This is a genomic window from Reticulibacter mediterranei (genome assembly GCF_016587455.1).
On sequence record NZ_BNJK01000001.1, the window covers coordinates 1,034,103 to 1,091,773 of the forward strand.

46 protein-coding genes (2 of these 46 cut by a window edge) are annotated in these 57,671 nt (G+C 50.4%); 17 read left to right on the top strand and 29 right to left on the bottom strand.

What is annotated here, in order from left to right:
• Positions 1 to 279, bottom strand: partial view of a sigma 54-interacting transcriptional regulator gene (locus K3T83_RS04645; protein WP_220201806.1) — the beginning only. The gene continues 1,125 nt to the left of window position 1, outside the view; only the first 279 of its 1,404 coding nucleotides appear in the window; it begins with the start codon at positions 277 to 279; its stop codon lies beyond the left edge, outside the window.
• Positions 280 to 787: 508 nt separating this feature from the next.
• Here K3T83_RS04645 and K3T83_RS04650 point away from each other — a divergent pair.
• Entirely contained in the window at positions 788 to 2,869 is a 2,082-nt protein-coding gene (locus K3T83_RS04650; protein WP_220201807.1) for an APC family permease, read from the top strand.
• Positions 2,870 to 2,875: 6 nt separating this feature from the next.
• Here K3T83_RS04650 and K3T83_RS04655 read toward each other — a convergent pair whose 3' ends face one another.
• Together K3T83_RS04655 and K3T83_RS04660 are read right to left on the bottom strand one after the other, a co-directional pair.
• Positions 2,876 to 3,586, bottom strand: coding sequence for a response regulator (locus tag K3T83_RS04655; protein ID WP_236064820.1), 711 nt, complete (start codon positions 3,584 to 3,586; stop codon positions 2,876 to 2,878).
• Positions 3,579 to 5,264, bottom strand: a complete 1,686-nt coding sequence (locus tag K3T83_RS04660) for an ATP-binding protein (RefSeq protein ID WP_220201808.1) — start codon at positions 5,262 to 5,264, stop codon at positions 3,579 to 3,581. The genes K3T83_RS04655 and K3T83_RS04660 overlap by 8 nt, the downstream gene beginning before the upstream one ends.
• 158 nt (positions 5,265 to 5,422) lie before the next feature.
• Here K3T83_RS04660 and K3T83_RS04665 point away from each other — a divergent pair, with 158 nt between their 5' ends.
• Positions 5,423 to 6,778, top strand: coding sequence for a hypothetical protein (locus K3T83_RS04665; RefSeq protein ID WP_220201809.1), 1,356 nt, complete (start codon positions 5,423 to 5,425; stop codon positions 6,776 to 6,778).
• 16 nt (positions 6,779 to 6,794) lie between these two features.
• On the top strand, positions 6,795 to 6,980 hold the full coding sequence (locus tag K3T83_RS04670) for a hypothetical protein (protein WP_220201810.1): 186 nt from the start codon (positions 6,795 to 6,797) through the stop codon (positions 6,978 to 6,980).
• Between the two features lie 69 nt (positions 6,981 to 7,049).
• Here the strand turns inward: K3T83_RS04670 and K3T83_RS04675 are convergent, their stop codons facing one another.
• The 6 genes from K3T83_RS04675 to coaE form a co-directional block, all read right to left on the bottom strand.
• Complete coding sequence (locus K3T83_RS04675) at positions 7,050 to 7,781, bottom strand: ABC transporter ATP-binding protein (RefSeq protein ID WP_220201811.1); 732 nt, start codon at positions 7,779 to 7,781, stop codon at positions 7,050 to 7,052.
• Positions 7,782 to 7,827: 46 nt separating this feature from the next.
• Entirely contained in the window at positions 7,828 to 8,679 is an 852-nt protein-coding gene (locus K3T83_RS04680) for an ABC transporter ATP-binding protein (RefSeq protein WP_220201812.1), read from the bottom strand.
• Between the two features lie 24 nt (positions 8,680 to 8,703).
• Complete coding sequence (locus tag K3T83_RS04685) at positions 8,704 to 10,746, bottom strand: branched-chain amino acid ABC transporter permease (RefSeq protein WP_220201813.1); 2,043 nt, start codon at positions 10,744 to 10,746, stop codon at positions 8,704 to 8,706.
• A 59-nt stretch (positions 10,747 to 10,805) separates the two neighbouring features.
• The gene (locus K3T83_RS04690; RefSeq protein WP_220201814.1) at positions 10,806 to 11,744 is read right to left on the bottom strand and encodes a branched-chain amino acid ABC transporter permease; all 939 of its coding nucleotides are present in this window, start codon (positions 11,742 to 11,744) and stop codon (positions 10,806 to 10,808) included.
• 362 nt (positions 11,745 to 12,106) lie between these two features.
• Complete coding sequence (locus K3T83_RS04695) at positions 12,107 to 13,447, bottom strand: branched-chain amino acid ABC transporter substrate-binding protein (protein ID WP_220201815.1); 1,341 nt, start codon at positions 13,445 to 13,447, stop codon at positions 12,107 to 12,109.
• A 563-nt stretch (positions 13,448 to 14,010) separates the two neighbouring features.
• Positions 14,011 to 14,616 (bottom strand): dephospho-CoA kinase, encoded by a 606-nt coding sequence (coaE, locus tag K3T83_RS04700; protein WP_220201816.1) that lies wholly within the window; start codon positions 14,614 to 14,616, stop codon positions 14,011 to 14,013.
• A 282-nt stretch (positions 14,617 to 14,898) separates the two neighbouring features.
• On the opposite strand from coaE, the gene K3T83_RS04705 reads away from it, so the two are divergent.
• Complete coding sequence (locus K3T83_RS04705) at positions 14,899 to 16,728, top strand: tetratricopeptide repeat protein (protein WP_220201817.1); 1,830 nt, start codon at positions 14,899 to 14,901, stop codon at positions 16,726 to 16,728.
• Between the two features lie 21 nt (positions 16,729 to 16,749).
• Here K3T83_RS04705 and K3T83_RS04710 read toward each other — a convergent pair whose 3' ends face one another.
• Entirely contained in the window at positions 16,750 to 18,687 is a 1,938-nt protein-coding gene (locus K3T83_RS04710; protein ID WP_220201818.1) for an ABC-F family ATP-binding cassette domain-containing protein, read from the bottom strand.
• Positions 18,688 to 19,118: 431 nt separating this feature from the next.
• On the opposite strand from K3T83_RS04710, the gene K3T83_RS04715 reads away from it, so the two are divergent.
• Positions 19,119 to 19,793 (top strand): orotate phosphoribosyltransferase, encoded by a 675-nt coding sequence (locus K3T83_RS04715; protein ID WP_220201819.1) that lies wholly within the window; start codon positions 19,119 to 19,121, stop codon positions 19,791 to 19,793.
• A gap of 80 nt (positions 19,794 to 19,873) precedes the next feature.
• Here the strand turns inward: K3T83_RS04715 and K3T83_RS04720 are convergent, their stop codons facing one another.
• Positions 19,874 to 20,725: a slipin family protein gene (locus tag K3T83_RS04720; protein WP_220201820.1), complete on the bottom strand. Its 852-nt coding sequence runs from the start codon at positions 20,723 to 20,725 to the stop codon at positions 19,874 to 19,876.
• 52 nt (positions 20,726 to 20,777) lie between these two features.
• Positions 20,778 to 22,193, bottom strand: a complete 1,416-nt coding sequence (locus K3T83_RS04725; protein ID WP_220201821.1) for an NfeD family protein — start codon at positions 22,191 to 22,193, stop codon at positions 20,778 to 20,780.
• 427 nt (positions 22,194 to 22,620) lie between these two features.
• Between K3T83_RS04725 and K3T83_RS04730 the strand changes: the two genes are divergently transcribed.
• A complete protein-coding gene (locus K3T83_RS04730; RefSeq protein ID WP_220201822.1) occupies positions 22,621 to 24,108 on the top strand; it encodes a sugar porter family MFS transporter in 1,488 nt (495 codons plus the stop codon).
• Positions 24,109 to 24,373: 265 nt separating this feature from the next.
• Positions 24,374 to 27,025, top strand: a complete 2,652-nt coding sequence (locus K3T83_RS04735; RefSeq protein ID WP_220201823.1) for a tetratricopeptide repeat protein — start codon at positions 24,374 to 24,376, stop codon at positions 27,023 to 27,025.
• Between the two features lie 86 nt (positions 27,026 to 27,111).
• On the opposite strand, the gene K3T83_RS04740 is transcribed toward K3T83_RS04735, so the two are convergent.
• The 4 genes from K3T83_RS04740 to K3T83_RS04755 form a co-directional block, all read right to left on the bottom strand.
• Positions 27,112 to 27,534, bottom strand: coding sequence for an Hsp20/alpha crystallin family protein (locus K3T83_RS04740; protein WP_220201824.1), 423 nt, complete (start codon positions 27,532 to 27,534; stop codon positions 27,112 to 27,114).
• A gap of 272 nt (positions 27,535 to 27,806) precedes the next feature.
• Positions 27,807 to 30,161 carry an LUD domain-containing protein gene (locus K3T83_RS04745; protein WP_220201825.1) on the bottom strand — a complete coding sequence of 785 codons (2,355 nt, stop codon included), beginning with the start codon at positions 30,159 to 30,161 and terminating at the stop codon, positions 27,807 to 27,809.
• Positions 30,158 to 30,736, bottom strand: coding sequence for a LutC/YkgG family protein (locus K3T83_RS04750; RefSeq protein ID WP_220201826.1), 579 nt, complete (start codon positions 30,734 to 30,736; stop codon positions 30,158 to 30,160). The genes K3T83_RS04745 and K3T83_RS04750 overlap by 4 nt, the downstream gene beginning before the upstream one ends.
• Positions 30,737 to 30,949: 213 nt before the next feature.
• Positions 30,950 to 31,741 carry a phytanoyl-CoA dioxygenase family protein gene (locus tag K3T83_RS04755; RefSeq protein WP_236064821.1) on the bottom strand — a complete coding sequence of 264 codons (792 nt, stop codon included), beginning with the start codon at positions 31,739 to 31,741 and terminating at the stop codon, positions 30,950 to 30,952.
• A 120-nt stretch (positions 31,742 to 31,861) separates the two neighbouring features.
• Here K3T83_RS04755 and K3T83_RS04760 point away from each other — a divergent pair, with 120 nt between their 5' ends.
• The gene (locus tag K3T83_RS04760; protein ID WP_220201827.1) at positions 31,862 to 32,812 is read left to right on the top strand and encodes an AraC family transcriptional regulator; all 951 of its coding nucleotides are present in this window, start codon (positions 31,862 to 31,864) and stop codon (positions 32,810 to 32,812) included.
• Between the two features lie 172 nt (positions 32,813 to 32,984).
• Here the strand turns inward: K3T83_RS04760 and K3T83_RS04765 are convergent, their stop codons facing one another.
• Complete coding sequence (locus K3T83_RS04765) at positions 32,985 to 33,512, bottom strand: hypothetical protein (RefSeq protein ID WP_220201828.1); 528 nt, start codon at positions 33,510 to 33,512, stop codon at positions 32,985 to 32,987.
• A 193-nt stretch (positions 33,513 to 33,705) separates the two neighbouring features.
• Here K3T83_RS04765 and K3T83_RS04770 point away from each other — a divergent pair, with 193 nt between their 5' ends.
• The 5 genes from K3T83_RS04770 to K3T83_RS04790 all read left to right on the top strand — a co-directional run bounded on the left by K3T83_RS04770 (position 33,706) and on the right by K3T83_RS04790 (position 42,586).
• Entirely contained in the window at positions 33,706 to 34,524 is an 819-nt protein-coding gene (locus K3T83_RS04770) for a DeoR/GlpR family DNA-binding transcription regulator (RefSeq protein WP_220201829.1), read from the top strand.
• Between the two features lie 58 nt (positions 34,525 to 34,582).
• Complete coding sequence (locus K3T83_RS04775; protein ID WP_220201830.1) at positions 34,583 to 36,652, top strand: bifunctional aldolase/short-chain dehydrogenase; 2,070 nt, start codon at positions 34,583 to 34,585, stop codon at positions 36,650 to 36,652.
• Between the two features lie 82 nt (positions 36,653 to 36,734).
• Positions 36,735 to 37,955: an L-rhamnose isomerase gene (gene rhaI / locus K3T83_RS04780; RefSeq protein WP_220201831.1), complete on the top strand. Its 1,221-nt coding sequence runs from the start codon at positions 36,735 to 36,737 to the stop codon at positions 37,953 to 37,955.
• On the top strand, positions 37,949 to 39,424 hold the full coding sequence (locus K3T83_RS04785; protein WP_220201832.1) for a rhamnulokinase: 1,476 nt from the start codon (positions 37,949 to 37,951) through the stop codon (positions 39,422 to 39,424). Before rhaI ends, K3T83_RS04785 begins: the two co-directional genes overlap by 7 nt.
• 45 nt (positions 39,425 to 39,469) lie before the next feature.
• A complete protein-coding gene (locus tag K3T83_RS04790; RefSeq protein ID WP_220201833.1) occupies positions 39,470 to 42,586 on the top strand; it encodes a family 78 glycoside hydrolase catalytic domain in 3,117 nt (1,038 codons plus the stop codon).
• Positions 42,587 to 42,630: 44 nt separating this feature from the next.
• On the opposite strand, the gene K3T83_RS04795 is transcribed toward K3T83_RS04790, so the two are convergent.
• The 5 genes from K3T83_RS04795 to K3T83_RS04815 all read right to left on the bottom strand — a co-directional run bounded on the left by K3T83_RS04795 (position 42,631) and on the right by K3T83_RS04815 (position 47,392).
• Positions 42,631 to 43,590 (bottom strand): aldo/keto reductase, encoded by a 960-nt coding sequence (locus K3T83_RS04795; protein WP_220201834.1) that lies wholly within the window; start codon positions 43,588 to 43,590, stop codon positions 42,631 to 42,633.
• A 126-nt stretch (positions 43,591 to 43,716) separates the two neighbouring features.
• Positions 43,717 to 44,196 (bottom strand): group II truncated hemoglobin, encoded by a 480-nt coding sequence (locus K3T83_RS04800; RefSeq protein WP_220201835.1) that lies wholly within the window; start codon positions 44,194 to 44,196, stop codon positions 43,717 to 43,719.
• Positions 44,197 to 44,341: 145 nt separating this feature from the next.
• Positions 44,342 to 45,376 carry a Gfo/Idh/MocA family protein gene (locus tag K3T83_RS04805; protein ID WP_220201836.1) on the bottom strand — a complete coding sequence of 345 codons (1,035 nt, stop codon included), beginning with the start codon at positions 45,374 to 45,376 and terminating at the stop codon, positions 44,342 to 44,344.
• 63 nt (positions 45,377 to 45,439) lie between these two features.
• The gene (locus K3T83_RS04810; protein ID WP_220201837.1) at positions 45,440 to 46,216 is read right to left on the bottom strand and encodes an SDR family NAD(P)-dependent oxidoreductase; all 777 of its coding nucleotides are present in this window, start codon (positions 46,214 to 46,216) and stop codon (positions 45,440 to 45,442) included.
• A gap of 219 nt (positions 46,217 to 46,435) precedes the next feature.
• A complete protein-coding gene (locus K3T83_RS04815; protein WP_220201838.1) occupies positions 46,436 to 47,392 on the bottom strand; it encodes a phytanoyl-CoA dioxygenase family protein in 957 nt (318 codons plus the stop codon).
• A gap of 93 nt (positions 47,393 to 47,485) precedes the next feature.
• On the opposite strand from K3T83_RS04815, the gene K3T83_RS04820 reads away from it, so the two are divergent.
• Entirely contained in the window at positions 47,486 to 48,400 is a 915-nt protein-coding gene (locus tag K3T83_RS04820; protein WP_220201839.1) for a helix-turn-helix domain-containing protein, read from the top strand.
• A 35-nt stretch (positions 48,401 to 48,435) separates the two neighbouring features.
• On the opposite strand, the gene K3T83_RS04825 is transcribed toward K3T83_RS04820, so the two are convergent.
• Positions 48,436 to 49,704 carry an alpha-L-fucosidase gene (locus K3T83_RS04825; RefSeq protein WP_220201840.1) on the bottom strand — a complete coding sequence of 423 codons (1,269 nt, stop codon included), beginning with the start codon at positions 49,702 to 49,704 and terminating at the stop codon, positions 48,436 to 48,438.
• A gap of 45 nt (positions 49,705 to 49,749) precedes the next feature.
• The gene (locus K3T83_RS04830) at positions 49,750 to 51,054 is read right to left on the bottom strand and encodes an L-fuconate dehydratase (protein ID WP_220201841.1); all 1,305 of its coding nucleotides are present in this window, start codon (positions 51,052 to 51,054) and stop codon (positions 49,750 to 49,752) included.
• Positions 51,055 to 51,357: 303 nt separating this feature from the next.
• Here K3T83_RS04830 and K3T83_RS04835 point away from each other — a divergent pair, with 303 nt between their 5' ends.
• Positions 51,358 to 51,972, top strand: a complete 615-nt coding sequence (locus K3T83_RS04835; RefSeq protein ID WP_220201842.1) for a TetR/AcrR family transcriptional regulator — start codon at positions 51,358 to 51,360, stop codon at positions 51,970 to 51,972.
• 41 nt (positions 51,973 to 52,013) lie between these two features.
• Here K3T83_RS04835 and K3T83_RS04840 read toward each other — a convergent pair whose 3' ends face one another.
• Positions 52,014 to 53,060: a zinc-dependent alcohol dehydrogenase gene (locus K3T83_RS04840; RefSeq protein ID WP_220201843.1), complete on the bottom strand. Its 1,047-nt coding sequence runs from the start codon at positions 53,058 to 53,060 to the stop codon at positions 52,014 to 52,016.
• A 202-nt stretch (positions 53,061 to 53,262) separates the two neighbouring features.
• Here K3T83_RS04840 and K3T83_RS04845 point away from each other — a divergent pair, with 202 nt between their 5' ends.
• Both K3T83_RS04845 and K3T83_RS04850 read left to right on the top strand, forming a co-directional pair.
• Entirely contained in the window at positions 53,263 to 54,138 is an 876-nt protein-coding gene (locus tag K3T83_RS04845) for a 3-keto-alpha-glucoside-1,2-lyase-like domain-containing protein (RefSeq protein WP_220201844.1), read from the top strand.
• Between the two features lie 226 nt (positions 54,139 to 54,364).
• Complete coding sequence (locus K3T83_RS04850) at positions 54,365 to 54,754, top strand: HU family DNA-binding protein (protein ID WP_220201845.1); 390 nt, start codon at positions 54,365 to 54,367, stop codon at positions 54,752 to 54,754.
• 103 nt (positions 54,755 to 54,857) lie between these two features.
• Here K3T83_RS04850 and K3T83_RS04855 read toward each other — a convergent pair whose 3' ends face one another.
• The 4 genes from K3T83_RS04855 to K3T83_RS04870 form a co-directional block, all read right to left on the bottom strand.
• Positions 54,858 to 55,634 carry a hypothetical protein gene (locus tag K3T83_RS04855; RefSeq protein ID WP_220201846.1) on the bottom strand — a complete coding sequence of 259 codons (777 nt, stop codon included), beginning with the start codon at positions 55,632 to 55,634 and terminating at the stop codon, positions 54,858 to 54,860.
• A 357-nt stretch (positions 55,635 to 55,991) separates the two neighbouring features.
• A complete protein-coding gene (locus K3T83_RS04860; protein ID WP_220201847.1) occupies positions 55,992 to 56,945 on the bottom strand; it encodes an RluA family pseudouridine synthase in 954 nt (317 codons plus the stop codon).
• Positions 56,932 to 57,525: a signal peptidase II gene (gene lspA / locus K3T83_RS04865; RefSeq protein ID WP_220201848.1), complete on the bottom strand. Its 594-nt coding sequence runs from the start codon at positions 57,523 to 57,525 to the stop codon at positions 56,932 to 56,934. The genes K3T83_RS04860 and lspA overlap by 14 nt, the downstream gene beginning before the upstream one ends.
• A 130-nt stretch (positions 57,526 to 57,655) precedes the next feature.
• Positions 57,656 to 57,671, bottom strand: partial view of a TraR/DksA family transcriptional regulator gene (locus K3T83_RS04870; RefSeq protein WP_220201849.1) — the 3' portion only. 383 nt of this gene lie beyond the right edge of the window; 16 of the gene's 399 nt are visible here — the last part of the coding sequence; its start codon lies beyond the right edge, outside the window; the stop codon is at positions 57,656 to 57,658.

Below are 57,671 nucleotides of genomic sequence, written 5' to 3' on the forward strand. Positions count from 1 at the left end.
CACTGGCACGACTTCATCGAGCAAATTTACAAGGCTACGTGCCATACGCGTCTTTGCCTGACCACGCTCGCCAAGAAAGATGATGTCTTGACCGGAAAGAATGGCATTCTCAATCTGCGGTATCACTGTCTCTTCATACCCAATGATCCCTGGAAACAGTTCTTCCCCTTTACGTATTTTCTGAATCAGATTCTTCCGCATCTCTTCTTTTACGGAAAGCACCTTATACCCACTGTCACGCAACTCTCCAATTGTGCGCGGTTGAGTAGTAATGGACATTCGATTATATACTACCTTTCTTGGGGATTGGCTTCGTGAGACACCTGGTAATAACTGAGGAAAGATACACGATCCACAGATCCCACGATAGCAAAAAACAAGTGGAACCTTCCTTGATTCTACCGCCTCACAACCCAAAACGCAAGAGAATGCGCTGAGAGACTCCCAATATACAGGTGCCACTACAAGAAATTTTCTCCTCTTCTCCAGACAAATATCTTCCTGACATCGTGACAGATAGAGGGAAAGCGCTCTCAGGTCTTTCTTAGGAAGTTCTCAAAATAAAGGGAAGGCTCTAAAAATTTTCTCAAGAAACATAGCCGAACCCTAAATATCGGTTCAGTGAAGCATTCAAAACGTTGCCCTTTTACTATACCCCTGTGCTACACTATGTACCAGATATGGCCCCGTACTTCGTGCTTAATAGAAAGGGCGACCTATCTCATTCAAATAGAGATTTTCTTCCCATTCAAATAGAGACTCTCTTCATAAAGGATGAAACAATCATATGGCGCAGGAATCTGTGGCACCAACAACACAGAGCAACTCTCACGGTGGCGAGCATGGTTCGCAAGGTTCAATGCTTGGTCCTATACTTTGCTGGGCAGTCGTTTTTGCAGACATCGGTACGTCCATCTACTACGTTCCTGGTATCCTCTACGGCACTGTCCAGACGATGGCAGGTTTTTTTGTATCCCTCACGCTGATCGTCTTTATCCTCCTGACCTTCAAATATGTCGAGGTCACGCACCGCTTTCCGCAAGGTGGCGGTGTTGTTACAGTGGCGGCCCAGGCTCTTAATCCCTGGTTTGGCGCTTTAGGTGGTATGTTTATTCTGGTGGACTACTTTCTAACCGCCGCCATCAGCTCCCTCTCGGGCATGCAATACCTCAGCGTGGTCATCCCTCCCCTGGGCGTGATACAAAATATACCTGGTCTCGGACCAATCCAGCTTCCTATTCTCTTTGTGACTCTTGGCATGCTTGTCTTGCTGGGTATCTTGAACTGGATCGGCATCAGTGAAAGCGCAAAAGTCAGTCTGGTTGGAGCATTGATCGCCTTCTTTAGCAATATTGCGATTCTGATCACCGTTTTCACTCACATCACTTTCTCCCAATTCATGGCACTCTTGCCACTCATGTTCCAGGGCCATAGCCTCACACCCTTCTCTTTTCTTGCTGGCTTCGCAGGATCATTCCTGGCTTTCTCTGGTCTGGAGAGTATCTCTCAGCTTTCTCCGGTGATGAAGCATCCACATAAAAAAGTCGCCGCGCAAGCTATGGTGATTGTGGTCATCACGATTGGCCTGACAAGCCCTCTCCTAACTACATTCTCAACCTTGCTGTTGCCCGATGCGGCAAGAGATCCCGTACAAAACGCCTATATCATCTCTCTGCTCGCGGGCAAATGGGGCGGCCCCATACTGCAAACAGAGGTTGCCATCAGTGCCAGCGCCTTGCTTGTGTTTGCTAGCAATACGGCCATCATCGGCGCATATCACGTATTTATGGCGCTCTCACGGATGGAATTTATGCCTTCCATCATCTTGCAGCGCAATAAGCTTCGTGGCACACCTCACTACGCCATCGCTCTTGCAACGGGCATTCCTATCCTCGTCCTTATCGCAGTGAAGGGAAACATCACCATTCTCGGTGATATGTACGCCTTTGGTCTGCTGGGAGCCTTCACACTCACCTGTCTGGGGCTGGATATCATACGTGCGCGCGACTGGCGGCGTGCCATCCGCAAGATGCGCAAGTTGGCAGCGCTGAAAGCTCAAGCCACCGAACAAGAGCAAGCGGCGGAGCCTACCAATGGAGCACAGACAACAGCCACCACATCCCACGATCTCCAGCTTTCTCATGTAGAGGCACCTGGAAAAGATGCCTCCAACGGCGTGACGCAGGGCGAAGGCGCGCCATCTTCTATCCAGGAGATACAGCGACCCTGGTTTAAGATCGATTTCTTCCTGGGCGTCCTGACAACGGCGCTAGTTACTATCGCATGGACCACCAACATGACGACAAAACCTCTGGCAACAGCATTTGGTGGCGGCGTCACTGTTATCGGTATGGGTATCGCCTATCTCAACTATATCCGTACGGAAAAGGCTGGACGTGTTCCCGTTCCTGTGGTGGTCACACGTATTCAGGAACGCCTGCCAAATTCGGTGCTAGCCGTCCTATTGCCGGAAAGTGAACATAATTCTGCAGTTATCAAAGCTGCGGTGCATAACGCCGAAGAACACAACCGTCCGATTATATTCCTGTACATCGGAGAAGAGAAAGCGAGAGAAACTGCACCGCGCATGTGGGAAATCGTCGATCCATATCTGGAAGACCCACAGGCGAAAGAATACTTTGGTAAAGCTGAAAGCCTGGCGCTCAAAAACAAGATTCCGACGCGCAAATATGTTTACCTGCAAGGAGATCCTGATCTCGTCGCCCAAGTCTGGCAAATGGTCCATCCCCACGACACTGTGCTTGCGGCAGGAGAGAGCCAGCAGTTCAAGGATATCAACCCGGACCGCGTGCGCTACGAACTCACATCAGATGGGAAAGTGGCCCACTTGCTCAAGCGCTGGCAATAGTAGTGTTTATTCATCACTCGCGAAACGATATCCGACCCCAGAAATGGTCTGAATGAAACGTGGGTGGGTGGGATCAGGCTCGATCTTGCGGCGCAACTGTCCTATATAAACATGCAGGTAATGCGCCTCAGATCCATAGCCGGTCCCCCAGACCTGCGTTAGTAACATCTGCCGCGTCATAATCTTCCCCGCATTTTTAATCAGCGCCTTGAGCAAATCATACTCCGTTGGCGTTAGTTTCACTTCTTGATCGTTGACCTGCACCAATCTTCTTGCAAAATCCACCCGCAGCGGGCCCGCAGCAAAAACAGGCTCGGTTCCTGCCTGAATCGGTGCGGCATGACGCAGTGCCACACGCACTCGCGCCAACACTTCATTAATCCCAAACGGTTTGGATACATAGTCATCCGCACCCAGATCGAGCGCCAGCACTTTATCTCGCTCGGTATCTTTGACCGACAGCACAATGATTGGTAAATTTGACTGTTTTCTGACGCTCCTGCATACTTCCAGACCACTGATACCTGGCAACCCAAGGTCCAACAACAACAGATCTGGGCGATACTGCGTAATAGCGTCCAACGCCTCTTCGCCGCTCATTGCCGTGAACACTTCATAGTCATGGGCCGTCAGGCTGCGCTGCAATGCCCGCATGATTTCAATCTCGTCGTCAACTACAAGAATACGAGCGCCGCTTTTATGCATATACCTATCCATTTACCTTTCCTAATGGGAGCGTAAAGTGAAAAACTGCACCTTTCTCCCCTGCTCGATTCTCCGCCCAGATACGTCCTCCGTGCGCCTCTACCAGGCCACGACACACAGCCAGCCCCAATCCTGACCCCATCGCACTGTTTCTTCCCTGCCGGATATTCAGCACACGATAGAACTTATCAAAAATACGTTCTACATCTTCAGCCGGAACTCCTGGTCCATAATCACCAATGCGCACCTCTATGTGATCATCGATCCTCTCGACCGCTATCTCAATCGGCGAAGCAGCGGGCGTATACCGTTCAGCATTCTCTAACAGGTTCGTCAATACTTGATCCATCTGCAAGTAATCCAGTTCCACAGGTGGCAAATCTTCCGGTATCATCATGCGTATTTCTCGCCCTTGCAGCAAGAGATGCATATGCCCCAGAACATCATGGATCAGCTCATCTATTGGATACCACTCTTTCTCAGAGCGTAAAGCGCCGCCCTCGATGCGCGACATATCAAGCAGGTTTCCTACCAGACGATTTAATCTATCTGCCTCTCGCTCAATTGCCTGCACAAAGCTACTTCTCGTCTCCTCATCCCACTGCACATCTTCTTGCAGGAGACTGCTCGCCGCTGCCTTAATTGACGAGAGCGGAGTGCGCAGATCATGTGAGACTGAGGAGAGCAATGCAGATCTCAAAGCATCCGTACGTTGTAACAATTCGACCTGTAAGCTCTCTCGATGCAGACGCGCTCGCTCAATAATCGCAGCCGCCTGATCGAGAAACGTCCAGAAGAAGGCAACCTGTGAATGCATTTGTCCTTTTCCGCTCGTTTGCTCGCGATCAACAACTAACGACCGCCCATGCTTCTCAACGAGCAGCCGTACCACTCCCACACAGCGCTGACCTATCATCAATGGTATCATCCTCGCATAGGATGCATCCCGCTTCTCCGCTCCTAAAGCCCGCCTGATCCAATGAGGGCTTTGCCGACTGGATTGCGATACAGTGACATCATGATAAAGATCAATCATTTCACCTTGCCTCATTGCTAAAATTGCGGTCGCTTCCTCATCTGCCGTGAGTTGCGGTTGTAAAGATTTGGTCGATTGGCCTGTCTCCACCCGCAACGCCAGCTTACCGACATCATCAGAAAGCAAAATTGCACAACTATAGACTCCGGCGTCAGAGAACACTTCGACAATCGCCTCGGCCACAATGCTAAGCTGCCGGTCCAGATCCTCCTCGCTCGTTGTCGCATTGACCAGTTCATACAGAGTGCGCGTTTCCTGCTCCCGTTGCGTCGCCTCTTCTGCGCGTTGCCGCAAAGCGGATGCCAGTTGTCCAGTAATAATCGACACTATTAAAAAAACGAACAACGCTAGCCACTCTTCAAGTGTTCCTATCGTGAAATTATATAGAGGTGTGATCAGATAATAATCAAATGAAAAAAAAGCCACCACTGAAGCAACTATCGCGGCATACAGTCCCCGCCTACTCGCCAGCAACAGAACCAGCACAATATATAATAACGAAATGCTCGGTATTTTCGGGTATAACTTAAACACATAGATACATAATGTAATAAAAAATGAACTTATTGCGGCAACGAGGGCATCTATAATATATCGTTTCCGACGCTGCTCTGCTCGCGCCCCTAAGAATAGGAGATGATCGATTGATCTCATGATGTTGCGCTGTTTCAGCCCTCATAACTAGTGGTTCCTGTCACATGCAAAAGCATATCACACAACCTGGACCAAGTAAAACGTCTTGCCTGCTTCCTACTCAACTTCTCTACCAACAGGCTTGACCGCCCGATACAAGCAGCGCTATACTCATTACTATGAAAAGGTATCGTATCGTCAACAGCCTGCTTCCTTGCTTGCTCCTGCTCAGCCAACTTCTGGCTGCTTGCAGCGCAGGTCATACCGGCAGCAATGTGATTGCATTTATACGCGATGGGCAGGTCTGGACCAGTGATCCAGACGGTGCCAACGCGTTTGCTATTATCACGACTACCACACCAGTTGTTGGCTTTAACTGGTCTCCTACCCATCAGTTGCTCGCATTTCGCAGCCTTGATGAGAGCTTCGCCAAAACGACTCCACACCCGACTGCTTCCAATGTACTCAGGCAAATCGGAGATATCCCCAGCACCATGAATACGGTCGGCGTTGATGGTGGCACGCCCATCACACTTGCCTTTTCTAATCCTGATGTACGATATAGCACTACTCTCTGGAACTCAACAGGCAATAGGCTACTCTATCGGCAAACAGGTCAGACCGATCCATCCTCTTTGGAGGATGCCCACTGGTGGATCTCTCAAAACGATCAACCGGGCGGCATCGCGGTCAAGTCTTTTCCCAGCACCTATGCCCTTCCTTCTTTTTCTTACAAAAACGCTCTCATTGCTGGCATCTCTCAGCACGGCATCTTCACAACAGATATCGCCGGCGCCAAACAACATTACGTCACACCCACGCTTCCAGACGGGCATCCGCTACCAGCATCACTTGAGCGCGTTCTCTGGCAGCCTGCTCACGATGATAGCCGCTTTCTCTATGCAATTACGGCTCCCGATCAACAAAACACACAATCGTCTTCTCCTACTGTCCAACTTCTCCTCTCCACGCTCAACAACCAGACAACGACGCTTACCACCTGTCGATGCACCCAATTTGCCTGGTCTCCAGATGGCAATGCGATTCTATATAATACAGGATCAACTTACACCATTCTCAAGCTCGCCAATAAAAGCAGCTTCTCAATCCAGGGTGAAGAGAATAGCATTCCTTACTGGTCTCCTGACAGCCGCTTTCTACTGATCGATGGACAACACGTGCTCACACTCATCAACGTCGGCACCCATCAACAAATAACGCTCCTTAGCGACCAGCAACAATCGTCTACAGGATCGTCTACACCCTTATCCACATCTCACACTATGTTGCAGCCAACCGCCAACAGTCCCTGGGCCGCCGACAGCCGCCATTTTCTCTTTCTCAGCAATGATCGCCTCTTCTGGCAACATCAGCGCTTGAACGCCGGGAAAGAGGTGTATACTGTGACTATCAATAACGATGGTCAACCCCAGGGAGCGCCAGTCAGCACGGCAACAGGCAATATTACACAGGCGGGCTGGACCTACCAGGATGCCAATACATCTTTTCTCTATCCCGCCACATCAACACAATAGAAAGAAGAGGTCAAGCATGAATAGACAAGATCCAAACCACAGACTGGACGACGACGAAGAGATGGAGGAATACGATGACATGGAACTGCTGGAGCGCCTTGAATCGCTTCAGGAGGACATGGAAGACTTAGGCGTCACCACTTTAGCAGAAGTCATTCAACGTATCAGAGACCTCCATCGCAAACTGGACGAACAGGCATAAGAAGAAGAGTCTGCAGGCTTATTTGGGCCAACAGACTCTTTTTTCATTGCGCGAACAGCACAGTAGTATTTATGCTCCGCCGAGATAGGCCTGACGCACAAGATCGTTGTTCAACAAATTCGCAGCAGTATCGCTCAAAACAATTTTCCCGGTCTGCAAGACGTAGCCGCGATCGGCCAGGCTCAACGCCATAGAAGCGTTTTGTTCAACCAGAAAGACCGTCACTCCTTCATTGCGAATACGCACAATCGTCTCAAAAACGGTCTCGACCATGATCGGTGAAAGCCCCATCGATGGCTCATCCATACACACCATACTCGGGTGAGACATCAACGCGCGTCCCATCGCCAGCATTTGTTGCTCACCGCCCGACATTGTACCCGCGACCTGTTTCAAACGCTCCTTGAGGCGCGGAAAGATTTGACAGATATGTTCCAGATCTACTTTGAACTCTGCTCCACTGGGACGTGTGTATGCACCCATCTCTAAATTTTCAAGAACGGTCATACGTGGAAAAATACGGCGGGCTTCAGGAACCAGCGTCAGCCCCATCCGTACAATATCGCCCGTCAATTTACGCTCAATAGGCTGGCCGTTAAATTGGACTGAGCCGCTTTGAGGGCGAACCAATCCAAAAATTGTTTTCATCGTCGTCGTCTTACCAGCTGCGTTTGCTCCCAGCAAGCAAACTATTTCGCCCTGATTGACCTCCAGCGAAATATTCTGGAGCACGTGGCTCGGTCCATAATATGTATTTACATCGCTGAGCCGCAATGCTGTCGATTTACTGTTCTCAGTCATATATTCCCTCGCGCAGCAAAGAATCTCTTGATCAGTCTCCTGCCCATTACTCTGCCGCTTCCTGTTCCGTTTTTGCCGCTTTGCCGAGATAGGCCGCGATGACTCGCTCGTCGCGACGTACCTCTTCTGGTAAACCCTCAGCAATTTTCCGTCCATAATCGAGGACAGCAATACGGTCAGAGATACCCATCGTCACTGTAAGTTTATGCTCAATTAAGAGAATGGTCAATCCTAACTCATCGCGCAAACGCCGCACATACTTCACTGCATCCAGCGTTTCCGCTTCATTCATGCCAGCTGTCGGCTCATCCAGCAGCAGTAAGCTGGGCTTCGCGGCCAGCGCCCGAGCGATCTCGACTCGTCTTCGCTCTGCATATGAGAGGTTAATAACGTACTCGTCCTGTCGATCAACGAGCGCCTGGCCGAAGAAGCTGAGTAGTTCGAGGGCGCGCTCACGTGCTTCAGCTTCTTCTCGCTTCACGGCCTTTGTCAGAAACAGCGATCCTAAAACGCTGGCCTTGAGCTGCGTATGCTGACCGACCAGGACGTTTTCCATCACCGTCATATTATTAAACAGGCGAATATTTTGAAACGTACGAGCGATTCCACGTACCAGCACCTGATCCGGGTTGAGTCCAACAACCGATTTTCCCCCAAGAGAAATCTCTCCACTTGTGGGACGATAGATCCCTGTAATGAGGTTAAAAACGGTTGTCTTGCCAGCACCGTTTGGCCCGATCACGCTGATAATCTCTCCGGGATTGATCCGTAAATCCACGTCTTGCACGGCAACCAATCCACCAAAAATTTTCGAGACCTTTTTCAATTCAAGCAGAGCGCCACTCGTTGGCTCATCCGCCCCTGCCCTATTAGCCGACTTAGTATGATTTGTGCTCATAACGTTGCTCCTCTTCTCCAGTTGTTATTCAACACGCACCTCCTCTTCAAATCCAGGCGCCCCAGGAACAACATCCAGAGAACTTACTTCAACGCCTTGATCTTCAGAGTGGTGTAACTCACGGCGCCTGCGCGAGCTAGGCAGAAATCCCTCTGGACGGAAAATCATCACGGCCACCAGAATAGCGCCAAAGACAAGATTGCGAATATTGCCAAAGGTGAAACCAGGAACAACGTGCGTAACGGCGACAAAGATAGGGTTTAAGACATTGTTAGGATCGGAAGCCAGCGTATCAAGCTGCGCCAGAATAAGCTGATTAATGGCATAGACGGCAAAGGCCCCGACAATGACACCTGGAATACTACCGATGCCACCAATCACAACCATTGCGAGATAAATCACCGAATCGCCAAAGCTAAACGCATCAGGAGAGACCTGACCAAGCTTTGCCGCATGATATGCGCCGGCAATGCCAGAGAAAAACGCGCCAGCAGCAAAGGCGAACAATTTTGTATTCACCAGATTGACGCCCGACGAGGCAGCCGCGATCTCATCCTCGCGAATAGCGATCCAGGCACGTCCGATACGCGAATCTCTCAGACGCAGATTAGCAAAGATAACCAGTACGATCAGCGCCACGATCAGGTAATAGTAAGGAATGGGGGTAAAGTTGGACCAATCTACATGTAGAGAGGCTAATCCGCTCAGACCAGGCACCCCGCGCAAGAAATCGAGATTGAGGGCCGGAGACTGAACACCAACGATACCATTGGCACCATTTGTATATTTGTCCAGTTCCAGGAAGACCACCGGCACGATCTCGCCGAACCCTAGCGTCACAATAGCCAGATAATCGCCACGCAAGCGCAGGGTTGGCGCACCAAGTAGCACTCCAAACACTGCCGCAATCATTGCCGTCGCCAGTAACATCGGCCAGAACAGCCATGACGCAGCAGCCGGGCTAAGGGTGATACCTGTTACTGTCGCGAGCTGCGTTGAACCAACGATTGACCAGGTATAAGATCCGATGGCGAAAAATGCCACATAGCCTAGATCGAGCAGGCCAGCAAAACCGACCACAATATTCAGACCGAGAGCCAGAATAACATAATAGCCTGCATCCGTGTACCCTGCCAGGCGTCCACCGGTTCCTGAACCGAAGAGAAATGGATCAAGGATCGGATAGAAGAGAATAAACGCCGTCAGCAACGTCAGATAAAAACGTTGTGCCCCAGAGCTTCTCAGCGGCAGATCGTTAGGCACAAGATCCTTCGCCTCTTCCCTGGCACGAGTAGATGACAGCACCTCTAGCTGCTTTTTCTTCTCGATGGCACTCTCTGCATTTTCCTCATTCGCGTCATTTGCCGCAGAGAGGACATGACGCAGGGCGATTGTGCCACCTAACCGGCCAAGAAAATAACCGGCGATAGGCAGCAGAATGGTGCGCACGACTACCCAGATCAGCAAAATATCCGGTAGCTGGCCACTAAAGTAGAAGATAAGATCAACGACGAGAGACAGCAGAGCAAAGATTGCTCCAAACCAGAAGCCACCCGCCACAGCTCGCTGCGCAAAGGCTTCTCGTTGCTCCGCATCAACAACGGTCAACACTTCCGACGGGCGTAATGGTTTATACCCACGCGCTTTCCGTATACGGTTGCGCACGTAGAAAAACACAACCCAGACTATGACAGAGATTGCCAGCCCTATGACCAGACCGGTCGTCATAATAAAAACGAGGGGGACCAGGACAAAGACAAAAATGTCGATCCATAATTCAACTGTGCTCCGTCGTCCGCTGTCGGCGGCAACAACATAACCGGCCAGTGACAGGATGGTGGCATAGAAGATCAGGATAAAAAGGCCTGCCAGAACAGTTGTAGCAGGAGTGAGTGATGTATTTGCAGGAGCAAGCAGCCCCAGCAACACATTATTCACAATGGCCTCACCGCTCCATACAAAAGTGAAAACGGCAAGAGGAACCAGGAGTGCTACAATCCATTTAATTAAAAGTTGTCGTGTATCGCCTGCTGGCCGAAACACACGGGAACTCACCAATGACGCCACGTTACATTACCTCGCTTCCGATAATGCATGCTTGTTCTACCAAACTCTGCTCGCATGCATCAAACCTTTTCGGGTGTCTGTTGACCGAGAAGCCCAGAAGGACGGAAAATCAGAATAAGAATGAGAATGGCAAAAATGACTGCATTGTGCCAGGGTGCGCCACCATGCGGCAACACAGTATCGGGGATTAGCGTAGCAAACGCCTCGATCAGGCCGATAAGCACTCCTCCCAGCATAGCACCAACAATATTGCCAATTCCACCCAGAACCGCTGCAGTAAAGGCGATCAAACCAATCTGGAAACCAAGCGAGAAAATGGTGCTTCCATACTGCAACCCGTAGATAAAACCCGCCGCCCCTGCAAGGGCCGCTCCAATGAAGAAGGTAATTGAAATAATACGATCAACGTTCACGCCCATCAGCGCTGCCGCATCTCGATCCTGCGCCACCGCACGCATCGCGCGTCCAATTCGTGTGCTTGAAACAAACCAGTGCAGTGCAATCATCAAAACGACAGTAACAACTATGACCAGAATATTGACGCTACTAATGTTGACAGACCCAATGTTATAGGTAATCTGAGGAAAGATCTGAGGGAAAGGGACATTCGTCACGCCCTTCCAGAGTTTGCCAATATCCTCAAGAATGAGCGAGACGCCAATTGCAGAGATAAGAGGGGCAAGGCGAGGAGCATTTCGTAGTGGACGATAGGCAACTCGCTCAATAACAACTCCTAATACCGCACAGAGAAGCATTGTGATCAGGCAGGTGACAATCATTACCCACACCAACGTAAAACCACCTAGAGGTACCGCGCCTGTAATACCCAGCATATTCAAAAACACAATCGCAATCAATGAGCCAATCATAAAAATATCGCCATGAGCAAAATTTATCAGCTCAATGATGCCATAGACCATCGTATATCCTAGAGCGATGAGGGCATAAATCGCTCCTGTAGTCAGTCCTACAATCAGCTCTTGCAAGAACAGTGACATTAAGTTTGCATGCAGCGCGTCAGCTCTCGTCTAGAAAGAGTGAGAAAGCGCTGCCTCCTTTCCGGTTTTTCAGGATATAGCGTACATCCTCTCCATCCTTTGAGAAGGAGTTTCATGGCAAGCAACAATGCAAGTAGGTAAAACGAAGCAGTTTCCGGCTTGAATCTAAAGCCTGCAACTCCTTCCTTAGAGGATTGGGCCTATCTGCCATGTATCAACAACGCCCTACGATAAAACCCCATACAGCAGAGCGGGGGAGCAGCCATATGAAGATTCATGCTTTGACTCTCCCCCTAGAGAAAGAAGCCAGCTAGCACTACGTTCTGACTTCTCTCCCTAGAAAAGTGGTAAAAACCACCAGATTATTTCACGGTAATGGTGTCAACAACCTTCCAATCAGGCTTGCCACTGACATCAGCAAGCTGCTGCTCGGTGATGACTTTATTGGTGGTATCGCCATTCTGATCGAAGGTGTGATGGCCTGTGAGTCCAGTGTAATCAACTTTCTGGATCGCATCAATGACGGCCTGGCGGAACGTTTTTGCTCCAGCAGCGTCGCTCGAATCTTTTGGCACTGCCGCACCGCCCTGGATTGCATTCTTGATACCAGTGATCAAAATCTTCATGCAATCATAACCAGCAGCGCTATACGCACCCAGCTCACCATACGTACTCTGATACTTTTTGACGAAATCGGCTGCCGCCGGGTTCTTTGTGACATCGGATGATGCAACGGTACCATAGACGGGACCGCCAGTCAAGCCAATGGTCTTCGCAAAGCTCTGCGAGACAATACCATCACCGCCAGCAAACGTGGTGTTCTTCAGGGCGGGAACCTGCAACATCTGCTGTCGCATCAGGATACCACCGGTAGAATCGGTGCCGCCGAAGTAGATCACATCAGGCTGCTTTGAAGCAATCTGAGTCAGCAGGGAAACGAACGAGGTCGTCGTGGATGGCTCACTGGCGCGGCCAAGCACTGTACCACCCAACTTCTTCCATTCGTCGCTGAAGGTGTTCGCGATACCAATACCATAAGTCTCGGCATCATCTACCACATACGCCTTCTTATACTTACCCAGCTTATAGAGATAATCAGCATTGGCCGGCCCCTGATGGTCGTCAGTGGTGGCAATACGGAAATAAGTCACCTTACCGGTTGGGCGCAAGGTAGGAATGAGATTATCCTTACCACCGCAGCCAACAGCATCGCTCGACTGAGTAAGACACTGGTTTGTGTTTGCCGGGCTAATCTGGGCAATAGGTGCCTGATTGGAAATTGGCATCTCTGCCTTTGCCACGTTACTGTTAAATGGACCAACAATACCCGCAACTAATGCATCGCCAACCAGCGCTGTGACGTTCTGCGCACCCGTCGCAGGATCATGAGCGCCGCTAGGACCAACATCATCTTTGGGTACAAATTCAAGCTTGTAGCCGGGAACAAAATTGCTCTGATTCGCCTCATCTACGGCTAGATGAGCACCGTTTTCCGTTGGTTTACCATTACTGGTGTCTTTACCAGATGCCGGTAAATCGGTTGCGACCTTGATGGTTTTCGATCCCTGAGACGTGGTACCATTCCCACCATTTGAACCAGTCGTTCCAGTCCCTGTTGTACCAGAGCCACAGGCAGCCAACATTGCCAGCAGCAATGGAATACCCACTGTCAGGGCTAAAATGCGCGACCAACTTCTCTGCATGATGTAGTCAGCCTCCTCAATAAACAAGACTTAATAAAATCTTGAGAGCTACCAGGATTTTAAGCTCAGCAACTATATTTCACTGCTCCCTTAGTCCCAGTAATGATAAATACGTCCATCTCTGCGTGAATCTCACAGGTTTCCAGTATTTTTATTATTCAGCTTATCCACATATGCGTCTGATAAGCTAAATAATATGACAAACTGATGCTCTGTTGTACTACGACGCAATACGATAAGATCAGAGAATTTATCACAGTCGAAAAGATTATACGGACTGTAATTCATACTGTCAATACAGATTCCGCCCAAAAGAAGATGAGCAAACCTTTACCTACTCGAAATGAGATGTACACGATAACTCAAGATGTTCTAAACATATAATGATAATGCATAATAACCGCTTGCCAGCGTCACTCAAGCTGGCTCATCAGTTATCACGCCTCAACGACCCACACTGTTATACCAGTCCTACATACAGCAAACTTGTAAAATCTTGCTATTTTGCTACGCTATCGACGCGATGTTGGCTCCAGAAAACAGAAACAGTACAAGACAAAAATCTATACAGTAAATTTCTGGCGAAATCGCTGAAAGGCCGCAGCTACCTGCTGACGGGTCTCCGCTAATGTTCCTCCATTATCTATTACCTCATCTACCAGCGCCAGCTTCGTGCTATTCGGCGTTTGCGCATGTATCCTGGCCAGCGCATCCTCTTTGCTCATTCCATTTCTTGCCATCAAGCGAGCCAACTGCTGCTCCTGTGGGCAGGTGAGCAACCATTTACTCTGACAAAGCGCTCCTGATCCTCCTTCCAGCAACTTCACGGCGTCAATAATCGCAATTCCCGTCTCGCTGACAGGAGCCAGTTCTTTTACCAGCGCTTCTCCCACCGCCGGATGAACAATCCCTTCGAGCCGTTTCATCTGTTCGGGATCATGAAACACAATGTTTCCCAGTTCTTTCCGATTTACGCTCCCATCGGCAACCATCACGCTTGCTCCAAAAACCTCCTCTACCCTTCTCGCAATCGGCTGGGCGCTCTCATACAGCCGATGCACCACAGCATCAGCATCGATATAACGCTCTGCTCCCAGTTCTAACAATATATGGCCAACCGCCGTCTTTCCACAGGCGATGTTTCCCGTTAATCCGATAATGTAAGGCATTTTACGGCGCTCCTGATCAAAATACTGTTCGCTCTCATCAGAGTATGCCACAAAATAGCCTGCAATAGCACTTCAACATGGCATTGATTACTCCCGGAAACTTCCTTCTCTCCTCATTTCCCTAACTGCCTCCAAAAAGTACCTGTTCGGTCCTATTTCTTACCTTACTAACCACTAGTATCGTACAATTAGCAGACAAAAGGACAAATATTCGACGTTGAGGAGATGACGAACTGTGATAGATGGTGCTGTCATACGCGCGTCTATTGAAAGGCAGATGAGATGAGCAGGCGACTAGGACTCATCATAGGCATCAGTCATTATCAGGATGCTACATTCCGTCCACTACAATATGCAGAGAATGATGCACGCGCACTCGCACAATGGCTCGTCAATACACGCGGCGGGAAATGGTCCCCCGGCGATGTTCAGCTTGTGCAAGGCCCACATGCCACACAGGAGCTTGTACAACCTCTCATATCTCAGACATGCCTGCAACTTGCCGAAGCCAACGATCTTGTAATGATCTACTTCGCCGGGCACGCTTTTGTCGATGAGCGAAGTGGCGAAGGCTATCTCGCCCTCTCCAATACCCGCTACCAACAACCCTCCAGCGGCCTGCATCTCCCCTCTTTCATTATGCAAGTCATGGCTCGCAGCCGAGCAGCTCACATCTTGCTTATTCTTGATGCGTTTCAGACTGGCCCCACCTGGGCAGCACGGCGTATCTCGCCCTTTGATTTCCGTCCCCTGATGGGCGAACCTCTTATGAATAGCCTCCAACAACAGGGCAATCGCTTTTTACTCTGTTCCTGTCGTGGCAATGAAATGGCTTCTGAAGCTGGCGAACATCAGCTCGGACTCTTCGCTCATCATATGATTGTTGGTCTGTGTGGACCAGCCGGTAACAATTCTGGTTCTATTTCCCTGCACCAACTGCACTCCTATCTCTATAGCTCACTTGGGCCGCAACAACAACCACACCTGTTTGGTCGCGTTCAATCTCCAAGCATTTTAATAGGAGACTTACCTGCCCCTCAGTCGCCATCTACTCCTACACCCGAACCCTCGTCACAAACATTTTCGCGCAATAATGCGTATGCCGCACCTTCCGCTGCGTCGCCATTTGCTCCTACCAGTTCACAGGCCAGCCCAAACGCGCATCCTGCTGCAACCGTCCAGCTTTCTCCCCAGCCCACAGCATCTGCAAATTCAGATCTATATCTGAACGTAACAGGCATGCAATATCAACAACAAGTTCCACAGCTCTTAGAGCAAGCACAGCAGTCTATGCTGGCCCAAAACTATATGGAGGCGATGAACCAGATAGAACGAGTGCTGCAAATCGCCCCAAATAATACATCTGCATTAACCTTGAAAGGTCAACTGCTTGGCTCAATGGGACGCTTTCAAGAAGCATTGGCGGTCGTGGATCAGCTTGGGCAGGCTAACCCCAACAACCCGCTAGCCTGGAGCATGCGAGCCGTCCTGCTAAGCAACACAGGGCAATACCAGACAGCACTGACGGCCATCGAGCGCTCCCTCCAGCTCAATCCCAACGACGCAGAAACGCTTGCTATTAAAGCAAACATTTTGGCTGCACTGAACGAGCCGCAAGGTGGCAGTCAATCGTCTCCTCTTACCACCTCGAAGCTGTTGTCAGGCAATGAGAAAAAAGGCGGGCCGGTCTCTTTCCTTATTGGGGCAGCCTTACAAATCGGTGGATTTCTCGTTGGCACCATTGGTATGGCCCTGCCAATCCTGAAACCGAGTATCCCCGTTCTTGCAAGCTTTGCGCTGGCAAGCTTTGGATTGGCCGTTCTCTGCGTCAATTCATTTAGAGGTGCGTATCGTCATGGGTTCACACGCATTCTGCTCACCCTTTTCGTCTGCCTGATCGCTGGTGGCGTTCTTGCAGTTGCTTATAAGTTCGGCTATACGCCAATGGTGGATATGGTAACGGCACCAACTGCGGTGGCAACCCATCCACCAATGATTGTCTCCGTGATTCTCTTTGCTGGTTGGCTCATCGCCGCCGCAACTATCCCACTGCTGTTAGCGATCATAGGCTTTATCAGCCGCTTAATCTGGCGTCGGCCAAAAAGAGGATAACAACCGACGCCAGACCAGGCCTTAGCTGGCGACATCAGCCAGACGTTCCCACTCCTCCAACAGCTCATCAACACGCGCTTTGGCCTGTTCATATTCCTCTGATAGCTGCGTCAGTTGAGCGGCATCCGCGTTCAACGCGGCCTGGGATAGCCCTTCTTCCAGGTTTTTTACGAGCGCCTCGGCCTTCTCAACATCTCGCTCTACATCTTCCACTGTCCGTACCTTCACTTTCCCTGCCTTCTTCGTCTGCGCCTTGCTGGTCCTGGGAGCAGGTTTCGCCTCTTCTGTCACCTTCTTTTCGACAGGAGCGGACGGAATATCGAGCGTCATAGGCCGTTTGCGCGTATGGTACTCAGTGTAGTTCCCCAGATACGGGATCATCACACCATCCTCGATGGCCCAGACTTTTGTGGCCAGACTATCGATGAAGTAGCGGTCATGCGACACAAAAAGCAGCGTTCCCTCAAATTCGCGCAAGACCTCTTCAAGAAACTGACGCGATTGTAGATCGAGATGGTTGGTTGGCTCGTCCAATACCATCAGATTTGATCCCTGAAGTGTGAGCTTCGCAAGCGCAACACGGCTACGCTCGCCACCACTCAAAGAGCCAATCACCTTAAACACATCGTCCCTGGAAAAGAGAAAGCGTCCCAGGAAGCTGCGCGCTCCCTCTTCGCTCAATGCGCTCACCTGGCGAATTTCGTCAAGGATGCTACGCTCCATATTTAAACCCGCGTGTGTTTGCGAATAGTAGCCGATGCGCACATTATGCCCAATCTGCACCTGACCACTGATAGGGGTCAGTTCGCCAATCAACGTACGCAGCAACGTTGTTTTGCCCGCTCCGTTTGGCCCGATCAAACCAACCCGGTCTCCACGCAACAACTCTACATCAGCAGTGCGAACCAGCACGTTTGCTTCGTTGTCACGTTGCATGGTTCCTTTATATCCCACCAGCAGTTTTTGGGTCGCAATAACGACCAGACCGCTATCAGTAATTTGCGCAAATTCAAAGTGCATCTCAGGAAAATCTTGCGGACGCTCGATACGTTCGAGACGATCCAGCAATTTCTGGCGACCTCTCGCCTCACGGCTGCGCTGCCCGGCTTTATAGCGTCGAATAAACTCTTCAGTATGAGCGATATGCGCCTGCTGCGCCTCATACTCACGTAAGCGCCGCTCCATGCGCTCCTCGCGCAGATCGAGATACTTAGTATAGTTGCCGGGATATTCTTCAATGCGTCCAAAGGCCAGTTCTATCGTACGGGACGCGACCTTATCCAGAAAGTACCGATCATGGGCCACGATCACCATTGCGCCCTTCCAGGTGGATAGGTAGGTCTCCAACCACTCAAGGGCCGTCAGATCGAGGTGGTTGGTCGGCTCGTCCAACAACAGGAGATCGGGTTCCTGCAACAGCAACTTGCCCAGTGCTGCCCTCGTTTGCTGGCCTCCACTCAAATTAGTAGCGGGCAATGCCTGCTGCTCGCGTGTAAAGCCCAATCCATCAAGCACCTGCTCGACACGATTTTCATAGGTATAGCCGCCTGCATGCTCGAAGCGCATTTGCAGTTCATCGTAGCGAGCCAACATTCGTTGATGACGCGCCTCATCATTGTGAGCATCGGGAGCTGCCATCGCCTGAGCCAGATCTTGCAACTCCCTCTCCCAGTCCTGCAATTCTGCAAATACCGTTCGCATCTCCTCACGCAACGTCCACTCAGGGTGAAAATCTGCGACCTGAGTAAGATAGCCGATACGCGTATTGCGTGCAATGGCTATCGTTCCCTCATCTGGCTCCTCACGCCGCGCCAGAATATTGAGCAGCGTTGATTTTCCCGCGCCGTTGGGACCAACCAATCCAATCCGATCATGCTCATCTACTTGAAAATTGAGACCTGCAAAAATTCGCTCAGCACCAAAAGATTTCCCTAGCTGTATAACACTCACAATTGGCATATGTCTTCACCTAGAATAATTTACCCTATCAAATGCAATCTTTTTACTATAGACGGGGCATAGCGTATCATAATGCTTACCTGGATGCAAGTAAGGAGCCGAGTGCTTGCCACTTTGCTTGTAGAGTAAGACTGCTCTCTATATCGACTGTCTCTCCAGAGGTTGCACACAAGACGACGAAAGTAATGTTATAATGGGTCTAATAGCTCTGTCTGATGCCGATAGTTATCTATAGGGCATCATTAGTAGAGCCAGGCTTTCTTTACTGGCGGGGCAGAGAGCATGCTCCTCACAGACCTGGATAAGTAAACTGCACGTTTTCTTGTCCTCCCTTCAGAAGAGAGTACAGAGCAAAGAAAGGAGGCGATGCATCCTTCTATTTGGCTTTTTCTTTGTACAAATAGAAGTTTCATGCATCGCGTAGTGCTGAGGTGGCGAAAGAGCAGTCCCTGGACAATCTCTGGTTAGCGCAAATATTGTTCGACCTTGGAGGCGTCCAATTTGGTAATTTTACGGTGAGCGAATCTGCAGTTAGCTCACCTGTTTTTGTGAACCCCAAGGTTCTGATCAGTCATCCAACCGCATTAAGCGTCGCCAGTAAATTGATGCAGCAGGAAATCAATCTGGCCCAATCGTTGCGCCGTCCACGCGTTCATCCCTTCAATACAGTGGCTGGCGTTCCGGTTGGCGGCTTGCTACTGGCAACCGCTTATTCCCTGGAAACCAATACACCCATGATCTATGCACGGATACGGCCAGAAGGAACTGGCACACGAGGCATCGAGGGCCGCTTTTCTCAAGGCGATACTGTGCTGATTGTTGATGACCTGATCACTAGAGGCAGTAGCGTTCTGGAAACGGCGGCCTTACTCGAAGAAAATAGCTTAAAGGTGAAAGATGTGATCGTCCTGGTTGACCGCGAACATGGTGCTGCGGAACGCTTGAGGCGGCATGGTTACAATCTGATGAGTATTCTCAAATTGGATGTGATGCTCAACCATTATATGTCTAAAGGACTCATTTCAGAGGAAACCTACCGTACCTGCGCTGAATATCTGCGCGGCAAGCAGGATGAACCCCACACATCACCGCTCAACCCTTTGTAGCACTATCACCAGGGTAATAGGAAGCAAGGGCTGTCAAAAAAAGACAGCCCTTCTTTAATTTAGGTCAGACACACGCCTCATCATTTGTTTTCTCTATATGGTGGTCGATATGCTGGAGCAGGTGACGCTGCGGTCGGACCATCAAATTGCTCACGAGCGACCTCAGTATTGCGATTTTTAACGATTCCCAGCAACGGCTCGATCAAATCTAGCGGCAATGGAAAGATGATGGTCGAGTTTTTCTCAACTGCGATCTCTGTTAGTGTTTGCAAGTAGCGCAGTTGTAGTGTACTCGGCTGCTCGCCAATGATCTTGGCCGCCTGTGCCAGTTGGGTGGACGCCTGAAACTCTCCCTCCGCATGGATGATTTTCGCACGCTTCTCACGTTCTGCCTCGGCCTGCTTCGCCATGGCGCGCTGCATGGTCACTGGCAGTTCGATATCTTTAATTTCGACCGCCGTCACCTTCACGCCCCAGCGCTCTGTATGCTCATCAATAATGCTCTGCAACTCCCGATTGATCTTGTTGCGCTGCGAGAGCAGTTCATCCAACTCTGATTGGCCAAGCACATTACGCAGCGTTGTTTGACCAATTTGAGTCGTCGCCTGCATGAAGTTCATCACGTTCACAACGGCGGCCGATGGGTCCACAACATAGAAGTAGATCACTGCCGTTACTTTGACGGTGACATTATCACGCGTAATAACCTCTTGCGGTGGGACGGTCAAAGTCACAATACGTAAATCGACTTTGATCATACGTGTAATAATGGGTGGCACCCAGAACACGCCTGGTCCCTTCGCCCCTGCAAGGTTGCCCAGAATAAAGATCACACCACGTTCATATTGCTGCACAATACGTAGGCCGGAAAGCAAAAAGAAAATGACGATGAGGACGACAAACGCGATAAGCGTTCCTAGCAATGGGTCCATAATTGACCTCCTCTTTTTATGTATAGGGTTGGGTTTTCCCTTCCACACCATCCTATCCTTCTTTTAAAGAAGACGGTGGATGGGTATCAGTCATCAATTGAGTACGCACAGGTCGAACATGCAATCGCAGGCCATTAACGCCCGTTATAATCAATGCAGAACCAGCGTCTACCGAAGTCGTTGGGGCATCAAGAACAGCCGCCCAGTCCTCTCCATAATAGCCGACCCGTCCTTCAGGAACAAGCGGTGTTAAGGCGATAACTTTCGCGCCAATCATGCCCTCTGCGCCGGTAGCTGCACGCCGATGCTGCGCTCGTAACAGAAAAGTCACCAGTGTAAAACCAATGAGGCCAACAATTCCAGCAGCACTATAGACCACGATAGGATTGATCTTAGGACCATCATAAGGGCCGCCACTATTAAAGAAAAGCAGAGCTCCCAGTATCAGCGCGATCACACCACCAATTGTCAGCACACCATGCGCGGGCAGTTGTACATCTAACACCAACAAGGCAAAAGCCAGCACCATCAAGGCCAATCCAGCCCAATTGGGAGCCAGAGATCCCGCAGCAAAGAGAAACAACAACAGCGAGATTGACCCAACGACGCCGGGTAAAATCACACCTGGATGAGAGATCTCCAGATAGATGCCAAGCATCGCAACCACAAACAGGAGGAACACAACGTTTGGATCGAGCAAAAAGGCATACATTGAGTCTAATACCGTCGCATTGATCTCCTGTACCTGCACAGATACAGTCTGAAGCGTCACTTGACGACCAGAATTCAAGGTGATTGTCCGACCATCAATGGCCTGTAGCAAGGCGGAGAGTGTCGGCGCACCTAGATCAACGATTTTATTTTGTACTGCCGCGCTGTCATCATATGACTTCGCTTCAGTCACCATCTTCACAGCCAATGGCACATTGCGATGATAACGATTTTGCATGCTGGTCAGTGCTGCCACAAGATCATTCTCGATCTTCGATTTGAGCGTGTTGCCAATATCACCACCGCTACTGTCAACAGGACTGGCCGCGCCGATACGCGTGGTGGGAGCCATCGCCGCGACGTGGGCCGCCAGGGTAATAAATGATGCCGCTGAAGCCGCATGACCCCCGGAAGGTGCAACATAGGCAATGATGGGGACATTACTTGTGAGTTCCCTCTGCACCATTGCGTACATCGAATCAAGATCTCCACCTGGTGAGTTAACCTCAACCACCAGAGATTGAGCACCATCATGTCCTGCACTATCTATAGCGCGCGTCAGCAAACGTAACGATGCAGAATCAATTTCGCTGTTCAGTGTGACAAGATCAACATGAGGCGACGCCGCCTGCACAGGGCGAGCGTCTTGAGTGAGGACAAGCAAACCTACTACGATTGCAATAATATACAACCAGCCGGGGATGTTCTTTGTATAATTGTTCTTCGTATACTTGTACAGAGGAAACGAATTCATCATCTCATTCCTCCTGGCAGTAAAACATTATGCGCTTCATGCCTGAAGACTTGATTTGCTCCATGCCTATCATAACACACATCCCAGGAAAAGGATAGAGAAAAATCAACATTTTTCCCAATAGAAATAACTTTTCGTAATAAAGTATATAGCGTATTGCTATTCTCTCTAATTCACGGCCATATCAGCACGTCTTTTACCAGATTACAAGTATCTTTTAAAGTCAGCTTTCTACTTTCTTTAGATGTTAACAATTATTTATTTTATACATAGCTACAAATACATCATTTTCTTATCTGGAAATATTCTTTTTCTGCATAGGAATATACTATAAGAGTAGTGCCATTAAAGCATTTTAAATTTTAGCTTGTTGCCTCTTGAAAAAATGAAACCTGTTATGCGCATTCAGCTAGAAACATGGAGGTCTACTATGACACTGCGCAGTCAGAAACACGCTGCGTTCAGCATATTTTCAAAAAGAGTACAGAGTCAGGAAACCAGCGATCCTTCACATCACCACCACATATCTCTGTATTTTGTTGTCACTATCGCCGCTATTGGAGGTCTGCTTGTCGGCTACGACACCGCTGTTATATCTGGAGCGCTTTTATTCTTACGAGTAAATTTCACGCTCACACCCTTTACCGAAGAAATTACAGTGAGTGCAGCACTGCTTGGAGCGACCATTGGAGCGCTCACCGGCGGCAAATTGAGCGACATTATTGGGCGGCGCAAAACGCTCATTGCCATCGCAATCACCTTCATTGTTGGCGCGCTTCTGACCTCCCTTGCTCGCAGTCTGCCCCTTTTTATTGCGCTACGCATACTGGTTGGTTTAAGTATTGGTGCAACTACCTGCGTCGTTCCCGTTTATATCTCAGAAATGGCTCCTCCCAATGTACGTGGGACGCTGGTCACCTTCAACCAACTTGCCATTACAATTGGTATCGCGATTGCTTATTGGGTTGACCTTGCCTTTGCGACTGCCCACATGGGCTGGCCTCCTATGTATGCGGTTACAGCCATTCCAGGCACCATTCTCTTCATTGGTATGCTCTTTAATGAAGAAACTCCGCGCTGGTTGGCCCGTAAAGGTCGTTGGGATGAAGCGTATCAGATTCTAGAGAAATTAAGAGGTATGCAGGCAAAACGAGAAATGGAGTATATTCGCGTTACGCTAGCCAATCAACAAAAGGGTAGCATGCGCGAACTTCTCCAACCTGGCTTGCGAACGGCACTGTGTGTCGGTGTGGGATTAGCAATCTTCGATCAACTGGTTGGTATCAATACAGTCATTTATTATGCACCCACGATCTTTGGCTATGCGGGCTTTACTTCAGCCTCCAGCGCCATTCTCGCTACAGGTGTTATTGGCATTGTCAACGTCCTGGCGACAATCGTTGCCAGTACCCTGATCGACAAAATCGGGCGCCGTCCGTTGCTTCAGTGGGGCAGCATTGGCATGGCCATCACGCTGGGCGCGCTAGGCACCATTTTTGCTGTCGGCCCTCAACAGACAGGCTATCTCACCCTCGCCGTTCTGTTGATTTACATCGTTTCCTTCGCATTAAGCATGGGTCCAGTTGTTAGACTCATGAATGCAGAAATTTATCCTACCCGCTTACGCGCAATGGGGTCAAGTATCGCCTCATTTGCTAACTGGAATGCCAATCTGCTGGTCAGCTTCACCTTCCTCTCTCTGATCCATTTACTGGGAAAGCCGCTGACCTTCTGGCTCTATGCTTTTTTAGGCATACTCGCCTTCATTTTCAGTACCATCCTGGTTCCCGAAACAAAAGGCAAGAGCCTTGAACAGATCGAACATTACTGGCGCAATGGCCGCGACTGGGAAGCCGTGTCTCCTCCCCCAGTTGTCCACACGGCTCTACCAGCCCAGAAATTTTCAGAACATTTATAAGCATGTACTGTCAAGCGCTCGTAAACATAACATCTACCCACGAGCGCTTCCATGCTACAAACTATTATGGCAAAATGTACCCGGCCTATAAATGCTAAAATATCACTATGCTCAACAACACTGTATCTTATCTGACCCGTTGAGCGTGGTGTGTATCAGAAGGAACTTTTCTTCATGTTCATCTCTCTTCGTCTCGAGCCAGGCATGATCAATCTATTCCTATCAGGAAGAGTTATATACAGAAGAAAGGCCAGGTATCAGCACTATGCCATTTGTGACACATACGTTACTTTCTCAAGAAGACGTTCGACCTCCCTTTATAGGACGCACAAAAGAACTGGAGCTTTTCCGAGAACAGGTGTTACGCTTGGATGAGCCTTCAGTACATCTCCTCTCTATCTGGGGACCGCTCGGAGTTGGTACTTCGGCGTTGCTTGCTCAACTCCGCAAAGAGGCACACGCAGATCCTTTTCAGGGCCAATGTTTGACAGCATTTGTCAATGTGCATATGAAAAGTCCGCTACGCATAATGATAGAGCTTGCCAGACAATTCCGCATTGCGGGCGCTCCCCTTGTCACCTTTGAACAATTGCTTGACTATACGACAAAAATGCCTGCGCTTCCGCCCTCTCTTGAACAGCAAGTAGCCCGGGCACTTTTTGTCCAACGTGTCCAGGATCTCACACAAACAGAAACGACACAGGGAACTCAGATGATCGGAGGAATGTACGAAACGGTCAGTGAAACGAACAGAGCTGAGTTTCTGCGACAGCACCTCGCATTAGAAATCTATGACTTGCAGAATTTTCTAGAGCGGCTTGTGGTTCTTACACGCACTTTTATCGAAGACTTGAACTGGCTCGCTTCCACCCCAGCATCATCAACTGTGGACCGAGGAAAGCGTATCATACTCTTCCTCGATGAAATTGCCCCCACAAGCTCAGTCGTTACCTGGTTGCGCACTCAGGTATTGCCAGCATCTATCAGCAAACAAATAGTTCTGGTTCTGGGCGGTGAGGATTCTTTGCAAGCCAGCCTCTCTACCGAGTCGCCGGTCATCTCGCTCCCCCTTCATCCATTCACACAAGACGAAACGCACAACTTCCTTGCAACATATGGGATTACAAATGCTGATCAGATCGCACTGCTCTGGCAAAAAACAGATGGTCTTCCGCTCATGCTTCGATTGCTGGCCCCAGTTCCATTCACACAGCTTCATACAGATGAGCAAGCAATGACAACTGCATTGCAATGGATCGAGCGACAAGGTTCCGGCTATCGCTATCTTCTTCGTTATGCCGCCTTATTTTCCCGGTCGTTTCGCCCCTCTGATCTCGCCGTTTGTCCTGTATTTTCCGCACAGGACTGCGTTCGTTGGTATCGCCGTCTGATCGCCTTGCCATTTGTGCAGCGTGATATCGTCACTGGAGAGTACACCTACCATCCACTTGTCCAGCAGCACCTCTGTCGGACCTTTGCACAAGAGACGAGACCTGCCTACCAACAAGCTCGTCAGGTCTTAGCGCTCTTTTATCAACAACAGCTCGCACACGTTCACCTGACTGCCTCAGATGCATATCAGAACGAGGCTGTAGAAGCAAGGCAAGAGCTGACGCTGGCGTTGGTTGAACAATGGCTCTGGCTTGCCGACGAAACAGGTTTGCAACAGGCAATTGTATTCCTTCTCTCGCTCATTCGACAAATACCCGATCATATGACACTCATAGATCAATTACAGGCAGTTGTCGAGGAGTCGTTCCCAGACCAGAGTAAGCACGTCGCCAACCTCTTGCTCACCTACTGTAAAGCCGATCTTAAAAATCCTGCGTTTCAGTCTGCGATAACGGGACTGATAAAGATACTTGAGCAACAGGCAAATATTTCCTCTTCTCTGCTGGCAGATCTTTACAGTAACCGTGCAGCCGCCTGGTTGCTTCAGGGACAACCTCAGCAAGCGCTGGACGATAGCATCCTGGCAGTGGAACTTGATCTTACCCGCCTCGATAGCTACCTTCTACGCGGCATAGCATCTGCCGCTCTGGGCCTACAAACAAATGCCAACGCAGACTTTCACCACATCATCTCATTTGATTCTCGCAATATCTTTGCTTATGCTCATCGAAGCCTGATATACAGAGATCGGAAAGCATATGAGCAGGCAATAGAAGATATCAATCAAGTGCTCATCCTGACTCCTAACCTGCCAGAAGCGGTCCAGTGCCGTAATCTAATGTATGAGGAGATGGACAAGGCCAGACGAGGGCTTGGCGATTTCGATTACCAGTTGGAACTCTATCCTGACGATAAGGATGCTTACGTGTTGCAAGCAATGGCCCACTCCTCCATCGGACAATATGAGCAGGCACTTGCCTCCTTTGAACAGGCTCTTTCTCTCGATCCAACAGATCCACGCATCTATGCCGGGCGGGGTCACATTCATCTAGAGCAAGCAGACCTGGAACTGGCTCAGGAAGATCTGCTCCGAAGCTGGGAGCTGGATAGTCAGGATGAGACAACAGGCATGCTGCTTGCCTGGGTGCGCCTGTGTCTGGATGAGTCAGATGAACAGATCAACCCTCTGTTGGAGAGGTTCGCAACAAACAGCTCACAGCAAAATATAGCGCTTACCTGTCGAGGCATTATGCTGATTCGCCAGCAACAATTCGCGGAAGCCATAGAGGTATTCGAGCAGGTTCTCCAACACAGTCCTACATACAGCGAAGCAGCATTTTGGAAGGGTCTGGCCTGTGCGTTCCTGGAACAAGATGCAGTTGCTCTGGCTGCATTGGAACAGGCCAAAAGTGCGGACATTCCTTTACCAGCTGTTCTATTCACGCCACTACGTTGGGTCGCACAGACCAGACCGGACTTCTACCAGGAACAGCTCTTACCTTTCGTACAAATTGTTCCTCAATAACGCTATTGATACCTCATCTTTCGCGTACCAATCTGCGTATCTGGTACGCGAAAGATGAGGTATCAATCTGTACGAGGAAACAGGCTTTACGGCTGAACATGCACACAGATTGGTGGATGTCCAGTGTTGCCCTTTCGTTGTCCATGAGAAGAGGGAGCAACACGCTCAAGCGTCAGGCGTGCGGGAACCGTTTGTTCGCTCAAAGGAAATGCCAGCGCAAGCACACCATTACCATACGAAGCATTGGCACAGACCGCATTCACCGACACCGGCAACGTTATCTCACGCAGATATGCTCCAACACGCCACTCATCCAGAAAGCGCTCCTTGCCATCATGTTCTTTGAGCGCACCTCGTAAATCCCCACGCAAAACTAGCTGCCCATCTCCGCTTACTTCAATCGAGATATTCTCCGGCTCCAGACCAGGCATCGGGGTAACAACCATTAAACGCTCATTCGTACCATACATGTTTACTGGGATATGCTGTTGTTTTACCTGTTCTTGCATAGTATTCTCCCTTTTGCCGTGTTATGGATCTTCCTGTTTTTAAGAAGACCCAGACCCAAATACGCTCCCCTGTAAGATCAAGGCCAGGGATGATGAAGCATCTATCCACAACACGTCTATTAACAACTATATGTTTCACAACTTGTCTGTATTACTCTTATTTCCAGTAATCATGTTATTATTTTTTCGCTCATAAAAAAAGATAGCCTGAGTGACATGTAACACTTATCACCCAGGCTATCTAACGTGTTAGTGAGCGAGACGGCTTCTCCTCACTGCAAATGTTCGGCCAATAATTGAGCCAGATGCATCACTCGGATGCGGCGTCCACTGACATCAACGCCTCCCCGTAAATGCATGAGGCAACCTGGATTGTCGGAGACCAGGATATTTGCGCCTGTACTTTCGGCATTCTTCAACTTGTTCTTGAGGAGGCGCTCTGCTACCGACTGGTGTTCAATCGATGTCGAGCCACCAAAACCACAACATACATCGGATTGCGGCATCTCGTGTACCTCCACATCCAACGCCTGCCGCAGAATATCGCGAGCCTCAGAATGCAAGCCAAGACAATTGCAGGATTGACAGGAATCATGATAGGTGATGATCGTATCAGGGTCAGGTCGGCGCATCGCAAGTGTGACCTCGCCTGGCAATACCACTCGCTGCATAAAGCTGGTAAAGTCAACCACTTTCTCCACCAGCGCCTGGGTTCGCTTCAACCATGCCTCTTCATGCGTATCCTCAAACAGCTTGAGATAATCCTGCACGATGGTCACAACACAACTGGTGGAGGCACTAAGGATATAATCGGCCCTGTTCTCCTCCAATGCCTTCTCAAGCATCGTGATCGTCTGCTTTGCCATTGCCAATCCATCGCGCCTGTCGCCAGAATTGAGCGCAATTAAGCCGCAACAACTCTGCTGTTGAGGGAAGACCACCCGCACACCAGCTGCTTCGAGCACCTTCATCACGGCCTCCCCCATCTCTGGATAAAGCCGATCCGTCATACATCCGGCGAAGTAACACACAGTCAGATTCAAGCCGCGCAGCTGGCTGCTTCCCAGACTATAGGCGTTTTTGCGCGTTCTGACCCGATCACGCAACGGTCTGGGCGCGAAAGCCGGCAAACTACGCCAACTCGCCAAAGATGCCAGCGGCTTCACAAAAGGCAGTTTACTCAACAAGCCAAAATTTCTCGTCCTGATATACTGGCCGCCGCGAGTTATCGGCCACTGCCCAATGCTTGCCAATCGTGCAAACAAGCCAAACAGGAGAGGACGAGCCATGATCCAGAAGACGATCTTCTTAATCCAGTGTAACCCCTTCTTCTCCACTACCCTCCGCCGTACATCAAGGATCAGGCTTGGCAGCGGGATCTCAACCGGGCAAACTGTTTCACAGGCATTGCAACTCACACATAGGCTCTGAGGTCCGGCATCGGCCCCCAACCCATGATGAAACGGCGTGACCACAAGGCCAATCGCGCCACTATAAATATGCCCGAACGCATGGCCTCCCACCTGCTGATAGGGTGGACAGATATTGGAGCATGCCGCGCACCGAATACAGCGTAGGGCATCCTTAAAGCGCGGGTCCGCGCGCATCTCGCTGCGACCGTTATCAATCAGCACGATATGCATCTCTTTGTTAGGTGTCGCCGGGCCAGTCAGGAACGTGTTATAGCTGGTAATATGTTGCGCGGTGGCGCTCCGGGCCAGCAGACGAATCTGCGTCATCGCATCAGCAAATGTCCCGATCAATTTATCGTAACCAGCCATCACCACATGCACTGATGGAAGCGATGTTACCAGACGCCCATTGCCTTCATTTGTCATCATCATGACAGTGCCGCTCTCGGCAATCAGCGCATTCGCCCCACTAATGCCCATACCAGCACTAAGAAATGATTTTCGATGCTCCACCCGAATCACTCCAACCTGTTCCGCCACATCGTCACGCGAAATTTCGCGCCCCGTCGCCTGCGAAAGAATAGCCCCCACCTGCTGCCGACTCTTGTGAATAATCGGCATCACCATATGCGATGGTCGCTCATGATTCAACTGCGCCACCCACTCGCCCAGGTCCGTTTCAACGGCCTTAATGCCTCGCTCTTCCAGATAGGCGTTCAATTCCGTCTCTTCGCTTGCCATTGTCTTCGACTTCACAACAAGTTCAATGCCTTTTCGATGGCACAGCTCATAAATATAGCGATTCGCTTCCTCAGCATTGCGCGCTTCGTAGACAATGGCCCCAGCAGCCTCGGCCTGGCGCTTAAACTGAGCCATCAATTCGGGCTGATGTTCAATAGCATAATCCTTCGCCGTACGCAATCTTGAACGCAACGATGGAAAGCTATACTCAGGGCCATAATCGCCCTCTTCAACAGCAAATACATTCTTGCGCGACTCACGCCAGTTAGGAGCAAAACGACCTAAAGCTCGCGACAGGTTTTCATCCTCCAGAGCATGATGCAACCGTTCATCGAAAGGCTGGTGCTCATGAGTTGGATTAGCCGTCTCTTCGCTGAGCCGCTGTTGCAACGATTCCGCGCCAACGAGGGCAACCTGCGCCCCCTTGATCTGCTTCTCAGCCGATTGAGCAGATGAGTTATCTTGCAATGTCATGATCGTGCTTTCCAATCTTTTACAATAAGAACACACAATGCTTTCGGACCCTGTACCCCGATTGTCAGCGTCCGTTCGATATCCGCGGTGCGGCTAGGACCGGTGATCAGTGAAATATAATGACGCTGATTCGGTCCAACTTGCGTCAACTGTTGCAGGCGCTCTCCAGCTTCATCAAGCATAGAGGTCAGGTCGTCCACTCGTACAAGCGCAAAATGAGTTAATGTCAACATACTGACCACTCGTGCCTCAAGCGAATTTTCGGCCACCAGAATCGATCCCGTTTCCGCCACTGCCAACTCTGCATGTGAAAGGCCAGCAGGTGCATCAGCAACACTGGCTGGGCTTTGCGCCTCCTCAATCTGAATGCCCTTTGCCTCCAACAGCGACACAGCCTCTCCCCAGGGATCGTACTCAGAAAATTTGGGAGGAACAACCAGTCTTTTCGCTTGCAGTGCAGTATGAGCAGCAATCACTTCTGCTGCTTCAGCCAAATTCTCAAGCAGATAACATTCCCCTCCAACAGCGGCCAGGCGTTGCTGGAAGCGCGTGAAAAGGTCCAGTGAGATCATCATGCCCCCTTCCCTCGCTAGAAAATACTATTATCTTTAATAGTATCATGATTTAGTGGCAAAGTTCTATGTTTATTTCAAATAATTTCGACTTATTTTAAGTAGAAACTATTCAAAAGACCGAATATTGCTATAAGAAAAAGAGTGTTTTCCTGACCATGTAGGAAAACACTCTTGCGATTGAGTAAAAGCCCGCATTACAGCATTTGTCGGCTGCTACTTTTCGTCAAAATGAGGACGTAATGCCGCGGGATCAATCTCATCTTTGTTGCGTTGATAACGATTATCGGTCGAGAGTCGCAAAAGCGTGGGCGAGAGATTAGGTAGCGCCTTGTGGATAGTGTAGGAATGGAAGAAAAGCGCATCACCAACCTGGAAATCAGTAGTGTGCCACTCCGCCTGCGCTTCATCAACCGGCACGCCTCGCCCACCAACCGCGCCTACATGACTGACGCTATGTTCAATAAACCCTTGATGCTGCGATCCAGGCCAGACCGCTAATCCTCCCAATTCGATAGGACACGCTCCTAGTGGAGTCCAGCACGAATAAGTCTCGACAGTTCCCCGAATATAGAAATGATCCTGATGAGCAGGTGTTGTAAAAGCTTGAGAACCGGGAAATGTGATACGCCCGATACGACGAGGGTGAACGAGAATCTCGCCATCAATCAAACGCTGAGCCACACTCATCAAGCTGGGATGGCTGGGAAAATTGTGGAAACGAGGCAATCGAAGTATCTGACGATAGACCGCCGTATATTCTGCCTGCCCCTCGGTCTTCGGCACAATCCCTGGCAGAGCAACACCCTCCATCAGCTCATGAGCCGGATCAAGCCAACCTGCTTCTTTTAATAGCTCTAGCACGTCATGGCGTACGCTCAGTACCTCATCAGCAGGCACGAGACCTCGGAAGAAGAGATACCCATATCTGTCCATCGTTTCCCGCAACGTTGCCGCATCACTTTGAAGGTCTGACTCAATAAATGGAACATAGCCTTTTGTCTGCACTGTTTCCCTCCTGACCGAATAGATACGATATAATGATTTAATAGTACGCAAATAATGGCGTTATTGCTTGTCAATTTGCGGCGTGGAATTCGCATTTTATCTAGAGGTGTTTCGTTTCCAATGCAGGAACTCTCTTACCATTGGCAAAAGGACGCGGCACTGCGGCCCATCGTTCATGCCACTTTCAATGATTTGCAGCACCATATTCAATTACCGCTTGTTGCACGTCGAGAGTTTTATGATAATGGTGTCGATACTGGCCTCCATCAGCATGAAGACTTCTATGCTCTCTATGTCATTCAGGGCGGTCAGGGCATCCATCTTATCAACAATCATCCCTATGGCATTGCACGTGGCGATATCTATATGCTGCCGCCAGGCAGCACTCACGCCTATAGCGACTATCAACTTCTCGTGATCGATGCCTTCTATTTCTCACCAGCGCTCTTTTCCGATCAAGAATTGCTCGCATTGCAATCTCTTCCTGGCTTATGGAGGCTCTTCATCAAGCAACATGATACAACGCAGGAAAATGGTTTCAACGACCATCGCTTACATATGCCGCCAGTACATTTTCATGAGGTTGAAGCAATGATTGCAGAGTTGCATAACGAGTTCGTTGCCAGTACTATCGAGGCATCTATCCTGACCCACAACCTGTTTTTTCGCTTGCTCGTGCATCTGGCGCGCTGGCAGGCAAACAGCAGAGATAGGGGCAATACATCATCCTCTATTAGCCAGATCACTCCTCATAAAGTCAGTGTCGCCAACATCTTACAAATCTGTGAGGAGCGGTTTCATGAACCCTTAACGGTTCCTCAACTCGCAGCGCTGATGTTCCTCTCCCCCAGCCGTTTTAGCGAGATATTCTCGCGCGAAGTAGGAGTGTCGCCGGCTGCCTATATCCGACATTTGCGTCTGGAGCGAGCGCAGACACTTTTACGTACCACCGCGCTTTCCACAACAACCATCGCGCATCAAGTCGGCTTTCGGGACAGCGCTCAACTATCAAGAACATTTCATACCATCTTTCACCTCACGCCCTCTGCCTATCGGGCGCAATTTAAATAGGATAAATAAAAATAAACAAGCCCGGAGATCTCTGTTCTCCGGGCTTGAACATCACGGATTTTCTGACAGGGAGAATCTCCCCATTAGCACACTTAGTACCAGTCGTCATGCCATACCGATGACCTTTCCTGATGTTTCCCTGATGAATAACCAGGGATGGTGTTTACTCCTACTACTTCATGGGAGGCGCACTCAATGGTACTGTTACTGACGTTGCCTTCTTGGGGTTGGCCCCATTACCACAAAGGATAGCGCTTGTAGTGACGGCACCTTTATGAACGGCAATAGACCAGCCCGTAGCCGCTATGCCACCTTTTACACCCTTAATAACAGTTGTTGCAACTCCATGCCCGTCCTTATTTGCAACAATGTCGCGCAAGGGATAAAGAATTTTCCCCATTGACGAACAGGTTCCAGCATGGATGTGTGACGTATGATCGCTACCAGGCTGCAATCCATTCACATCGAGCATGACAGTAAGTTCCTGCTTACGCGCATCCCACTTCAAATCCGCCTTTCCAGGAGGAGCTTTCTGAACCGATGCAATTGTCTGAGAACGGACATCTTGCTTATTCTGGGTATGAGCAAAAATTGGTAAACTCATCAAGGCAAATAGCAAGCACGACATAACAATTGCGATACTTACCCGTATGAGCCAGGCTCTCACACAATAAAAGTCACTAGCTCCACTGTTTCTCATCTTTCCGTTTCCTTTCTTTGCTTCTCAGCAAGCGGTCGGTTTATCTCTCTGAGACACGTCATGAGAGTTTTTTTGTTTCAGGAAGAGAAGCGTTCAGCCCTGAATCTATTGACAAAGCGAACTCAGTATGTTACAAGTGAATATAAGAGAATGAAATATATCGAAACAAACTGAAATTTGAGAGAAAACCACTATGAGCAGCGAAGAGAGCAACGCCATCTCGACGACACAAACGCAAAATGGACCAATACTCTTTACCCACGAGCGACGACAACAGATCGCCCAAATCCTGGGAGAGCAACAAAGAGTGACTGTTCCTGAACTCAGCCAGTTCTTCTCCGTCTCAGAAGTGACGATCCGTAAAGATCTAGCATGGCTCGAAGCACACAAACTGGCTGTGCGTACACATGGTGGTGCCATCCTTGCTACTCCCACCTCCGCTGAAATGGGCTTTGATGTGCGAGAGCGGCTTCAACAAGGCGAAAAAGAGCGTATTGGAGCCGCCGCAACAAACTATATCCAGAATGGCGAGACGATCTACATCGACGCCAGCACCACAGCCCTTGCCATGACCCCTTTCCTCAAAGAGAAAAGGGAGCTAACCGTCGTCACCAACGGCTTGCGCGCTGGCATAGAATTGATTACCAACACGAGCGCTTCGGTACTCGTACCCGGTGGCATGCTTCGCCAGGAATCTCTCTCTCTTGTTGGCACCTGGGGCAAATCCGTTTTGCAGCAGATTCATATCAGCAAAGCCTTTGTCGGTGCGCGTGGCTTCACTTTGCGCGAAGGGTTAACAGATGTCAATGGCGAAGAGGTCGAACTCAAACGGAGCGTGATAGAAATCGCGAAAGAAGTTATTGCCGTTGTTGACCATAGCAAATGGAATCAGATTGCCTTCGCTACATTCTGTCCGCCTGAGCGTCTCAAGTTGATTATCACCGACACAAAAGCACCAGCCAATCTGGTGGAACAGGCACGCAGCAAAGGTATCGAGGTGTGGCAGGTGTAATCTATGTTGAGTGCGTCACACTGTACTGTTTTCCAACACCTTAAAAGGAGATTCTACTTTGGTTGTAAATTTATGGAACCAGGACAAAGCCAGTCAGGTGTCTAAAGGGCTGGGTGAGCTTGTCTATCGTTCCAATCTGTTGGGCAGCGACCGCTCTGTAGCCAACTGGGGTGGTGGCAATACCTCCGTGAAAACGATAGAGACAGATTTTCGGGGCCGTCCTATCGAGGTGATGTGGGTCAAAGGGAGCGGCTCCGACCTGGCAACCATGCAGGCGCGCCACTTCACCGGCTTGCGACTCGAAGATGTCAAACCGCTGATAGAGCGCCCTGAGATGTCTGATGAAGATATGGTTGCCTATCTTGCCCACTGTATGCTCGATAGCAAGCAACCGCGCCCCTCTATTGAAACTCTTCTGCATGCATTCTTGCCATTTCCTCATGTTGACCATACGCATCCAGATGCGATCATTAGCCTCTGCTGTGCTGAGAATGGCCGCCAGCTTGCACAGGATATTTATGGTGATCGTTTCGTCTGGGTTCCTTATGTGCGCCCCGGCTTTACGCTCTCAAAAATGATTGCTGAGGGAGTGAAAAACAATCCTCACGCAGAACTTGTGCTGATGGAAAAACATGGTCTCGTGACCTGGGGCGATACCTCCGAAGCCTCCTATTTGAAAACCATTGCGATCATTAACGAAGCACAACACTATATCGAAACGCGCACTCGTCAGCGTCCACTCTTCGGCGGCAGCAAATATGATGCGCTGCCAGAGGCAGAGCGCCGCGAGATTCTCACGCAGATTCTCCCTGCGATCCGGGGTGCAGTCAGCCAAGAACAGCGTATGATCGTCACCTATGACGACGCCGATGATGTACTCACATTTGTCGATAGCCATGATGCGCCGAGCCTCTCGCAAGTTGGGGCCGCCTGCCCGGATCATCTGGTCCACACCAAACGCGTGCCTCTTTACATCGATTGGAACCCATCTACCCGCGATGTCTCTCAATTACATACCAAACTAAACGAAGGCGTCGCCACGTTTAAAGATGAATATCGGCAGTATTTTGAGCGCAACAAAAATGCAGGCGATACCATCGCACATAGCGCACCTCGCGTCATCCTCATTCCAGGCATCGGCATGATCAATACCGGGCGTTCCTGGGCATTGGCAAAGGTCAGCGGCGATCTCTATCATCGCGCTATCTCGGTCATGCAGGGAACAACCGCGCTGGGCAATTTCACATCATTAAACAAAAAAGAATCGTACGATGTCGAATACTGGCCGCTTGAACTGTATAAATTAAGCCTGCTGCCGCCCGAAGCAGAGTTCTCACGCCAGATCGGACTGGTCACAGGCGGAGCTGGAGGCATCGGCAGTGCAACCTGCCAGCGCTTTGTGGCTGAAGGTATGCACGTTGTTGTCACTGATATCAACCTGGAAGGCGCGCAGCAGGTTGCTGAACAGATCAACAAACAATATGGGGAGGGGCGGGCTATTGCGCTGAAGATGGATGTGACGAAAGAACAGGCTATCAAGGAAAGCTATCAGGCTGCTATCCTCAAATATGGCGGCATCGATGTAATCGTCAACAATGCCGGCCTCGCTACCTCCAGTCCATTTGATGAGACAACCCTTCAGGAATGGAACTTGAATATGAACGTCTTATCGACTGGCTACTTCCTGGTTGCGCGTGAGGCGTTCAAGGTGATGAAACAACAGCAGTTGGGCGGCAGCATGGTATTTGTGGCGTCAAAAAATTCTATCTATGCCGGCAAAAACGCCAGCGCCTATAGCGTGGCGAAAGCGGCGGAAGCGCATCTTGCGCGCTGTATCGCTGCCGAAGGTGGATCATTTGGCATCCGGGTAAACAGCGTATTGCCTGACGCAGTTTTGCAAGGATCGGCCATCTGGAACTCGCGCTGGCGTGAAGAGCGAGCCAGAGCCTACGGCATCGAGCCGGATCAGTTGGAGGACTATTACCGCAAGCGCACAACGCTGCTGGTCAACGTCTTGCCAGAAGATATTGCGAATGCTATCGCTTTCCTGGCCTCATCGAAAGCCAGCAAAACCACAGGCTGTATGATTACCGTCGATGGTGGCGTGCCAGCGGCATTTACCCGCTAAACAGCTTCATAACGAACATATACATCAAGCGCAATGGGGCAATCACCGTGTGGTTGCCTCCCACAGAAGGGAGCAAATGTCAATGAGCGACTCCGCATATTCTCTTTTTGTCCAGCAGCAAACAGATCGTGGCATCGATGTCGAGCAGGTCAAAGCCAGATTGAAGGAACTCAAGGTGGAAACTCCTTCCTGGGGCTATGGCGATTCTGGCACGCGCTTCAAGGTCTTCAAACAGGTTGGTGTGCCGCGCAACCCTTTTGAAAAGCTTGATGATGCAGCACAGGTCCACCGCCTGACCGGTATCTGTCCCTCCGTCGCCCTGCATATTCCCTGGGATAAGGTTGATGATTACGATCAACTCCAGCAACACGCTGCTTCGCTCAACCTGACGCTGGGCGCGATCAATCCTAATCTCTTTCAAGACGACGACTATATTTTTGGGAGCCTCTGTAACTCCAATCCAGCCATTCGCCGTCGAGCCGTTGAGCATATGCTCGAATGTATCGAGATCGCCCGTACGGTCAACTCCTCTATCATTAGCCTCTGGTTGGCTGATGGCACGAACTATCCAGGTCAGGACAGCATTCGCGGACGCAAACATCGCCTGCTCGAAACCCTGACCGAAGTCTATCAGGCGCTCGATCCCAACATGCGCCTGCTCATCGAGTACAAGTTCTTTGAGCCTGCCTTCTATCATACCGACCTGGGAGATTGGGGCATGGCTTACAATATGGCGCTAAAACTGGGCGATCAGGCTCAAGTGCTGGTTGACACCGGACATCATGCGCAGGGCACAAATGTAGAGCAGATCGTTGCTTATTTGCTTGATGAGCAGAAGCTTGGTGGATTCCACTTCAACAACCGCAAATACGCCGACGATGACCTGATTGTTGGTTCGGTCAATCCCTACGAGCTGTTTCTGATCTTTTACCAGATCCTCGATGCCCATGCAGACGCGAACAAGGGCATCCAGCAAACAGCCGAAAACATCGCCTACATGATCGATCAGAGCCATTGTATCGAACCCAAGATCCCGGCCATGATCCGCTCCGTCCTCAACGTGCATACCCAGTATGCCAAAGCTCTGCTCATCAATCTTGACGAGGTGAAGGCAGCGCAGGAAAAACAGGATGTGCTGGGGGCCGAGAATGCCGTGAGGGAGGCGTTCGAGTTCGATGTCACACCGCTCTTACATGTTGTTCGCGAGGAGATGGGTGTTCCTATCAATCCGATGCGAGCTTATCTTGAGAGCGGATATGCAGACAGCATCAAACCGCGTGGCAAAGGTGGTGCAAGTTGGTAAGCACGCTTGCCTTTGATTTAGGGGCGAGCAGTGGTCGTGCCGTCGTCGGTCATCTCGACGACGGCCATCTCGCCATTGAAACGATTTACAGCTTTCCCAACGAGCCAGTATGGGTACACAATCATCTCTACTGGGATGTTTTACAACTTTTACATAAAATCAAGCAAGGCTTAATTACTGCTCACTTGAAAGGATATGGCGATATACAGAGCATCGGGATTGACACCTGGGGCGTTGACTTTGGACTGCTTGGGACCAATGGTGAGTTGCTTGGCAATCCATATCATTATCGCGATCCTCACACGCGCACAACGATGGAAGAGGTGGAGCAATTTGTACCGCGTCAGGAGCTTTTTGCGCAAACAGGCATTCAATTTCTGTCCTTCAATACACTTTATCAGCTTTACGCACTGCAAAAAGTTGCGTCTCCATTGCTCGAAAAAGCCGAAACGCTGCTGTTGATGCCAGAGCTGCTGCGTTATTTTCTGACTGGTGAACGGATGAGCGAATGGACAATCGCCTCGACTACCCAACTTTGCGATCCTCATATGCGCACCTGGAATCTTGCATTGATCGAGAAACTTGGCATCCCATCTCACCTCTTTTCGCAGCCGGTGCCAGCAGGCACTATCGCGGGCAAGCTCTTGCCAAAGGTTGCCGAAGAAGTGGGACTGGATACATTGCCTGTGATTGCCGTTGCAGAACATGACACCGCCTCAGCCGTCGCCGCAGTACCAGCCGATCATGCCGAATTTGCTTATCTCAGCAGTGGCACCTGGTCGCTCATCGGTACAGAAATCGCCGAGCCAATGCTCAATGATGCGGCATTGGAGTTGAACATTACCAACGAAGGCGGCATCAATGGCACCGTTCGCTTGCTCAAAAATGTGACGGGCCTCTGGCTCATTCAGGAATGCAGGCGCATCTGGCGCAACGAGGGCAAACAGCTCTCCTATGAGGATGAGGGTATGCTCATCGCCAAATCTGCTCCATTCCAGGCGTTTATTGATCCCGACGATCCCATGTTCCTTGCGCCCGCCCATATGCCCAGAAAAATTCAGCAGTATTGTCATCAAACCGGACAACCTATCCCGGAATCAGAGGGCGCGTTGTTGCGTTGCATTGTGGAGAGTCTGGCGCTACGCTATCGTTTTGTCCTTGAGCGTATAGAGTCGCTCATCCAGAAACGTTTCGCCGGCCTGCATATCGTCGGGGGTGGATCGCAACACGCAGCGCTGTGCCAGTATACGGCTAACGCGCTTGGTCGTCCGGTCTGGGCAGGGCCGCAGGAGGCAACGGCGATAGGCAATCTCCTCGTCCAGTTGATAGCGCTTGGCAAGATCAAAGACATTCAACAGGCACGTCAGATCGTGCGCCACTCATTTCCACTCGTCACCTATGAGCCTGGGGATAGAGCGGCCTGGGAACAGGCTTACAAAACCTTCCTCACTGTCACAAAAGCTAACTAACCGTTCAAGTAGATCATTCGGATATCGGTAAAGGAGCCGCTTCGTATGGATTTTTCGACGGATGCACGTTGGATCTGGCAACAGGGTGAAGCATCGCCACGCAACCTCTGGCTACGCCTGCGACGAACATTTCGCTCTACTCAAGCCATCCAACATGCCACGTTACGTGTCAGCGCAGACAGCCGTTATGAGATCTTTATCAATAGCGAATGGCTGGGGACAGGGCCAGTGCGTTCGTTTCCCTGGTATTATAGCTATGATCAGTACGATATCACCGACTGGCTACAGAGCGATCAGGAAAACGTCATCGCCGCTCGTGTCGTCCATTGGGGAGACCATACCTTCCAATATATTCGCGGGCGCGGCGGCTTCTTATGCGAGATCGTACTGGAACTGGCAAATGGACAGACAGAGCATATCGTCAGCGACGCAAGCTGGCTCATATCGCCCGACGCCGCCTTTATCCGCAACACCCCACGCATCTCCATTCAGCAACCTTTTGAGGAGCAGTACGATGCCCGTAACGAGGAAGAGGGATGGATGCTCCCAGGCTTCCCCACTGATGGTTGGGAAGCGCCACAGGTGATAGGTCCAGTTGGCACAACTCCCTGGAATACGCTGGCCCCACGCAGCATTCCATTTCTAACCAGCGATCCTATCATGCCTGCCCGCGTCCTCGCCGCTGAATTGGCCCACCCGCTGCCCGGCTATCGCTGGTGCTTCGATCTACGACATCGTTATGCTACCCCCTCGACCGGGCTACGAGCCGAACCAATCGGCGAGCGGGGACGAGCATTCGCAACCGAAATTATCGCGTCACAAGCCTGCACTGTTACCATTCACGCCGAGGCAGACTACGACACTAGATATATGCTCTGCAATGGGCAACGGCTGACCCATCTGCCAACAACGGTTGACCTGCATCCCGGACGGAATCTCTTCATGATCACAGGCTCAGAATGGCCCAGTCTGTTATTTTCTACCACTGAGTCTTTGACATTTGATGCCACCAGCATTGTACCTGATGCCTCTGCTGATTGCATCTGGGCTTATATTGGTCCATTCGACGAACGGGACGAGGCACTCATCAAGCAACTGGCAACAACTGCTCCGGCAAACTGGCCACTCGTTCCCAGGCTATCGATTTCGGCATCTGAAAACATGGTGGATATTCAGCAGCTTACCTCGACACAACGTTTCCTGCTGCCCTCCAATGGCTTCTGCGATATCACGATTGATCGGCCACAACCACGTCAGCGCATTGCGGGTGAGCGTTCTCCGCTTGCTGAAAACGTGGCAAACCTGCTCCATCAGAACGCACAATACACCACGCTTTACCCGCAGCCTGACGGTGATGTGCATCTTGTTATCGACTTCGACCGCGAACTAATCGGCTACCTGGTTCTGGAACTGGATGCCCCAGAAGGTACGATTGTCGATATCAACTTTTTTGAGGGGATCGACGATAGCGGGATCTTCTGGACCGATCTACTGCGTAACAGCTTACGCTACGTCTGTCGTGAAGGGCATCAGATCTTTCGCTCACATCAACGGCGCGGCTTCCGCTATGCGTCGCTCACAGTGCGTAAAGCCAGCCGCCCCGTCAAGTTCTACAATCTCCATAACCTCCTCAGCACCTATCCAGTCGAACGGCGGGGACGTTTCGCCTGTAGCGATCCGCTCCTGACGAATATATGGGCAGTAGGAGCTTATACTGTACAGCTTTGTATGGAAGACACCTACACTGATTGCCCCGCCTATGAGCAAACTTTCTGGGTTGGCGACGCCCGCAACTCAGCGCTCGTCAACGCTGTTGCCTTTGGAGCCTACGACCTGACAGATCGCTGCTTACGACTCACCGGTCAATCGCTTTCTCGCCAACTGGATGTAATCAAACCGCCGCATTTGCGGGATTTGCCGCATCTCACGACCGATCACGTCGGCAGCGGCTGGTTCAGTCAGATCCCTATGTGGACATTCCTCTGGATCTGGAATGTCTGGGAACATTATCAGCTCACCGACGATAAAGCAAGCCTTGCCGCCCTCTACCCCGATGTACGCGAATGTTTACAACGTTGCCTTGGCTATCTCACGGAGCGCGATCTGCTCGACTTCCCCGACCTCTGGAATCTGGTCGATTGGGCTGCAATGGATCTAACTAGAGATGGCGAAGTGACATCAAGCAACGCTCTGCTGGTAGAAAGTTTGCGCCAGGCCGCAATGATGGCCGAAGAACTGGCAACCATCACGCCTGAAGACTCAGCATCACTCGCCGCTGATGCGGCGACATATCGGGAAGTTGCCGAACGTGTCTACACAGCAATCAATCAGTATTGCTGGTCAGAGGAGCGCGGCGCTTACGTAGACACAGTACGGGATGAAGCGGCCTATCAGCGCCATATAGCACGCCTCAAACAACCTGAGCAGGAGACATTTCAGGAGTTTGTACAACGCACCCGGATCAGCGAGCCAACGAATACGCTGGTGCTACAATGCCACTGTGCGCCTCCTGAGCGGGCCGAGCGTATTTTGCCGCTGGTCATGAATGCGCTTGAGGGCAAGTTCGTGGGCAGTTCCCCGGATCGAGCAAGATCCTGGCCTGCCGATCAGGTGGTTCCAGTTGGTAGCCCCTGGTTCCTCTTCTTTACGCTGGAAACTATGCTGGCTCAAGGGAAGGTGCATGAGGTGCTAACCCTCATTCGAGAACAATGGGGAAAGATGCTGGAGAAAGGCGCGACAACGTTCTGGGAAACCTTTCCGGGCTTCCGTGAAAACCACTGGAGCCGTAGCCTCTGCCACGGCTGGTCTGCCGCCCCCGCCTACTTTCTTTCAACCCAGATACTCGGCATCCAACCGACTGCCCCCGGCTATACGCGCGTACGGATCGCGCCACATCGTTTCACGCTTGATTGGGCAGAAGGGACGGTTCCTACGCCACGCGGCGATGTATACGTGCGCTGGACGCAAACCAAACAAGGCTTAGAGGTCGAAACCAACTTTCCAACAGGTGTGGCTGGGGAACTGATTGGCGAAGATCCTACCGGGCAACCACAGTATCTCAGTGGAACTCAAGGGAAAGTTCAACAAGAGCAAAAGAGTTATCATGTTCTTTTATCTGAAGGAAGCCATTCTCGTTATCTCCTGCCACTACATACCGCATAATCTCAGCGAACTGGCCCACTCAAAAATAGTGGGCCGGTTTCGTGCTACTCCCAGGCTGAGACGGCTTCGAGTTCAGCGAGATGAGATGGCGCGAGATTGATTTCTAGCGCTGGCAAACTCTGCCGCAACTGCTCCACCGAATTCGCCCCCGTAATCGGTGAGGTGATGACAGGCTGAGCCAGTAGCCATGCCAGCGAGACGGCGGAAGCGGTGCTACCAATTTCGTCGGCAATACGCTGTACCGTCTCTATCGTCTTCCAGGCTTGCTCCTGATCGTAACGCTTCAACACACTTGACGCCCGTTGACCATCAACCTGTTGCCCACGCCTATATTTCCCAGACAGAAAGCCTCCAGCTAGAGAGCTATATGGAATAACACCTATCTGATATTGCTTGCAAATGGTTTTTAGATCGCGCTCAAATTCGCCGCGATGCACCAGATTATAGTGCGGCTGCAACGAATCGTAGCGAACGGTATTGCGTACATCCGCGCTCCACAGCGACTCCATCAAGCGCCAGGCAGGATAATTGGCGGCACCGATATAGCGCACTTTCCCAGCACGTTGCAAATCATCGAATGCTTTCAAGGTCTCGTCAATCGGCGTTTCCGCATCGAAAGCGTGGGCCTGATAGAGATCGATATAGTCGGTTTGCAGGCGGCGCAACGAAGCCTCTACCCCCTCAAGGATATGCTTGCGCGAGAGTCCACGCGCATTGGGAGCCTCACCCATCGGCTGATAGACTTTTGTGGCAAGGATGACATCCTGGCGATTGCCGCGCGTCTGTATCCATTGCCCAATGATCGTCTCAGAGATACCGCTGCGTTCTTGATCGATCCAGCGCACATAGAAATCGGCAGTATCAAAAAAATTGCCACCACGCTCAACAAACGCATCCATCACCGTAAAAGCCGCCTCTTTGCTCGCTGTATACCCCCACTGCATGGTTCCCAGGCACAATGCCGATACCTTGAGTCCCGTTCTTCCCAGCCTACGATATTTCATCGACTTCTCACCCTTCCTGCATACGTGTTCACGGCAGCACTATTAAAGCGATTGTCAGGCAGAGTTTTTATATACTCATGAGTATATAAAAACTCTGCCCGATTTGCTCTGTGTAGCTAGCCTTGCTTATGACTTCTCATCCTGAAAAGGCTTGACGATCCAATCCCAATGAGGCATCGGGTCCAGATCTTCCGTAATCTCAACGCCTGGTTGGGAAACGGCCAGAGCAATACGGCTGCCCCACTCGATATAGCTGACAAATGCGGCGCGAAACTCCGGGTCGGCGGGAAGTCCTATCTCATCAGCCGTTTCCATCAGCAGGTTCACCCAGCGAGCACGTTGCTGCTCGCTCAGATGACGACGCAGATGCTCTTCAATAAGATGGCGATGCCCACCGCGCTGCTCTGTATAATGTTTCGGCCCACCAAAAACCTCACTGAGACACCAGGCGACACGCTGTGGATGTTCCTGCGCCATCGAGCCAAAGAGCGGCTCCAAAAGTGGATCATTAATCACTTTACCGTAAAACGTCTCTGTCAGGCGTTGAAACACCTCTTCTCCACCGGCCCACTCGTACAAAGTTGGTGTTTTCTTTTCTATCTCCATGAAATATCTCCTGTTCGTTCTCAATACAACAATATACAATGCGCACATTTGTATTCTGATCGAGACAAGGAAATTTGTCACTGCCAGTTTATACAGAATCCATGCTGTTAGTCCATACAGGAGAAGTCCCTGTATGGATTATCTCTCACCAACTAATTGCCACCCGCTTGCCAGTCTCCGCACTTTCAATCGCGCCAAAGACCATCGCAAGGCTTTTAATATTATCTGTACAGATCGTTTCCGGCTCAGTGCCTGTTTGAATACAGGTCACAAATTCCTGTATCAAGCTCTTATGTCCGGCAACATCGTCCACTCCATCATAAAGGGGCACAGCGACATCTTGATAGGTCGATTGAAAGCCGCCAGTGGCGGCTACAACCTGCGCCTGAACATCCGCACCATTCGTCCATTTCAGGCTGCCATTTTGCCCGATGAAGCGCCAATCGCTCTCCCAAGTTGTTGGAAACCCTTCAGCACACCAGCTTCCCCGGTAAGTATAGATCAGGCCGTTGCTCATCTCAAACGTAGCAACCGCCGAAGCACCATGATCGTACCACGAACCAGCGGGGTTCCACTCTTTACAATAGACTGCAACCGGATCAGCCCCGCTGAGGAAGCGAGCAGCATCGAAGGTGTGGATAGCCATATCTAGAAGGAGAACATGCTCCATATGATCGCGAAATCCGCCGAAATGTGCGCCAATGTAGAAGTCGCTGTTGATGGTGGTAACAGGCCCAATTGCTCCCGATTGCAGAAATGCTCTGGCACGACGCACGCCCGGCTCAAAACGGCGATTCTGGATAACCGCAAACAGCTTCCCAGCCTTGCGAGCCGCCTCTATCAGCATCCGTGCATCCTCCATTGAATCGGCCAGCGGCTTCTCACCCAGCACATGACAGCCATGATCAAAGGCGGTCAGCGTCACGCTGGTATGCGCTTCGGGGATCGTGCAATTAAAGACGGCATCAGGCGAGGTACTCTCAAGCACAGAAGCCAGATCAGTATCGATGGCGGCGCTCTCCAGATTATATTCGGCAGCCCTCTTCCTGGCTGCCTCCTCAATAACATCCACCAGACCAACGATTTCCAGATCGGGCGTCTGACTGGCTGCATCAAGCCAGGCGCGGCTCATGCCACCACAACCAACCATAACGGCTCGGATTTGCTTATTGTGCTGCATTCTGCATCCTTCCAGGACATGTGACGTGCATGCTAAGCATGCAAAGAAACGAGAGAAAATAACTTATTTTGCTGTCCAGCCACCATCTATCACCAGTGTAGAGCCGGTGACAAATGCGGCCTCATCAGAGGCAAGATAAAGAGCTGCCGACGCAATCTCATCTGGGCGTCCCATCCGTCCAATTGGCTGACGAGCATGGAGTTGCTGACGCATCTCATCTTTGTTATCAGGGAAGTTGCGTGCGAGAAAACCCTCCACAAACGGCGTATGCACCGTTCCAGGGCAAATAGCATTGGCGCGGATACCCCGATCCACAAAATCAATAGCGATAGAGCGCGTCATGCTAATGACAGCCCCCTTGCTGGCACCATAGGGAAAACGTCGATCAACCGCTATCATGCCCGCGACCGAGGCAATGTTCACCAGAACACCGCCCTGCGGTTTCTGCGCCAGCATATGGACCAACGCATACTTAGAGCAGAGAAAAACTCCGCCGGCATTGACGGTCATGACGCGTTGCCAGTCTTCCAGGCTCGTCTCTAAAACATTGCCTACATGACTGACCCCCGCGTTATTGACGAGAATATCCAGGCGTTCGTGATCCTGCACCACCTGCTCAAACGTGCTGCGTACCTGCTCCTCGTCGGCCACATTGAGACTGACAGTAAACGCAATTCCTTCCTGAGACTGGATCTCGCTCACAACCTGATTGGCTGCCTCAAGATTGATATCTGCGATCAGCACGCGCGCCCCCTGTTTGGCATAGAGCAACGCTATCTCGCGGCCAATCCCCGAACCAGCACCGGTGATGAGCGCAACTTTGTTATCCAACCTGAACATCTTTGTCTTTGCCCTTTCTCATCATGAGCGAAGGACACCCTCAGCGGGTGTCCTCCATAATCCAGAAACCGATGGATGAGCAAATCAGCTTAGCTTTGCTCCCTCGATTTCTAGAGCGAATATACGAGGTGATGTATATATAAGTTTAGCACATTCTCTGTTTGCAGGACCAACAAGCAAACAAGCGATGTATTGCTCGCTCAGTCATGCCAACCATACTTATGCATTGCCCTCTGGTATAGAAGAGCAAAACGAACTCTGCATATGCACAACATGCGCCACTTTGAGTTCATGTTCTTCATCAGCAGATATCCGAGGTCGGAACTCAGAGGTCACATTCCATTGAAACTGATCTTTATTTGGAAATGCCTCATGATAATGCCGCAACCCAACAGGCATCAGACGCAATCTCCTATCGATCCATTCACGATCCCAGGGGCCATCCTCAAGGACTTCTTCCGCTGCCCGGAACTCGTAATAGATAGTACGACGCAGATCCTTGCCCTCCACCTGCTCAGAACCATGAACAATCATGACATCGTGCAGCAAGACATCGCCCGGCTCCATTTCCACTATCTGAACATCAGGATGGTTCCATCCCCATGCTTGATTTAAAGCACAAATATCTTGCCTGAGCCGCTGGCTTCCGGGCAACACCCGTAATGCTCCAGCATCAGCTCTCGAATGATCAAGATAGAGATCAAAATTGAAGAGGCGATATCTGCGCGGATGAACAGCATCCTGATGCCAGGGGATAGCTTCACCATCACCTTCTTGCTTAAAAACCATAGATTCGTACGTTGGCACAAAATTTGGCCCACACAAGCTCTCTGCTACAGCCAACACCTGTGGACATCCCAATAGCTCCAATGAAGCCGCCTGTCTCTTGTTATGCAGATAATTCACGCGGAACATCACACGCCCATTCGTACGTTGTGCGAATACATAATCTCGATAGTGGAGATCATCCTCCGCAGCATGCAAACCATCCTCAATCCATGTATCACCGGCCTCCTGCAAACGCTGCAAAAGCTCCTGCGGGATCATTTTCCGCAACACGAGATAGCCATTCTCATCAAAGAAACGAATTTGTTCCTCTGTTAGATGATACGGGGTACGCTCAAAGTGATCAGGTAACGGTGTCTGGGGATTCTGTTCGGTGCTGTGAGTGGTCATAATACCTCCTCGTACTCACATAGTTGCCGGTCAAGTTCTCGTGATGAACCTTCATCTCTACGAAATATAGAAGAAGAATAAAGGAAAATCTTCTTGTTTTCGTGCCAGTTTTTACTGTATCCTAAGATCATGAAACCTTTTGATCACGCGAACCCTACAATCGATGTGGAAACTCTGGGCTTTGCGACAAACAAACAGCAACCTGGTCTGATGCAACGTCCCCATAGACACAACGAGGTGGAACTCAACTATCTTGAGAGGGGTGCGATAGTGTACCTCTCAGGCGGCAAGCGTATTGAGATTCACGCTGGACAGGTCGCGATCTTCTGGGCTGCCATCCCCCACCAGATGATCCATATCGAAGAAGACGCTCTTTTCTATTGGATTACGATCCCTTTTGCTACCTTTCTGCAATGGCGCTTGCCAGATATGTTCGCACAACACGTTATTCGTGGACAATTTGTCCTGTGTGCCACACAGCCCCAAATCACTTCTCCTCTCCATCTCTTCAGACAATGGCAAATCGATCTGCAACAAAAGGAGTCCACAGAATATCAGAGAATAGTGCAACTGGAAATTGAGGCACTCCTGCGCCGTCTGGCACTATCCGACTCCATCGCTCCCATAACATATGAAGCTATCACAGGAAGCAGTGTTGTTGAGGAACTGAACAAAGTAGAAAAGATTGCCTGCTTTATTGCTGACCACTACACGGAGCCGCTCCATATCGAAGATATTGCCCAGGTCGTCCATTTACACCCGAATTACGCCATGACACTGTTTCGCAAGCATCTTGGCCTCAGCATTATTGACTATATGACACAATACCGTCTTGCACATGCACAACGCCTGCTCATTATAAGCAACACCAACGCCTCAGCCATAGCGCTGGAAGCCGGGTTTGGTTCGGTCAGTCGCTTCTACACAACTTTTAAACATGCCTACGGACAGGCTCCCGGAGCCTATCGAGCCACCTGGACAACTCTTCAAAAGCCGAAAAACAACTAATGAAGGGACAGCTTTCCACCGTCCCTTCACCATATTCAGTCTTCCTTCAGGAATAGTTCGATGACCGGAACAAGCACATCCGGACGCTGGATTGGCAGCTTCAAGGTCAGCGTATTCGCATCGCTCTTGTCCACATCCATGCGTATTTCGGAGGCATCGTTGAGGAGTTGCGCGTACTCCACACGGTCGGCCAGCCCATCTAGATAAATATCGATCATCGGCCAGGCAAACACATGCAAGTAGAGACGATTACCACGCTGCGTCAAGCGACAATCAGGGGGAGGAGTGAAATCGCTCTGAGTCGCGCCATAAATAGAGCGATTATGCAAACGCATCCACTCACCGATAGCGTCCAGCGTTGCCACCGCTCTTGCATCAAATTCTCCTCGTGCGGTTGGGCCAACATTCAAGAGCAAATTACCACCTTTAGCAACAGAGTCAACAAGCATACGCACGAGCAGATCAGGCGACTTCCAATCGAGGTTATCGCGATCATAGCCCCAACTGCCGTTGAGCGTCTGACATGCCTCCCATGTCACGGGCTTCCCATCGACCTGTATCCAGCCGCGCGGCTGCACCTGCTCTGGCGTCTGAAAATCGCCTCCCACCTCCGTACGGTTGTTGATCAGGATGTTAGGCTGTAGCTCATGCACCATCTGCACAAGCTGCTCCGATTGCCAGTCATCTTTCCCTTTCCCCTTCGACCAGCCCCAATCCATTCGGGAATAAGAGAAGTCAAACCAGAGAATATCGATGGTGCCATAATTCGTCAATAACTCACGCACCTGTCCGCGCAAGTACTCGGCATATTTGCTGACATCGCGCCCCTGTGCCTGCTCACGAAATGCGAGATCCTCACGTTGCGGATGCAACCCATCAACAGGAAATTCAGGGTGATGCCAGTCAATCAGCGAGTGGTAAAAGCCGATCTTCAAACCTTCCGCGCGAAATGCTTCTACCCAGGGGCGGAGCAGGTCACGGCCAGCAGGCGTATTGGGAGCTTTATAATCGGTCAGTTGTGAATCCCAGAGACAAAAACCTTCATGATGCTTCGTGGTCAGCACCGCATAGCGCATGCCAGCACGTTTCGCCGTACGCGCCCATTCTTTGGGATCATAGAGATCGGGGTCAAAATGTTTGAAATAGCGCTGGTAATGTTCATCCGTCAGCATTTCTCGATTTTTCACCCATTCGTGTCTCGCCGGCAATGCATAGAGACCCCAATGGATGAAAAGACCAAAACGGTTATGAACGAACCAGTCGCGCCGCTGCTCTGCCGCCTGTATACGCTGTTCCTGTACCATTTTCACTGCCTTTCAGAAAATAAACAAACCAACAATCAAGAGACTTTACGCCTGACGCCAGATCTCCCCATCAGGGAAAGCATACGCTTTCAATGTCTCAGGGAGCATCTTCACGCTATATCCAGGAGCGAGAGGAGCCTTATAGTGACCATCCTCAATGACAACTGGATCGAAAAAATGCTCATGAAGATGTGCTGAATATTCCAGCATACGATCTTCAAGCGAGGCACTCACGCAAATGTAATCAAAAATGGAGAGATGTTGGACGTATTCACAAAGCCCGACGCCGCCTGCATGTGGGCAAACAGGCACGCCAAATTTGGCCGCCATCAACAGAATTGCCAGTATCTCGTTCACGCCACCCACACGACACGCATCAATCTGGCAAAAGTGCATGGCATTGGCCTGGAAAAGCTGTTTGAAAATAACTCGGTTCTGGACATGCTCACCGGTTGCAACCTTAATCGGGGCGATGGCGCGTGCGATAGTAGCATGGCCCAGCACATCATCGGGACTGGTTGGCTCCTCAATCCACCAGGGATGATAGGGAGCAAGCGCCTGCATATGTGCAATTGCCTCGTTAACATCCCAGACCTGATTTGCATCTACCATCAATTTGCGATCAGGACCGATCTCTTCACGCATGATCTGTATGCGCCGAAGATCATCCTGCAAGCTGGCTCCAACCTTCAATTTAAACTGCGTCCATCCCCTGGCAATAGCTTCGCGGCAAAGAGAGCGCAGTCGCTCATCACTATAGCCCAGCCAACCGGCAGAGGTGGTATAGGCAGGATAGCCCTTCTGCAACATCTCAGCCTCGCGTTGCACTCTTGTCGCTACATTGCGCTGCAAAATACCCAGTGCCTCCTCGGGCGTCAGAGCATCGGTGATATAGCGAAAATCGATGCAGGCGACCAGTTGCTCAGGAGACATATCGACCAGCAATTTCCAGACAGACTTGCCCTCGACGCGCGCATAGAGATCCCAGAGCGCATTCACCACGGCCGCAGTCGCCAGATGAATAACTCCCTTTTCAGGGCCAATCCAACGCAACTGACTCTCGCTGGTTAGAGATCGCCAGAAAGCCGCCATATTCGTTGTGATAGATTCCAGCGTTCGCCCGATGAGCAGAGGAGCAAGTGCCCGAATAGCAGCAACACAGACCTCCGTCCCGCGACCAATCGTAAACGTCAAACCATAACCCTCAAGCCCTTGAGGGCTGTCGGTTTGCAAGATCACATATGCTGCCGAGTAATCGGGATCAGGATGCATGGCATCTGAACCGGCAAATGTACGCGACGTGGGGAAGCGCACATCATATGTCACCAGGTTGGTAATAGTAATAGTCATACAGCTCTCCCTATTTCCCATGACCAATCATACTAATTGCGCCGCTCCATACAAAAATAAATACAATTCATTTTTTGATTTTAACATAGAAACAGGCAAAAAAACAACCTTTCATCACATAAAAAGGCTATTCTAAGCAAGCTGCGATAAAATTATTCCTCTTTTCCCGTGAGAAAATCATCATTGTAATCAACATATACAAAATAATAAGTCATACACATTTTTCAGCTTACATAAAAGCATTGCATAGCGTCGGATCGCTCTGTTACAATTACTATCAACTTCAATTACTGAGGAGAGAATATGGGGTCAGAAGGCCGCTCTATGCGGGAAAGTATTTTAGCAGCAGCAATTCAACTTTTTGCCGAGTATGGCTATCATGCAGCGCCTCTTCGCGATATCGCCCGTATCGCTGGAATACAGGCAGCCAGTATCTACCATCATTATCCAAACAAACAATCGCTACTCGTTGAAATTATGACCACGTATATGCAACAGCTTAACAGGCAGATTGAACACATTTTGAGTGAATACGACGAGCCGGTCGAGCGCCTCCAACAAGCAATCACCAATCACATCCATCTCCACACAAGATACAAAGCCGAATTCTTCATTATCGACACGGAGATCCGGTCGCTGGAAGCCGAGAACCGGCTCAACATCATCTCACTCCGCGATAGATATGATGAACTGCTGCAAGAGCTGCTACGAGACGGCATGGAACGCGGCATCTTCCGTCAGAGCGACGTGAAAGTCACCTCTTACGCCATTATTGCGATGTGTACCGAAGTGGCCACCTGGTTCCGCTCCGGTGGCAGGTTGACGGTACAGCAAGTCATAGACATCCATTGCCAAATGATTATGCAAGGGCTATTAATCGATCAAGAAGCAACTCTAAAGCAAAGGGGACTGAGCTAATAGGCTATAACAGAATGCCCAGGCAATAGTAGCTTTCACATTTAGAGAACGTTGGGAGGAATCAAAGCGTATTTCACGCCCTGCTTCTGCAATAAACGTTGAAAGACCTCCAGCACAGACGCAAGGGGAACGTGAGCCGTAACCAGTGCCTCAACATCAATGTGGCGACTGGTAATCAAATCGAGGGCCTGGGAAAAATATGCGGGCGTGTGATGAAAGACACCAATCATGGTTAATTCGCTATAGTGCAGGGGTTGTGTCTCTAAAGCCACCTGCGTTCCAGAGGGACAACCACCAAAGAAATTGATTAATCCCCCGGGCCGTACCATCGTGGCGGCAAGACTCCACGTCTCCGGCGTACCAACCGCTTCAATCACAACATCTGCGCCGCGCCGCGCCTCTGTTTCCCGCAACACAGCCTCGCGTTGTTCTTCAAAAGAGAGCGCAGCAATATCAATAACAACATCTGCGCCAAATAATTTGCCTAAAGCCAGGCGCTCGCTGCCCCGACCAGTCAGAATCACATAGGCGCCACGCAATTTCGCCAGCGCGACCAGCAGCAACCCCAACGGGCCAGATCCCAGCACTGCAACAGTATCGCCCTCGGCAACACCACTCGCATCAACGCCATGCAACGCGCACGCCAGCGGTTCGGTTAAGGCCGTTGCCACAAACGATGAACCGGAAGGCAGTACATACAGATTTTGACGCACGATTCGCTCTGGTACAAGCAAATATTCTGCATAGGCTCCGTTGAGCAGCAGGAGATCTTCACACAAACTGTATTTCCCCCGCCGACAGTAAAAGCACTGCAAACAAGGTGCGGAATTCGCCACACTGACAGCATCACCCTCCCGACATTGTGTTACGCCTGCTCCAACCGCAGCCACGCGGCCTGAAACCTCATGGCCGAAGCCAGCGGGCGTCTGCCGAAACAAGCGGGGATGACCGCGACGATATGTTTTGAGATCCGTGCCACAAGTCGTGGCAACCGCAACCTGTAACAACACGTCTCCCGGTCCTGGTCTGGGAATCGAGCGCTCTTCCAGACGTATATCCATTGGACCATAAAACATAGCAGCGAGCATGAACGTGACCTCTTTTCCAGTGTTGGCGACAGCTTATTCAGCATAATGTTAGCTGTATTATAGCACGACAAATCTGCCTCTCCAGCACGCCAAAAGAGGTTAAACCAATCAGGACTTTTAGACCATCGACAAGCGAAGCGTAACAGAACTTCATCCCCTTCGTAATAGAATATGTATTCAAAAGAGGGAGCAATTCGCTAGAATGACCGAAGAGAAGAAGCACACCAGCAAACGCTGGAAATTATCTATATGGGTTATCATCTGCCTGCTTTTACTTGCTGGTAGCAGCATTTTTCTCATTGCCAACAGCCGAGATGGTGCAAACCATGTTGTCGCAACTCCCGTTACTCATACTAAAACCAGCACAGTCACTCACACCGCCACGCCAACCGTATCACCACCCACCTCAACCTCAACGCTCACTCCCGCTATCTCACAAACGCCTCAGCCACTATTCCAGGACTATTTTATTGATAACAGCAAAGGTTGGCTGACTGGCAATGCGGCAGGCTATACACGTACCCTCGATGAAGGCGCTCTAACTCTTGCAGCAAATAACCATAAAATTCTTGTCGAAAGCATACCGGCAAGTACCTCATTTGACGATTTTTCGTTATCGATGAATTTCACGATCAAACAAGGAGACGCGAACGATAGCGTGGGCCTCTATCTGCGCGGTGATAGCAACCTTGATCATGATTATCGCATCGATATTTATGGGAATAACATGTACGGCATCAGTAAAGAATCGCTAGATCCCGAAGACAGCTATCAAATCATCACACCGTTGGTTAAGCCCACCCACGCTCCCCAAATCAAGGCGTCAGGCCATATCAACCGGCTCACAGTGATTATGAAAGGGCCAACGCTAGTATTGTTCATTAATGGTGTTGCGGTACAAGCTATTTCCGACGAAGATTATACTCACGGACAAATTGCATTGTTTGTTCAACATGGCACAACCTCCGAAGGGGTTCAATTGATGGTGACGAGCCTCTCCATCTATCCAGCGCCCGACGAGCTGCCAGGTGGCATCCCAACACCGGCCGCTTCCAAGACAGCAACCATCAAAGGATAATCAGGGAGCGCTGCGCCTTGCTGAAACTTTTAGTGTAGCCATTGCGTAGCATTTGGTGGGACTCTGTATAGTGGAAGTGGATGGTCACACCATTCTATTGCACAGAGTAGACATATCGTTCATCGCTGTAGATGATGCGATTGTTGACATCGAGAAAGTGCAGATACAAATCGTCAGCAGAGGCGACCTATTTCTCTGCGTTACACACGTGAGGGTAAGATATTCTATGAAAGCAAGTTCACCCGCAAAAGATCATGTTGTCATTGGAAAAGATGAATTGATTCATCAGGTTGCGGCCAGGGCAGGCTTGAATCTTAAAGAGACTAGTAAAGTTATTGATGCCTTTACAGAAGTCGTGCGCGAAGACGTTGCACGCGGCCACGAAGTACGTTTAATGGGCTTTGGCACCTGGAACCTCCGCGATGTGGCGGCGCGCCGTGTCAAATCGATCCGTGGTGGAGATCAGATCACCATTCCCGCCAGAAAACGCGTTGGCTTTTCGGTGGGGGCAGTACTCTCTCAAGCTGCCCTAGGAAGTTCTCCCTTATTTGCACCTCGCACAGACAAAAAGTCAAACGGCGAAACAAAAATGATGCGCAACGGCTCCGAACAATAGCGGCAAACAAAAGGAACTCCCCCTCTGGCAAAAAGCCAGTTCAGGGGAGTTCCTTCTGTATATGATCATCCATAATTCCTGGGAATACACCTACCTTGTGCGGCTAGCCATCCGAACGTTGCAACGTTTGTTCGAGCTGGCGACGCTCAGCGGGCTGAGCCATACGGAACGTTCCCTTCTCGTTGATGAAAACGACACGCGACCCTCGCAGGTCCACAAGCATATCCGGCTTCTTATCTCCATTGAGATCGACAAATTTCAATGTCACCGGTATCAGCTCATCGCCTTCACCAAAAAGCTGAGGACCAATGTAGATACGAGCATGAGCAGCATCCCCGCCAGGAAGTTCGATAATTTCGATATGACGATTCAAATTGATGGCGATAAAATGGCTGGGAGTACTCCCTGACTCATGACCGACCATTGCATCCGTTTGAAATGTACGTGGACGCCCATAATGAATATCATCGAGGATCGTGTTAAACCAGCCAGAAGCCGCGCTCAACCCGGTCCAGAGGAAAAGCATCACAAGCATGCCCACTCCAAGATAAAGGAGCGGATGCGCCTGATGACGCGTCTTTTTCGGTGCCGCCGTCGTCTTCGTTTTCGTCTTAGGATAAGACGTATTTGTCAGAGCCTTTGGCGTTACCGTCGTTCGCCTGGCACTCCCCCGTGTGCCGGGCCTTGTATCGATCTCACCTTCCCACACGGTATCCACCTCCTCGGTGTTTTGCGTGGTAGTGCGAGAGCGAGATGCCCGCTGCATCACTGGTGCAGCGGTCAAACGTCTCCCCGTAGAGGATGCGGTTGTCGCACTTACTGGCCTGTGCCGCAAAACGCTACGGGGAGTAATATCATCTGCCGTGTCTAATGTCGGCATATTCAATTTCTCCTCTCCTTAACAAAGTAAAGCATTCTTCAATTTAAAGAAGAAATATGCCTACAGTCGGAGATCCCCTCTTCAACCATTCATATATAGATGCATACATGAATATAAAAGGTCTATAGGTAATTTGCTGTAGTGACAACTGATACGTATCAAGGATGGGCCTATTTTACCGCAAGTATCCAGAAATTGCAAGAGAAAACTGAGTATCAGGAAAAATAGGTTAGTAGTAGATGATCGCTATTGAATGGGTAAAACAAGATGATATACAATGATACGTTTTTACATAGTTTCAGTGAATTTACGGAGATATTATTAGTATACCCGGCCTTCCGCAAATTTTCCAGGGGGCTATAGGAGAGTTTCGTTCGCGAGAACAGACTGTAAATCCGGGGGCAATGGCGCTTCCAATTCCAGTTCCCGACCGATTATAGGATGCGCAAACGCTAACTGGTACGCATGCAAGAACTGCCGTTGGATGACAAGCCCTGGGCGCACCCGCCCTGAACCGTACATGGGATCACCAACAACGGGATGCCCTATGGCTTGCAAATGGACGCGGATCTGATGCGTGCGCCCTGTCTCCAATTGCAACAGTAACAAAGTATGATGAGCATAACGGTTCAAGACGCGAAAATGAGTCACCGCGTCACGGCTATCCACTGTCGTAATCGTCATCTGCTGACGATGGCGAGGATCACGACCAATCGGCGCATCGATGCTCCCCTTCTCCAACGCTACAGTGCCTTCAACCAGCGCCAGATAACGCTTCACTATCTCATGCCGCTTCATCTGCTCCACCAGAGCCGCTTGCGTGCGCACATCTTTCGCCACGATCAATAGCCCGGTCGTATCCCTATCCAGGCGATGCACGATGCCTGGTCGCAGGTCACTCTCACTTGTGCGCAACTCAGGATAGCGAGCAAGCAAAGCATTGACCAGCGTATCCTCATAATGACCGGGCGCTGGATGCACCACCATGCCAGCAGCCTTGTTAATCACCAGCACATACTCATCTTCATAGACGATATCGAGTGGAAGCGCTCGTGGTTGCACGGTGGTTGGCGTCGCTACAGGAGTGGTACGCAATAGTTGAAGCGTATCCTGCGCACGCAAGGCATAACCCGGCTTCACAGCATGCCCATTCACCAGAATCAGGCCATTGCTGATGAGTTGCTGGACTTGCGTACGTGAAACATCCTCCAAACGGGACACAAGATAACGATCAAGCCGCTGTCCGGCTTGATCGGCTTCAATCGTCCACTGTTCGGGGCTATGAGAATGGGCCACATCAGGATTGTGCATCTTGCTCTTTCGCTTGCAGTGTTCCGCTGTTCGTCACCGATGAAGAAGTATTTTGGCTCGTCTCGTCGCTCTTTGCGCTATGATGCAAACCACCAAACGCGACCAGTACGAAGAGGAGAAAGACCCCAACGGAGATACAGGCATCCGCAATATTAAAAATGGCGAAGTAATAATTAATTTCAGGGATGCGGAAGGAGATAAAATCAACCACATAGCCACTATGACGCGCCCTGTCAATCAAATTGCCAATCGCCCCACCAACGATCAGGCCAAAGACGATCTTATAGAAAAGCGGTCCCGAGTTAATCATCCGAGCATAGAGATAGGCAATCACGCCAATAGCCAGGAGAATAAAAACGGCAAGGAAGTTATTCTGATTTTTAAAGAGACTAAAAGCCGCTCCATTATTCTGGATATATGCAATAACCAGATACTTGCCGAGCAGAGAAATATCTGGTTTACTTCCTGGTGGGTTCAGATTGGCTACGACAAGGGCTTTTGTCCACTGATCAAAGGAGATGACCACAACCGCAGTGAGCAATGCTAAAGCATCATAAAAACGCGCACGCCTGGCTAGCACAATGATTTCCTTCTTCCTTATACTCAAAATCGATCAGGCACGAGCATTGTACCACAATCGTCAGGAAAAGGCACTATGCAGATAGTACCTCTCCCTGAAGCGTGAAAAAAGCAGGGAGGGCCAGCCTCAATCATTGCGTATCCGCG

Coding starts and splice junctions, on each gene's coding strand:
- K3T83_RS04650 (WP_220201807.1), top strand. CDS start 788: ATGGCGCAGGAATCTGTGGCACCAACAACACAGAGCAACTCTCACGGT.
- K3T83_RS04655 (WP_236064820.1), bottom strand. CDS start 3,586: ATGGATAGGTATATGCATAAAAGCGGCGCTCGTATTCTTGTAGTTGAC.
- K3T83_RS04660 (WP_220201808.1), bottom strand. CDS start 5,264: ATGAGATCAATCGATCATCTCCTATTCTTAGGGGCGCGAGCAGAGCAG.
- K3T83_RS04665 (WP_220201809.1), top strand. CDS start 5,423: ATGAAAAGGTATCGTATCGTCAACAGCCTGCTTCCTTGCTTGCTCCTG.
- K3T83_RS04670 (WP_220201810.1), top strand. CDS start 6,795: ATGAATAGACAAGATCCAAACCACAGACTGGACGACGACGAAGAGATG.
- K3T83_RS04675 (WP_220201811.1), bottom strand. CDS start 7,781: ATGACTGAGAACAGTAAATCGACAGCATTGCGGCTCAGCGATGTAAAT.
- K3T83_RS04680 (WP_220201812.1), bottom strand. CDS start 8,679: ATGAGCACAAATCATACTAAGTCGGCTAATAGGGCAGGGGCGGATGAG.
- K3T83_RS04690 (WP_220201814.1), bottom strand. CDS start 11,744: ATGTCACTGTTCTTGCAAGAGCTGATTGTAGGACTGACTACAGGAGCG.
- K3T83_RS04695 (WP_220201815.1), bottom strand. CDS start 13,447: ATGCAGAGAAGTTGGTCGCGCATTTTAGCCCTGACAGTGGGTATTCCA.
- coaE (WP_220201816.1), bottom strand. CDS start 14,616: ATGCCTTACATTATCGGATTAACGGGAAACATCGCCTGTGGAAAGACG.
- K3T83_RS04705 (WP_220201817.1), top strand. CDS start 14,899: ATGAGCAGGCGACTAGGACTCATCATAGGCATCAGTCATTATCAGGAT.
- K3T83_RS04710 (WP_220201818.1), bottom strand. CDS start 18,687: ATGCCAATTGTGAGTGTTATACAGCTAGGGAAATCTTTTGGTGCTGAG.
- K3T83_RS04720 (WP_220201820.1), bottom strand. CDS start 20,725: ATGGACCCATTGCTAGGAACGCTTATCGCGTTTGTCGTCCTCATCGTC.
- K3T83_RS04725 (WP_220201821.1), bottom strand. CDS start 22,193: ATGATGAATTCGTTTCCTCTGTACAAGTATACGAAGAACAATTATACA.
- K3T83_RS04730 (WP_220201822.1), top strand. CDS start 22,621: ATGACACTGCGCAGTCAGAAACACGCTGCGTTCAGCATATTTTCAAAA.
- K3T83_RS04735 (WP_220201823.1), top strand. CDS start 24,374: ATGCCATTTGTGACACATACGTTACTTTCTCAAGAAGACGTTCGACCT.
- K3T83_RS04740 (WP_220201824.1), bottom strand. CDS start 27,534: ATGCAAGAACAGGTAAAACAACAGCATATCCCAGTAAACATGTATGGT.
- K3T83_RS04745 (WP_220201825.1), bottom strand. CDS start 30,161: ATGACATTGCAAGATAACTCATCTGCTCAATCGGCTGAGAAGCAGATC.
- K3T83_RS04750 (WP_220201826.1), bottom strand. CDS start 30,736: ATGATGATCTCACTGGACCTTTTCACGCGCTTCCAGCAACGCCTGGCC.
- K3T83_RS04760 (WP_220201827.1), top strand. CDS start 31,862: ATGCAGGAACTCTCTTACCATTGGCAAAAGGACGCGGCACTGCGGCCC.
- K3T83_RS04765 (WP_220201828.1), bottom strand. CDS start 33,512: ATGAGAAACAGTGGAGCTAGTGACTTTTATTGTGTGAGAGCCTGGCTC.
- K3T83_RS04770 (WP_220201829.1), top strand. CDS start 33,706: ATGAGCAGCGAAGAGAGCAACGCCATCTCGACGACACAAACGCAAAAT.
- rhaI (WP_220201831.1), top strand. CDS start 36,735: ATGAGCGACTCCGCATATTCTCTTTTTGTCCAGCAGCAAACAGATCGT.
- K3T83_RS04790 (WP_220201833.1), top strand. CDS start 39,470: ATGGATTTTTCGACGGATGCACGTTGGATCTGGCAACAGGGTGAAGCA.
- K3T83_RS04795 (WP_220201834.1), bottom strand. CDS start 43,590: ATGAAATATCGTAGGCTGGGAAGAACGGGACTCAAGGTATCGGCATTG.
- K3T83_RS04800 (WP_220201835.1), bottom strand. CDS start 44,196: ATGGAGATAGAAAAGAAAACACCAACTTTGTACGAGTGGGCCGGTGGA.
- K3T83_RS04805 (WP_220201836.1), bottom strand. CDS start 45,376: ATGCAGCACAATAAGCAAATCCGAGCCGTTATGGTTGGTTGTGGTGGC.
- K3T83_RS04810 (WP_220201837.1), bottom strand. CDS start 46,216: ATGTTCAGGTTGGATAACAAAGTTGCGCTCATCACCGGTGCTGGTTCG.
- K3T83_RS04815 (WP_220201838.1), bottom strand. CDS start 47,392: ATGACCACTCACAGCACCGAACAGAATCCCCAGACACCGTTACCTGAT.
- K3T83_RS04825 (WP_220201840.1), bottom strand. CDS start 49,704: ATGGTACAGGAACAGCGTATACAGGCGGCAGAGCAGCGGCGCGACTGG.
- K3T83_RS04830 (WP_220201841.1), bottom strand. CDS start 51,054: ATGACTATTACTATTACCAACCTGGTGACATATGATGTGCGCTTCCCC.
- K3T83_RS04835 (WP_220201842.1), top strand. CDS start 51,358: ATGGGGTCAGAAGGCCGCTCTATGCGGGAAAGTATTTTAGCAGCAGCA.
- K3T83_RS04840 (WP_220201843.1), bottom strand. CDS start 53,060: ATGCTCGCTGCTATGTTTTATGGTCCAATGGATATACGTCTGGAAGAG.
- K3T83_RS04845 (WP_220201844.1), top strand. CDS start 53,263: ATGACCGAAGAGAAGAAGCACACCAGCAAACGCTGGAAATTATCTATA.
- K3T83_RS04850 (WP_220201845.1), top strand. CDS start 54,365: ATGAAAGCAAGTTCACCCGCAAAAGATCATGTTGTCATTGGAAAAGAT.
- K3T83_RS04855 (WP_220201846.1), bottom strand. CDS start 55,634: ATGCCGACATTAGACACGGCAGATGATATTACTCCCCGTAGCGTTTTG.
- K3T83_RS04860 (WP_220201847.1), bottom strand. CDS start 56,945: ATGCACAATCCTGATGTGGCCCATTCTCATAGCCCCGAACAGTGGACG.